Origin of the sequence: Aliidongia sp. (assembly GCF_035943795.1) — a bacterium.
Classification (GTDB): Bacteria; Pseudomonadota; Alphaproteobacteria; order ATCC43930; family CGMCC-115725; genus Aliidongia.
The window spans coordinates 1-48,059 of the sequence record NZ_DASZBY010000006.1 but is presented as its reverse complement, the minus strand read 5'-3'; the positions used below and the strand labels follow the sequence as shown (position 1 = coordinate 48,059).

Genomic DNA, 48,059 nt, shown 5'->3' with positions numbered 1-48,059 from the left:
CGACGGCAACCGCCTGCTTCGGATCGCACGCGTCGTCGCCGACCGTCAGCACCAGCTTCTGGCCCAGCACGCCGCCCTTGGCGTTGATGTCGGCGACCGCTTGCTCGGCGCCCTTCTTCAGCTGCTCGCCGAAGGCTGCGTCGGATCCGGTGATCGGGCCGACAGCGGCGATCTGGATATCGGCCTTCGCGACGCCGGCCGTCAGGGCCAGGACGCTGACGGCCGCCAGCAACGTTAGATTTTTCCACATCGTGGAGAACTCCCTGGTCATGGAACTGGCTCGTGCTGCTCTGTCGTGGCGGCAGCGAGGCGGGTCTCGTTTCCGCAGCACCGGAAACGGCGGATCCGCCGCACGAGGGGTAACCGGCGCCTAGCTCATTCCAAGCCGGGCGATCACAGGTTGGAGATTGAGCAGTTCGACCGTAGTCTTGCCGCTTTCGAGTTCCCGGCGGAACGACATCTCCACGGCCTCACGTTTCGTGGCAGCGGTCAGCATGTCGTCCAGGCGCGCCCGAGACACGGCGACGACGCCGTCACGGTCACCGACGATGATGTCACCCGGCTCGATCCGGACGCCGCCGCAGATGATCGGCACATTGATGCGGCCCGGCTGGTTCTTCTGCGTGCCCCTGATCGACAGCCCCCGGGCGAACACGGGGAATCCCATCTTGATGATCACATTCGCATCGCGAACCGCGCCGTCGATGACAAGGCCGACGATGCCGGCCTGTTTCGCGGCGGTGGTCAGGATGTCTCCCCAAGGTCCCGCCTCGACGAACCCCTTGGCGTCGACCACGAGAACGTCGCCGGCTTGCGCCCTGGTCAGGGCGTGATGAATGACCAGGTTGTCACCCGGAACCACGTCGACGGTGAGCGCCGTCCCGACGAGGCACATGTCCGGGTCGATCGGCTTGATCGCGCAAGTGAGCGCGCCGGTCTGCCCCTGGGCTTCGTGGATGGTCGCGGCGCCAAGTCTCTTCAAGCTGTCGATCTGGGAGAGGGATAGGCCATGCGGCACGTCGTCCATGATGTGCTCCTGTCCTTCATGAATGCTGGGGATGTTCGGTGGAGAAGGCAGGTTGCCGTCGATGCCAGCCGGTCGCCCGCTGATAAGCGGCGGCAACGGTCAGCAAGGTCGATTCCTGATGGCGGCGTCCGACCAGCTGGCCGCCGATCGGCAGCCCTTGCTCCGAAAAGCCAACACAGAACGAAAGAGCCGGATGGCCGGTCACATTGAACACGATGCGCATGCCGTTGCCCGATCGCGTCGGGCCATCCGCGTCATCCATGCGAAAGGCCGGCTCCGGCGACACGCCCGTCATCAGCAGATCCGAGGTTTCCAGCAATCGGTCGATGTCGAGGGAAAGGGACCGCCGGTGCCGTTGTGCCTCCCGATAGTCTGCGGCCTGGATCGTCGCTCCCTTGAGAAGCTCCTCCCGGCAGCGGGCGCCGTAGTGCTCGGGCGACCGGGACAGGGTTCGGCGGTGGATCTGGAACGCCTCCCACTGCAAAATCACCGCCCCACATCGCCGGTAGGATTGGAGGTCGGTGGTTTCGACCTCTTCGAGATGCGCCCCCAGCCCGGAAAGCAGGTCCGCGGCGGTAGCGAGGGCCGCCCGCGTGGCGTCGTCCGCCGGTAGATCGCGCTCGTAGAACTGCGTCAGCATGCCGAGACGCAATCCGTGAAGCGGCCTGCTGTCCTCCGCCCCAAAGGAGATCGGGTCCGGCCGGCGCGGTCGACGCCGCACGGCGTCGAGGAGCAGCGAGCAATCTTCGGCACTCCGAGCCATCACGCCGACATGGTCCAAGGATGGGGACAGGGGGAAAACGCCGCGGCGGCTGATCAGGTCGTAGCTCGGCTTGAGGCCGATCACCCCGCACATCGCGGCGGGGTTTCGGACCGAGCCCGCTGTATCGGTGCCGATCGCCAAAGGAATTTGCCCAGCCGCAAGGGCAACCCCGCAACCGCTGGACGAGCCGCCCGGCGTCCGCCCGATATCCCAGGGATTGAGTGCAGGCGGCCAGGGCAGCAGGTCGGCAGGCGAGCCGATGCCAAACTCTTCCAGCGCCAGCTTCCCGACCAGGATCGCTCCAGCGTCGCGCATCCGGCGGACGACCGTCGCATCCCGCCTGGCGATATTATCCAGCAGCAGGCGCGATTGTGCGGTCGTGGGCTGCCCTTGCACGTCGATCAAGTCCTTGACGGCGAACGGCAGGCCTTGCAGCGGGCCGCAGGGGATGCCGCGGGCCACGCGCTCGTCGGCATCACGCGCAGCGCCGAGCGCGTCAGCGCGATAAACGTCGATGAACGCATGCAAAGTGGCGTTTTCGGCAGCGATCGCGTCGAGCAACTCGGTCAAATACTCGGTGGCCGAAAGCTGCTTTCGCCGCATGAGCGTTCGCACCTCGGTGGCGCTGAGAAAACGGAGTGCCCCGCCGGCCGGCGATCCCTCGCGTTGCGGTGTGACCTCGGCGGCGGGTGCGCTCCGTAGGTCCCGTTTCGCGGGCATCAGGAGAAACGGTTGCCGGCGGCGGCCCGAAGCGGCCGAAAGAAGGCCCGGATATCCTCCGCCAGCAGTTCAGGCGCCTCCATGGCGGCAAAATGACCACCACGCGGCAGCGTGGTCCAATGCGTGAGGTTGAAGGCCCGTTCGACCCACCGGCGCGGCGGCATGGGCAGCTCGCGCGGCAACCGGACGATCCCGCATGGCGGCAGGATGCGCTGCCCCGGCTGCAGGTGAAGCGGGCAAGCGCGCGCCTCGCTATAAAAGCGGAACGAGGAATGGACCGTGTTGGTGAGCCAATGGATCATGACGTTGGTCAGTAGTTCGTCCTGGGTGAGGGTTTCGTCCGGCCGCTGCTTGGAGTCGCTCCAGCCCTGAAATTTCTCGATGAGCCATGCGGCTAGCCCGATCGGCGAGTCGGTCAATCCATAGGCCAGCGTCTGCGGCTTGGTTCCCTGGATGGCGATATAGGCACCTTCCGCCTCGCGCCATTTGGCGACACGGTCGAGATATGCAACCTCTTCCTCGGCGAGCGGGGGCGTGCCGGGATTGAGGTCGGGGCGGAAGCCGGTGGAGACGTAGTTGAGGTGAAGGCCGATAAGCCGATCGGCGTGCCGCAGGCCCAGTGCGGAGCTGATCCACGACCCCCAATCCCCGCCCTGAGCCCCGAAGCGATCGTAGCCGAGCGCCGTCATCAGATCGGCCCAGATGTCGGCCACGGCGAACACGTTCGTGCCCGGCTTCGTCGGCCGATCCGAAAAGCCGTGGCCGGGGATCGACGGCACCACGAGCGAGAAGGCGTCTGCCGGGTCGCCGCCATGGGCGCCGGGGTCGGTCAGCAGCGGGATGATTTTCTGCATTTCGACGAAGCTGCCGGGCCAGCCGTGCGTCATGATGAGCGGCAGCGGATTGAGGCCCTTGCCGACCTGGTGGATGAAATGAACGCTGGATCCGTTTCGGAGGAATTTGTGATGGGACAGGCTGTTGAGACGCTGCTCCTCGCGGCGCCAGTCGTAGGCCTCCAGCCAGTAGGCATGCAGTTCCTGCAGGAATTCGAGGTCGGTGCCGAATTCCCAACGAGCTCCGTCCAGGCGGTCGGGCCAACGAACGTCGACGAGCCTGCGCCGGAGAGCCGCGAGTTCGGCTTCGCCTATATCGATGTGGAATTCGCTGATCATCAGGCCCGTTCCCTGGCAACATCGTATTCAATAGGTGCAATCAATCGATGATGGATTGTCCTACAAAATATATAATATTGTCAACATGAGGATGCGATGTCTGAGACCACCCGTCCGTCCGACACCGTTCCACGGCCGCTTTCCGTGACGGAAAACATCCGGGCGACGCTCGAGGAACTGATCCTGTCGGGCGCCATCCAGCCGGGCGAACGGTTGAACGAGCTCGCGCTGAGCGAGCGTTTTCAAGTCAGTCGCGGCCCGATCCGGGAGGCGATCCGCGCGCTGGAACAGGCCCGGTTGGTGAGTGTGGCTCCGAACCGGGGCGCGCTCGTGCGCAAGTTGGATCTGGCGGACGCGCTGGAGCTCTTCGATGTGCGGGCCGGGCTCGGCAGAACGGCAGGACGACTGCTCGCCGCCCGCGCCAGCGGTTCGCAGCTTCAAGCTCTACGCGAGTTGTCCGATCAGTTGACTGCCGCGGTATCGATCGGATCGACTGCGGAGTTTCACCGTCTCAACCTTCGATTCCATGCGGCGATCATGGAGTTTGCCGGGAACGCGCGTCTGGAGGAGATGGACGTTGCGGTGCGGAACGAGATGCAGCTCTACATCCGCGACGGATTGTTGGGCGAGGCCCAACTGCGCATTTCCAACAACGAACACACGCTGATCCTGAATGCGATCGTCGACGGCGACCCCGAAAGGGCGGGAGCGGCCCTCGAAACCCATATTCTCAATGGCAAGCAGAGGATGCTCAATGGGGCCAGAGGAAGGTCTCGAACCTGACTTCGCAGCAGCCCCGCGTCTTCGCCGAGCGGCGAAATGAGACGGTGTCAGTGCTGTCGGCCTCGGCTTCCTCTTCGATCTGAAGGGCCTCCCCGAAGCGATCGAGGCGCGGCACCGCGCCGCCCGCAGGATCGCCGGCGCAGGCCATGAAACGCTCCCGCACCGTGATTTTCGGTCAGCGGCCGTGACTGCCGGAATAGCCGTTGCGCGCGGGCGGTTGCCAACCCACGGGGGCGGTGCGCGGACGATAGATCTCGACGAGCAGAGGATGGCAGACCGCGACGTCGCTCGAATGCTTGGAGCCGCAATCACCGCCGGGGCAGGCCGACAGCGCCCCCAGCAAGTCGATCTCGGCGAAGAACTCGAGGAAATCGCCAGGACGGACCGGCGTCGTCTTCATGAAATACTGGCCGGTGTCCCGGGTGAACCCGGTGCACATGAACACGTTCAGCACGTCGTGAACCTGTAGCTCGGCCGCGCCGAGCCCGCTGTCGACGGCATCGGCGAAGGCCCGCGTCAGGTTCGAGTGGCAGCAGTGATGATATTCGCTGCCGTTCAACAGCATGTTCGTATAGGGATCGCAGCGCGTGCCGATCACGTCATGAACCGCGCCGCCCCACGCATCGAATCCATACCAATCGAGCGTGTCCTGGGTGATGGTCGCGATCGGCCGCAGATAGGGCAGGTTGGACCACAGCCGGTCGCCGGTCGACAGATGAGTGCCGTGCAGCGCCCTGGTCTTGCCGGAAAAGAAGCGCTCCCCGGTGTCGTTCGCGTTCCACAGGTCGAGGTCGCCGACCTGCGGACCCTCGACGCTGACGATCCGGAAGAAATGACCGGCCGGGACGGTGAAGCTCGCGGCGTCGCGCGGCGGCACCAGCACCTCCGAAACCTTGGTCCAGCCGTCACGGGCCGCCCGATAGCCGTCCAGATCGGGGATCGGCAGCGTGTCGACGGGATAGCAGATCACCGGGGCCACCTGCATCCGCGCCGCGCTGTCCGCGGGCGCGGCCGTTTCGGGCTGTCGCAGTTTCATAGGGGGTGGTTCTCCGGTTTGAAATCCGCTCGGCCGCAAGGAGGCGTCGCCGAAGCCCGATGATTGCAGGAAATCGATCCGGGACCAACCCATCATCGGTCCGGAGCGCCGGCGAAGACGAGCGTCGGCGCGCTAGAAATTCACCCGGTCGCCGCCCTTCAGCCCCAGGATTTCCCGTGCCTCGTCCGGCGTGGCGATTTCCTGGCCCAGCCCTTCGATGATCTGCCGCACGGCGCGCACCTGCTGCGCGTTGGATTGCGCGAGCTTGCCGGCACCGATCCACAAGGAATCTTCCAGGCCGACGCGCACGTTGCCGCCCATGGCTGCGGCCATCGCCGCGATGGCGAGCTGGTTCTTGCCGGCACCCAGCACCGACCAGTGATACCGGTCGCCGAACAGCCGGTCGGCCGTGCGTTTCATGTGTGCGACATCTTCGGGATGGGCGCCGATCCCGCCCAGGATGCCGAACACGCTCTGCACGAAGAACGGCGGCTTGATCACGCCGCGATCCGCGAAATGGGCCAGCGTATAGAGATGGCCGATATCGTAGCACTCGATCTCGAACCGGGTGCCGCCTTCGGCGCAGGTCTCCAGGATATATTCGATGTCGGCAAAGGTATTCTTGAAGATGCGCTCCCTGGAGCCTTCGAGATACGGTCGCTCCCAATCATGCTCGAACTCCTTGAACCGGTTCAGCATGGGATAGAGGCCGAAGTTCATCGAGCCCATGTTGAGCGAAGCGACCTCCGGCTGGTAATGCGCAGCCGGCCGGACCCGCTCTTCCACCAGCATGGTCGGGGCCCCGCCGGTCGTGATGTTGATCACGCAATTGGACTGCTGCTTGACGGCCCGCAGGATCGGCGCGAAAGCCTCGAGCGACTGGTCCGGCCTGCCGGTCTGCGGATCGCGCGCGTGCAGATGCAGGATCGCGGCGCCGGCTTCGGCGGCCTGGATCGCCGCATCGGCGATCTGTTGCTGCGTGATCGGCAGGTGGGGCGACATGGACGGGGTGTGGATGGCGCCGGTCACGGCACAGGTGATGATGGTTTTGCGCGTGGTCATGAGAACATCCGCCATTTCCGCCGTCGGTCCGGACAGCCTAGCCAAACTTCCGCGGGCAGGTAAGGGCGCGGGCGCAAAAACAATGCGAGAGCCAGGCAGTCCCCCCGGCGGGCACTACGACCGGCGACGCACCGGCATCAGCGCCCGCAGGGCCGGGTCGCGCAGCCACAGGCCGCCCCAGGCGAGCACGCCCAGATAGACGCCGAACAGCAGGTGGGAGAACACCGGATCGCCCACGCGCAGATGGCTGGCGATCCCGCCGCCCATCACGCCGGTCAGCAGGACGGCGCCCAGCACCGCCGTGCGGGGGAACAGGTAAAGCAGGGTGATGACGACCTCGAGCGCACCGATGCCGCGCGCCACGCTGTCGGGGAAGCCGAGGGCGGCTAGCGACTGCACCACCGGATCGATCTTGATGATCTTGATGATGCTGTCGAACCCCATGAAGAGCACGACCAGACCGGTCAGGATGCGCCCGATCCAGCGCATGGCGTTCGACGTTCCGGCAGGCTGTGCGACTGAATTCATGTTCTGTGCTCCCAATTGGATGCCGCGTTCGATGCGGCATCGCCCATAGGACGAACGGGCTACCGGGAAGCCGACGGCGGGGGGCGAATTTTCTTGCGCTCCTTGCGGTGGGAGGTTCAGCACGGCCGTGTCCAGGACCGCGGTTTCGGGACCGCGCAGAGAAAGGCAGCGATCACTTCGATGGCGCCGAGACCATGGGCGATGCCGTTCGGAAGCCCCAGGGCGGCAAGCGATTGCACCACGGGCTCGAGCTGGATGAGCTTGCCGATGCAATCGAACGCCATGAACAGCATGACGAGGCCGGTCAGGGTCCGTCCGGCCCAGCGCGAGATTTTCGATGGAGTGATCGATTGAGTATCCGATGTCATGGCGAATCCTCCCTGGCGCGATGGCATGCCCCAAGGACGAAGCGACGCTCGCCGTGCCGACACGGCCGGAGAGAGTTTTTTTGGGATGGCCCTCTCCGGCGCCCGCAGCGCCCGGTCGCTCAGGAATAGCGCTTCAGTTCCATCCGGCCGATCTGGTTGCGGTGCACCTCATCGGGGCCGTCGGCCAGCCGCAGGGTGCGGGCATTGGCATAGGCCCGGGCCAGGCCGAAATCCTCGGATACGCCGCCGCCACCATGGGCCTGGATCGCCCAGTCGATCACCTGGCACGCCATGATCGGGGCCGCGACCTTGATCATGGCGATCTCCTTGGCCGCCACCTTGTTGCCGACCGTATCCATCATGTGAGCGGCGTTCAGCACCAGGAGACGGGTCTGGTCGATCATGATGCGGGCGTCGGCGATGCGTTCCAGGGTCACGGTCTGCTCCGCCACCGGCCGGCCGAACGTGACGCGGCTTTTCACGCGCCGGCACATCTTCTCCAACGCGCGCTCGGCCAAACCGATCAGGCGCATGCAATGGTGGATGCGGCCGGGCCCCAGGCGACCCTGCGCGATCTCGAAGCCGCGGCCTTCGCCCAGCAGGATGTTCGTTACCGGCACGCGCACGTTCTCGAACAGCACCTCGCCATGGCCGTGCGGCGCGTCGTCATAGCCGAACACCGGCAGGTGGCGCAGGATCGTCACGCCGGCCGTCTCGCGCGGCACGATGACCATGGATTGCTGGCTGTGCCGGTCCGGATTGTCCGGATCGGTCTTGCCCATGAAGATGAACAGCTTGCAGCGCGGGTCGTTGGCGCCCGACGACCACCATTTGCGGCCGTTGATGACGTAGTGGTCGCCGTCGCGCTGGATCGAGCTTTCGATGTTGGTCGCGTCCGACGAGGCGACCGCCGGCTCGGTCATGGCGAAGCAGGACCGGATCTTGCCGGCAAGCAGCGGCTCCAGCCACGTGCGCTTATGTTCCTCGGTGCCGTACCGGACCAGCACTTCCATGTTGCCGGTGTCGGGCGCCGAGCAGTTGAACACCTCCGGCGCCCAGCCGACGCGGCCCATCAACTCGCACAGCGGCGCATATTCGAGGTTGGTCAGGCCCGCGCCCAGGTTCGATCCGGGCAGGAACAGGTTCCACAGCCCCTCGGCCTGCGCCTGCTCCTTCAGCTCTTCGATCAGGGCGACCGGCTGCCAGCGATCGCCTTCGGCGACCTCCTCGGCAAAGCGGACCTCGTTCGGGAAGACATGGGCCTGCATGAACGCATCGATGCGCTGCATCAGGTCCCTGGTCTTGGCATTGGGCTCGAAGCTCATGGCGGCATCCTTAGCGATAGGTGAGGAGGGCGGGATCGCCTTCCCGTTCGAGATGGCTGTGGTTATTGAGCGTGCTGAGGCTGAGCCGACCCGGCTGGTAGAGCAGCTTGGTGACGGCGCCGTTCATCAGCGACCAGCTGAGTGAGGCGACCTGCGGCGGCGGCACGTCCAGCAGATGCTGGCAGATGGCGGCAATTGGCCCGCCGGACGTGAAGACGATCAGGCGGCGCGAGGGACCGGCGCGTGCGACCAGCCCCTCCAGCGCGCTGATGCAGCGCTTGCGGAACGCCGCCCAGGATTCCAGGTAATCCCCATCGTGCCGGCCGCTTATCCAGCGCGCCATCGCTGCGCTGAACAGCTCCTGGAACGCCCGGCGCGAAGCTGCTGCCTCCGACAGCCAGCGCTGCAGGCCGGCGAGGTCGCCAGCCTCCGGATGGGCGCGCAACAGCATCTCGCGATGATCGTATTCATCGAAGCCGCGGTCGACGATCCAGCCGGCCGGCGCGGGTGCTCCCGGGAATTCGGTCGCCCAGGCGTCGGCCGTCTGGCGGTGGCGCTTCAGGCCGCCGAGGGCGACAAGATCGAAGGTGGCGGCTCCGGTCGCATGCCAGCGACCGAGGATGCCGGCCTGGCTATGGCCGACGGTCGACAGCGCGTCGTAGTCTTCCGCGCCGAACGACGCCTGCCCATGGCGGACCAGATGGATTTCGCCCAAACGCCGCCTCCCGATATGTTGCGGGCAGGATAGGGCTGTGGCTAGGATCGATCAAATGCATGATTTTGATGAAGATCCATCGATATGGTTCATATACCGAAGATCGATCTCAACCTGTTCGTCGTGTTCGACGCGATCTATCGCGAGGGCGGCGTCACGCGCGCGTCGGAGCGGTTGCACCTGACCCAGCCGGCGATCAGCCACGCGCTGAGCCGGCTGCGCACGCTGTTCGACGACCCGCTGTTCGTGCGCCAGGGGCATGCGATGATCCCGACGCCGGTGGCGCGCAGCATCGTTGAGCCGGTGCGCCGCGCCCTGCGCACGCTGGAGGCGACGGTGACCGAGACCAGCCGGTTCGATCCGGCCGAAGCGCACAAGCAGATGGCCTTGGGTGTCCATGAAAGCCTGGAAGCGACCGTGCTGCCGGGCTTGATGGGCCGGCTGGTCGCCCGGGCTCCGTTCATCGACGTGACAGCCATGCCGATCGAACGCCGGCAGCTCGAAGCGCGCCTGGCCGACGGCACGCTCGATCTGGCGCTGGACGTGGTGCTGCCGCTATCGGGGGACGTACTGCATCGCCGGGTGGCGGAGGACCGGCTCGTCGTGGTTGCCCGGCGCGATCATCCGGCGATCGGGATCGCCCTCGACCTCGCGACCTATCTGGACCAGTCCCATGTGCTCGTGACCTCGCGCCGGCGCGGGGCCGGGGCGATCGACGCGGAACTGGCCCGGCGCGGCCTGAAGCGCCGCATCCGCCTGCGCGGCCAATATTATTTCGCTGCCTGCCGGGTCGTCAGCGAAACCGACCTGCTGCTGACCATGCCGGAATATGACGCGCGCCTGTGCAGCCGCCAGTTCGACAACCGGATCCTGCCGCTGCCGATCGACATGGCGCCGATCGACGTCCACCTCTATTGGCACGTCTCGACCGACAAGGATCCAGCGAACCAATGGATGCGCGACGAGATCGGCCGGGCGTTCGACGCCGCGTCTTTCGCACCCGATGAATGACCTTGGCGTTTTGGCGCCGTGATCGGGAGGTGCTAGAACAGGCGACGGGACGGGGATACACAGCGAGGTCGTGCCTGCATGAAAGATCCCTATAAACTGCTCGGCGTCGAACGTGGCGCCGACGATAAGGCGATACAGAAGGCCTATCGCAAGCTGGCCAAGCTTCATCACCCGGATCTGAATCCGGACAAGCCCGAGGCCGAGGCGACGTTCAAGGACATCTCCGCTGCCTACACGCTGCTGTCCGATCCGGAAAAGCGCGGGCGTTTCGACCGCGGCGAGATCGATGCCGAGGGCACCGAGCAGGGTGCGGCGCGCAATTTCTATCGCGATTTCGGCGATCGGCCCGGCAGCGGGAAATATCAATCGGGGCCGGCATTCGGCGACGAGGATCTGGAATCTCTTCTACGCAATGCCTTCGGCCGTCGGCCCCGAGGTGGTTTCGCCATGCGGGGCGCGGACATGCATTATACGCTTTCTGTCGATTTCGTCGACGCGGCCAAGGGTACGGTCAAACGGCTGACCCTGCCTGATGGCGCCACGCTCGACGTGACCATCCCGGCCGGCCTCAAGGACGGACAGGTGCTGCGCCTCAAGGGCAAGGGGCAGGCGTCGCCGTCGGGCGGTGCTGCCGGCGATGCGCTGATCGAGATCAGCGTCATGCCGCACCCGTTTTTCCGGCGCGACGGCAACGACGTGATCATCGACCTCCCGGTGACGGTGCAGGAGGCCGTGATGGGCGCCAAGATCCGCGTGCCGACGATCGAGGGGCCGGTCACGCTGACCATCCAGCCGCGCTCGAACAGCGGGACGCGGATGCGGCTGAAGGGGCGCGGCATCGCCGGCGGCCATCAGTTCGTCGACCTGCGGGTCGTGATCCCGACGGCCGCGGAGCCCGAGTTGGAAGCCTTCCTGGCGACCTGGCAGCCGCAGCATCCGGTCGACCCGCGATCGGCGATGGAGGTGCCATGATGAAGCTCGAAGCGATCGTCACCCGGTTTCCGGATCTGGAGATCGTCGAACTCACCGCCTGGATCGAACAAGGCTGGATCAGGCTCGAGTCGGATACGCCGGCGGCCTGGGTGTTCGACGGCATCGATGTCGCGCGCATCGAGCTGATCTACGATTTGCGACGACGTCTGGGCGTACAGGAGGACACGGTGCCGATGGTCCTGTCGCTGCTGGACCAGGTCTACGAACTGCGTGCGACATTGAAGGCTGTCACTGGTGCGCTGGAACACCAGCCGGCCGAGGTGCGCGCCGCCGTGGTGGCCGCCTTGGCCGGAGCCGACGCCTCCTGAAGGAGGCGCCGTTCGCCTGCGCCGGCTATTTTTCCTTGACGGGCTTTGCCTTGGAAGGGGGCTCGGAGAAAGGCGAGACCGAGACGGTAGCACCCTTCTTCTTGTCGCTCTTCGGTTTCTTGACTTCGCGCGTGCTGCGTTTCTGACCTTTGGCCACTGGATGTCTCCCCATTTCGGTTGGACGGGGCCGGCGTCGTGCCGCCGCCGAGAGTGCCGAGGCTACCACGTGCCGAGAGGGAACGGGTGCGGCACCTGAACGCCCCCGGACCGGGGACTTCAACTCCGCTGCGCAAGCCCGCCGGTTGTTCTGTTTCGCCACTGTTCATCAAACGATAGGTGATCGAACCATCGGCAGCTAACGACTTCGCGAAACGGCCGCGAAGGCGATTGATCCTTCGTTAAAGGGGGGACACCGCCGCGCCGCACGCTCCGCGTGACGCGCCTTCGTCGATCCGATCGGCACCGCATCGGTGCCGGAACCGATGTCGATGGCCCTGCTCGGCAGTGGCTTGATCGGCTTCTGCGTCGCGCGTCGCCGCCGCGGCTAGAGCTGGACACCAGGGCGGCTTGCCACACCGCCCTGGTTCGTTTCTCAGCCGGCGTCGGGCGTCTGCGGCAATGCGATGAAGCTTTGCGCACCATGGCGGTCCACCAGCAATAGCACAGGCTTCGACGGGGTCTTCTCCGCCGTGGCGATCAGCGTCTTCGCATCCTCCGGCCCCGTGACCGGCCGGCCGTCGACCCGCTCGATCACGTCGCCGCCTTCGAGGCCGACGCTGTCGGCCGCGCTGCCGCTGTCCACATGGGTGATGACGGCACCGGTCGCATCATGCCCCAGATGCAGGCGATTGCGGATCGCCGGATTGAGTGACGACAGGGTCATGCCGAGCGCCGGCGTGTCCGCCGCCTGGTCGCCATCCTCTCCCTCTGCCGCCGCGACCTTCGTCTCGTCGAGATGGCCGACCGTGGCATCGATCTCGACCGGCTTGCCCTGGCGCAGCACGCTCAGGTGGACGGACGTGCCCGCCGCCGTCTCGGCGATGAGCCGTGGCAGGTCGCGGGTCTTCTGGATCGGCTTGCCGTTGACCTGGCGGATCACGTCACCGACCTTCACACCGGCCTTGGCCGCGGGGCCGGCATGGGTGACGGCGGCGACCAGGGCGCCCTGCGGCCCGTCCTTGTCGATGCCGATCGCGGCCGCCAGGTCCGGCGTCACCTGCTGGATCTCGACGCCCAGGAAACCACGGTCGACATGGCCGTTCGCCTTGATCTGCTCGATCACGGCCTTGGCGGTGTCTGACGGGATGTCGAACGCGATGCCGACGTTGCCGCCGTTCGGCGAATAGATCGCCGTGTTGATGCCGATCACATGGCCGGCGAGATCGAAGGTCGGCCCGCCGGAATTGCCGCGATTCACCGCCGCATCGATCTGCAGATAGTCGACATAGCTGGAGCCGTCGATCGACCGGCTCTTCGCCGACACGATGCCCTTGGTCACGGTGCCGCCCAGGCCGAACGGATTACCGACGGCCATGATCCAGTCGCCGATCCGCTCATGGTCGCTGTCGCCCCACTGCACATAGGGAAGCGGCTTCGGCGCGTCGATCTTCAGCAGCGCCAGATCGGTCTTGGCATCCTTGCCGACGATCTTGGCTTTGTGCTCGCTGCCGTCCTGGAACACGACCGTGACCTTGGCGGCGTCGCCGACCACGTGGTTGTTGGTGACGACATAGCCGGCGGGATCGATGATGAAGCCGGAACCGAGCGCCAGCATCTGCGGCTGCGGGCCTGGCGCCTGCCGGCCGTGCTGCTGCTGCTGCTGTTCGAAGAAGTGCCGCAGCATGTCGTCGAACGGCGTGCCGCCCGGCGCGCCCTGGAACTGCTGGTCGTCAGGCTCCTCGTCCGCGACCGGCGCGGCATTGGATTTCTCGACCACCGAGATATTGACGACGGCGGGAAGGATCTTTTCCACCATGGGCGCGAAGCTGGGCAATTGATCCTGGCTGAGCGGAGGTGCGGTGCCTTGGGCCAACGCCAGGGAGACCGGGCCGACGGCCAGCGCCGTCGACAGGCCCAGCATCATCGCCAGGCGCGTCATCGGGCGCCGCCGTATCGTCGTCTGCTTGTCCATCATGCACATCCCTCGGAAATCCGACCAGCTCGACCGAGGGCTTGCGCCGTCGGTGTCTCGCATCATCATCTGGGGAGTCAAGATTACGGCGTGCCGTTCGCAGGATTAACAATGTGTAATGTGGCATGTCGCCAGATCGGGAACCAAACCGTCGCGTACAACGTAAGTATTTGGTGAGATAGGTCATTTCGCCACATCCGGCGATAAAGGGGTTCGCCGGTGGAAAACGCGCTATCGATTGGGAAAAGGTGACGCCAATGCTGCGGAATTCATCGTTCATCATCGGCCATTCGGTCCGGGCGACCGATGGCGCGATCGGCTCGGTCACCGATCTGCTCTATGACGACGCGACCTGGACGGTCCGATGGGCCGTCGTCGACACGGGCGCCTGGCTGCCGGGACGCCGTGTCCTGCTGCCGCCCGCGCGCCTGGTGCCGGCGCAGGACGACGCGAAGGTTTTCACCCTGCCGCTGACGTGCGAGCAGGTGAAGGCCAGTCCGCCGGAAGAAACCGACCTGCCGGTGTCCCGCCAATACGAGCACCAACTGTTCAGCCATTACCAATGGGATCCTTACTGGATCGGTGGCGGTGCGTTCGGCGTCGGCACGATGCCCCTGCTGCCGCTGCCGCTCGGCAACCTCGAGCCGCTGACCGGCGACGAGCATCTGCGCAGCGCCGTCACGACCAGGGGATATGCCGTCCGGGCGTCGGACGGCGACATCGGCCACGTGGCCGATCTGCTGGTCGATCCGGAGCGTTGGTCGATCCCGCTGATCGAGATCGCGACGCGCAACTGGCTGCCCGGTCGCAAGGTGGTGCTCGCCCCGGGCCTGGTCGAGGCCATCGACTGGTTCGAACAGGCCATGAGCTTTGCCAAGACCAAGGCGGAAATCGAGGCGAGCCCGACCTACGATCCGTCCATGACGATCGACCGCGAGCAGTTGCGGACGATGTACCGCCACTACGGTCTGCCGACCGACTGGATCTGATCGGACCGCCTTGGCGTCAACGCGTCGCGACCGCCACGCTGGTCAATCCTCGGACGGCGCCGGACGCGTCGGCGAACTGAACGAAGATGCGATTGGCCGCCGGCTGGAACGGGATGGCGCCGCCGGCGGTCGCGAAAATCGCGAAGGTCGGTGTGGCGCCGGCCGCGATCGTGGTGCTGACGCTCGCCGCGATCGGCGTCAGGCAGGCGCCCGTCGTCGGATCGGTCTGGCACAGCGTGACCGCGAGCGGGATCCCGCTCGTTCCGACCGACGCGCTGGCCGTGATCGCGGATGCGGTGCCGACATTGACGGTGGCGACGGCGAAGGCGTTGGAACCGGCGGTCCCGCTGACGTCCAGCGTTCCGTCCCCGCTGGGCGTCGCCGCCAGGGCCACGATGTCCGGCGGCGCGCTGGCCGCGGCCGACAGCAGCAGGGTATTCACATCGAGAATGCTCGTCGCCGATGACAGGTTCGCACAGGAAAAGCTGAACGCGACTTCGGTGGGTGCCAGGGCCGCCGTCGGGGTCACGGCAATGACGAAGCTCTGGGATCCGCCGGCGGCGATCGTGATCGGAGTATTGGCGGTTCCGATCGTCGCATTGGTGGCGGGGTTGGTCGCCTGATAGGAGAAGTTTGCCAGCAGGCTCGTCGTCGGTGCGATCGAACAGGCGCTGCCGGCCGACGTGCCGCCGTTGATGATCGTGGCAAAGGCGGTTGCCGTGTTGCCGACCTTGACGGATCGGCTGGACGGCAGGATCGCGGCGACCAGCGGACTGGCCACGCCCTGGTAGCTGCAGGGCGTGAAACTGGGCAGGGAGCCCCAGCAGACTGAAAAGCCGTCGCCATTCACCGGCGCGGACGGATTGGCGCTCTCACCGAAGCGGCCGCCTGCTGTGTCGGTCATCTGGAACCCATCGGTGGAAAGCGACAGGTTCGGGTTCACGCCGTTCGCGCTGACCATCTGGAACGTTGCCGTGCCGAAGTTGGCCAGCGGCAGGACGTCGTTGGCGTCCGATGCTGGTGCCTCGACGATCCAATCCGCCGAAAGCCGCGAGGACGCATAGGCGAAGCTCTGCGACCAACTCCATTGCGCGGTGCTGTCGGTCATCGCCATCGTCCAGGTCTGTGTGGCGGACGTGCAGGACGCGATGCAGGTGATCGACGCCGTGATCACGTCTCCGGGGCGGACCGTCCGGGGAATCGTGACCGATTCGTTCGGCAGCATCTCGTACCAGACGTAGTAATCCTTGCTCCCGTTGGACGATACATCCTGTTCGGTGCCGAGCTGGATCAGGGTCGAGTCGCTGATCTCGCAGTCGAGATCGACGCAATCGCCACCAATGCCGACCCAGAGCGACGAATATTGGTCGAGGACCCTGGATCTGCCGGACGCGAAGGTTGCCGTGGGCACGATCCAGGTGGCTTGTGCACTCGTATATGACAAGCCGGTGTTCGCCGACGAGACGACATAGCCCGACCAATTGTCCGATTGAACCTGGTGCCGTATGCCGTGATCCAGCGTGCTGTCGCTGGTCCGGTGGATTTGCGCCAGACGATGCTGCCGCGCTTGGGGGATATGGCTGCCGGCGGTGGTTCCGTCGGCCTGCGCCCCGACCGCGACGAGGACGAGCAGAAGCATCGATCGCCAAAAGGGTCTGACATAGTGATCCCAAAGGGACCGCTCGGACGTCGATCGGGTCGGCGGGCATTCCTGGTCTTGGCGCATTCGTTTCCACATTGCACGGCCGGCCACTCCGCCGACGTTCCACCTATACGCGTTCCTGCTTACCAGCGAGTGGTTCACATTGCGTGAAGCATTCCAGGCGAAGGCCAGGGTTTGCGCCGTAGGGCGGGAGACGCCTCGTTCGAGCGGCTTGATACCGTCAGGTTGCGTTCAACCGTACCAGCCACCACCCGGGTTTCCTCACCGGCGGGTCGGTCGTCCGGCTGGGCGATGCCAGCGCCGTCAAGCTCGACGGCGGCGTGCGCCATCGGTCCTGAACGGCTTCAGATGCACAGGGCCTTGTCGATCGCGGTCCGCTCGTCGAGTGCGGCGCCCTCGGCGGTCAGGCGATCGAGTTCGGCCGGTTCGAATACGGCGCGCAGCAGGGTGCCGAGCCGTTCGAAGCCCAGCTGTTCGGTCGGTTCGCGGCGGGTGCCTTCGCGCCGATAGTGCGCATCGCTGAAGCCCAGCAGGCGGGCCGCCATCTGCTGGTCGCCCAGCAGGGCGCCGGCGACGGCCAGATGTTCGATGCTGATGACCACCAGGAATCTCGACTGGGTTTCCTGAGCGCGGATCAGCGCCTCGCGCGCTGCCGCCCGGGCCTCGATCAGGTCGTCGACGGTCAACAGGTAGGCCGCGAGATTGGCCAGCCCGTTCGCCAGCCGATGGACGCGGCGTTCGGCCCGGCAATAGTCGATATAGGCGCGGCATTGCTCGATCGCGCGGGCATATTCACCTAGCGCGAACTCCGTCTCGGCCAGGTTGCAGCGCGCGCTCATCGCACCCACGGAGTCGCCGTGGGCCTCGCCGTGCTGCAGCGCCTCGGCATAGAGCGCCTTGGCCGCGGCGACGTCGTTCGAGAACAGTTTCAGGTGACCCAGCGAATTGGCGCAGCGGCCGCGCAGCTTTCCGGCCCCGGCCTCGGTCAGCAGCGCGTAGGCCTCGCGCAGCAGCCGCTCGGCCTCTTCGTGGCGGGTGAAGCGCTTGATGGCATTGCCGGCGACGGTGAGCGCGTCGCCCAGGCCGACCGTGTCGTCCGTCCGGCGGAACAGGGCGACGGCCTGTTCGGCGAGCGGCACGCGCTGGGTATCGTCGCGATAGGGCGCCAGCCGGGCCTGGCCAAGATAGAGCCGGGCCCGCAGATGATCGGAAGCCGCCTCGGGCGCGCCAGCCAGCGCCAGCCAGCGTCGTCCCTCGTGCTGGAGCGAGGCTTCCGTCCAGAGCAACGGCGTCGCCGCCGCCAGTTCGAGCCCGATCGACCGATCGATGCGTCCACTGAAGGCTGCGTCCAGTGCTGCGCGAATATTGTCGAGTTGCGGCTCGATCGCGCCCAGCCACGCCTCGGTCGGGACATCCTGCCAATTCGCCTCGGCCGCGGCCATCCGCGCGAGATAATAGGTGGCGTGACGGGCCTGTGCCTCGCCGCGCTCGTTCAGTGTCTCCAGCCGGTCCAGTGCATAAGCGCGCATGGTTTCAAGCAGATGAAAGCGACGTTCCTGCCCCGCCTTTTCGGCGACGATCAGCGACTTGTCGACCAATGCCGCGATGAGGTCGAGCACCTGCCAGGACGAAGCGCCGGGTTCGCCCAGGACCGCCGTGGCGGCATCGAGCGTCCAGGAACCGGAGAAGACACCGGCCTGCCGGAAGGCGTGCTGTTCCTCCGGCAGCAGCAGTTCGTAGCTCCAATCCATCGTCGCCTGCAGGGTGCGATGGCGCGCCGGCAAGCCGCGGCCGTCGCGTGGCGAAATCCGGAAGCGTTCGGACAGGCCGCTTGCAACCTCGCGGACGCTCATGACGGAAAGCCGTGCGGCGGCCAGTTCCAACGCAAGGGGAATCCCGTCCAGCCGGCGGCAGATCTCGACGATCGGCCCGACGGTCACCTCGTCGACGACGAAGTCCCGATCGACCGCGCGTGCCCGGTCGGCGAACAGGCTGACCGACGCCCAGCGATCGGCGGTGGCACTGTCGGGCACTTCGCCGCGCGGCGGAACGGTCAGGCTTTCGACCCGGAATAGGCTCTCGCCGATCAGGCCCAGCCGCTCGCGGCTGGTCGACAGCATGCGGACTTCCGGGCATCGACGCAGCAGGATCTCGGCGAAATTCGCCAGGGCCTCGGTCAGATGCTCGCAATTGTCCAGGATGATCAGCGTCTTGCGGCGATGCAGGGCCAGCAGCACGGTTTCGAGCGGCGGTGCGTTGCCGTCGGTGGCGATGCCGAACAGTTTGGCGATCACGTTCGGCAACAGGCTCGCGTCGTTGACCGCGGCGAATTCGGCGAGCCAGATCCCGTCCGGAAAACTCTCCTGCATCTCGGCGCCGATCTGCACGGCGAGGCGCGTCTTGCCGATGCCGCCTGGTCCGACCAGCGTCACCAGGCGATCGCGTTCGAGCAGGGGCCGGATCTCGGCCAGCGCTTGCTCGCGGCCGACGAGCGGCGTCAGTTGGGACGGCAGGTTGTGCTGCGCGCGGTTGAGCGAGCGGAGCGGGCTGAAATCCGACGGCAGGCCGGACGTCGAGACCTGATAGATCCAGGCCGGCTCGATCAGGTCGCGCAGCTGGTGGGATCCCAGATCCACCAGTTGGACATCGTCGTCGAGCGGACCGTCCAGCGCCTCGCGCGCGGCCCCGGACATCAGGATCTGTTCGCCGTATCCGACCTCCAGCAGACGGGCCAGCCGATGCAAGGTCGGTCCGAAGAAGTCGCCGTCCCGCGGCTCGACCGGTCCACAATGAAGCGCCATCCGGACCTTGAGGCCGCCGATCTCCGTCCAATCCTCGGCAATGAGCGCGCGCTGGCTGGCGATCGCGGCAACGAGGCCATGCCGCATCGATGGAAATACCACGGCCAGGCCATCGCCGCGCGATTTGAAGACGCGGCCGCCGTGAAGGGCGACCGTGGTCCGCAGAATCGCGTCGTGCCGGCGCATCGCCGGGCGCATGGCATCCGGGGCGGTTTCCCAGCGCCGCGTGCTGCCCTCGATGTCGGTGAACAGAAAGGCGGCACCGATGCTGTCAGGCAGGACCTCGGTCCCGGTGGCTTGGTGTGACGCGGTCGAAAGCGGCATGCTCATCTCGTGCGAGGGACCCGGGCCGACGGAAGGATCCGTCCGGCAGGGGGCTCCCGGCAGAGCATAGAGCAAAGCCCCCTTACTCGACAGGGGGCAGCGGCGAAGTCGTTATTTGGCAAAAAGCGTGGACCGCGGCACGGGAAGCCGGCGGCCCACGCCCGTTTCGGCGCGTCAGCGCTGGTTCATATGATCCGACTCGTCGACCGCGTTGGGACGAAGCGCATCGGATTCGTCGACGGCGTTCGGCCGCATCGCGTCGGACTCGTCGACCGCGTTCGGCCGCATCGCATCCGACTCGTCGACGGCATTGGGCCGCATCGCATCGGATTCATCCACGGCATTGGGCCGTATCGCATCAGACTCGTCGACCGCATTCGGCTCGAAGCCTTTGGATCCATCGGGAGCATTTTGCTTTTGCGACATTGGTAATCTCCGAAAGCGGAAAGAGCGTGACGACGGGGCCGGGCGAACCCGCGATGGCAATATCAGAGAAGAAGCGTCGGCCGACCTGTGATGCAACTCACAGTCCCGGACGACTATACCTCCGCGGCGATCTCCCGCAGAGCATCCAGATCGTCGAGCACGATCATGCCGTCGCGCAGCGTCAGGACGCCTTCTTTCTGCCAGCGCGACAGCTGTTTGTTGATGCTTTCGCGCGACAAGCCGACCAGGTTGCCGATTTCCCGCTGGGACTGCCGGATGATCGGCGCGCGCTCGCGCGGCCGCTGCTCCTCATCGGCTCCGCTCAGGTTCAGCAGCTTCTTCGCGAGCCGGCTCGGCAGATTGAGGAACAGCAGATCCTCGACCTGTTCCGTCGTGCGCCGAAGCCGCCGGCAGACCACGCGCAGCAGGCGGATGGCGACCTGGGGATGGGCGTTCAGGAACGGCAGGAAGTCGCGCCGATGGATGACCAGCAGGCTGCAATTGGTGGCGGCAGTGGCGTCCGCCGTCCGGTCGCAGCCGTCGAGCAGGGCGATCTCGCCGAATACTTCGCCCTCGCGCATCATGGCGAGTACGATCTCGCGGCCGTCGGCAGCGAGCGCGCTGATCTTCACCTCGCCGGTGACGACCGCCATCATGGCCTCGCCCGGCGCCCCTTTGTGAAAGATCGGTGTCTTCGCGCGCACGTCCTCGATCCGTGCGACGGCGATCAACTGATCGAGTTCGTCGGTCGACAATTCCCGAAACAGTTCATGATTACGTAGAATTCTAGCCCTTAAGGCAGGGGGGCAAGACATTCCCACTCCTCGATCATGGCGATTGGAGCAACGTGCGTCCTCTCCGGATACCACGACTTATAAAGGAAATCCGGCAGCATAGGGGTATTCGTTGTGAGACATCTCACAATACCTGCTGTGGCCTGCGCCATAAAGTCTCCCGCAAGAGTTACAAGCGAGGAGCGACGAGATGATCTACGGCCCGGTCGATGCGCCCACGCCAACGCTCGATGCCCGCTGGATCATTGCGCTCTGGGTCGCGATTCATGGCACACGCGCCAATTCCGCCGCGGGCGGCGAGCTGATCTTGGAGGCGGCGACGGTGCGGGCCGCCGCGGGCAACGCGATCCTGGCGCTCGCGAGCCAGTTCGATCCCGCGACGGCGCAGGCACTCCGAGCCGCTCTGCGAAAACTGCCCGAATCGTTCGAACCGGTCAGCGATGCGCAGATCGAGGATGCGTTGAAGCGGCTCGGAATCCGGCTTCACGACCAGACCGGCGCGGAAGATACCGTGCTGAACGGCCTGTCGGTCGCGGGATTCGGCAAGATCTGCTGGACCGGTCGACCGGCCTGAGCATGCCGGTCTCAATGGGTGATCGTATCGTGCAGCCGCCGGGCGGGGTTCGACGGCCGCGCCCCCGACCGGTCCGGATCGGCCGACTGGTCGTCGAGATGCCAGGGCACGATGATGATGCCGACCCGGCGGTCGCAAACCTTGAGCACCGTCTTTTGCAGCATCGTCGTCCGGTTGGGATGCAGCAGCCGCTCCCACCAATGTTGCGTGACCAGCACCGGCAGCAGCATGGCGATCGCCCGCTTGGGATGGGCCTGCTCGGTCTCGCGGATGAAGGCGATCAGCGGCTCGGCGAGTTGCCGGTAGGGCGACTGCAGCTGCACCAGGCTCGGGACCGGTACGCCCAGCTGCTTCAGCGGGGCTTCGACCGCGTCGGCCCAGCGGCGCCGCAGGATGGCGCTGCGATCCTCCACGTCGTCGCCCTCCAGCGCGATCAGGTGAATGGCGATGACGTCGGGCGACAGTTGCAGGGCGAACTTCAGCGCCTTGTCGACCAACCGGTCCCAGCGCTCGATCGGGATCAGCACGATCGGCGGTTCCCGGTCGGTGAAATCGATCCGTCCGGCCCGGAGCCTGGACGATAGACGGTCGTAGTACCGCTTGATGCCCGAGAGCAGCAGGAAGACGAGCGGAATGATGATCACGGTGATCCATGCGCCCTCGACGAATTTGGCGGCGAGGATGATCGCCAGCGCGGCACCGGTCGCGATGGCGCCGACACCATTGACCGCGAGGCTGGCGCGCAGGCTGCCCCGGCTGCCGGAAACCTTGGGATCGTGCAGCGCCTGCCGCCAGTGCAGCGCCATGCCGGTCTGCGACAAGGTGAATGCCAGGAACGCCCCGACGGCGAACAGCGGGATCAGCCGGTCGGTGATGCCGTCGAACGCCACGAGCAGAATGCCCGCGCTGCCGGTCAGGAACAGGATGCCGGCGGAATAGACCAGGCGACGCCCGGGAATGGCGAAGGCGCGCGGCAGATAGCCGTCGACCGCGATCATCTGGCACAGGCGCGGAAAGCCGGTGAAGCTGGTGTTGGCCGACAGCGACAGGACGACGAGGATGGTGCCGAGCGTCGCGTAATAGAAGACCCCATGGCCGACCACGGCGGCGGTCAATTGCGACAGCATGGTCTGATAGCCCGGGTCGGTCTGGTCCATGGCGCCGATCCGATAGATCCTGGATAGCACGACGACGCCAGCCAGCAGCACGGTCAACAGACCCACGATCGCGGTCAGGGTGCGCCGGGCATGGCGCTCGGTCGGTTCCTTGAACGCCGACATGCCGTTGCTGACGGCCTCGACCCCGGTCATGGCGGTGCAGCCGCTGGCGAATGCGCGCAGCAGCAGCCACAGGCCCAGCGTCGCGGTTCCGGCCGGGATGGCGGGTGGTGCCACCACGGCGACCGGATGGCCGCCGGCGGCAAGCGCCTTGGCCGTGCCGATCGCGACTACGACCAACAGGGTGCCGATGAACAGATAGGTCGGCACGGCGAAGATCAGCCCGGCCTCGCGTGTGCCGCGCAGATTGACCAGGGTCAGGATTGCCAGCACCGCGAGGCACAGCGGCAGGGTCAGCGGCTGCAGCGCCGGCGCTGCCGAGACCAGGGCGGCGATACCGGCCGAAATGCCGACCGCGACGTTCAGCACATAGTCGAGCATGAGCGCGGTCGCGGCCAGCAGGCCGGCGCCGGGCCCGATGTTCGCCTGCGCGACCGTGTAGGAGCCGCCGCCCTTCGGATAGGCGGCAATGGTCTGGCGATAGGAGAAATACAGCACGATCAGCACGGCCAGCACCGCGCCGGTGATCGGCACCAGCGGCCCGAGGGCGAGGGCGCCGAGGGGCATCAGGACGGTCAGCGTCGCTTCGGGGCCATAGGCCACCGACGACAGTCCGTCGAGCCCCATGGCGGCGAGGCCGGCGACGGCGCCGATCTTCGTGCCTTTCGCTTCGCGGTTCGCCAGACGGCGGCCGAACAGAACATGACTCAGCGACATTGGGAGGGTCCGGGCACAGCGGCTACGGACATGAACGCTGCGGCATGCCCGGAGGTTCGATCGGAGGGTCGATCGGGTTGCGGGGGCGCCGATCGGCAGGCATCCTCTCGGGCCAACAACACACGTGGGGAGATCGCTTCGACATGCGCAACAGCTTGATCGCGCTCGGCTTGGCCTCGGCCATGGTCCAATCGGCACTCGCCTACGACGGCCTGGTCCAGAAGCAGAGCTTCGACTATCCCGGCCCCTTCACGACGGTGAGCGGTGCCACGATCCGCCAGGTCAAGGTCGGCTACGAGAGCCTGGGCAAACTCGATGCCGCCGGCAGCAACGCGATCCTGATCCCCCATTTCTTTTCCGGCAGTTCCCATTTCGCGGGGCGCTACAAGGCCGACGACAAGGCGCCCGGCTATTGGGACGGTCTGGTCGGCCCGGGCAAGGCCCTCGATACCGACAAGTATTTCCTGATCAGCGTCGATACCCTGTGCAACATCAATACGAAGGACGGCATTACCGTCACGACCGGCCCGGCCTCGACAGATCCGGATACCGGCAAGCCCTATGCGATGCATTTCCCGGAAGTGCAGATCCATGATTTCGTGACCGTTCAGAAGGCGCTGCTCGACAAGCTGGGCGTCAAGAAGCTGCATGCCGTCATGGGTGCCTCGATGGGCTCGCTACAGAGCTACGAATGGGCGGCGACATATCCGGCCATGGTCGAGCGATTGATCGCGGTCATTCCGGCGGCGCAGATCGACGCCTATGGCATCGAGCGGGTGCGTCATTGGGGCGACATCGTCAAGCTCGATCCGAATTGGAAGCAGGGCGATTATTACGGGGGACCAGAGCCGATCGACGGCTTGATCATGGCGTTCAAGGTCCTGTCGCTCGATACCTTGGCGCCGGAATGGGGCGATGCCTCCTTCGGCCGCAAATGGGCCGACCCGGCCAAGGATCCGGCCAAGGCCTGGGACAACCAATATGCCGTGGAAGCGGCGGCCGACGCGGCAGCCACGGCCCGGGCCAAGGCGACCGATGCCGACAATCTCATCTGCCTGGAGCGGGCGAACGAACTGTTTACGGTCGGCGGCAAGGATTCGCTGGAAGAGGGGCTGAAGGCGATCAAGGCCAAAACCCTGCTGCTGCCGTCGCACAATGACCATCTGCTGTTTCCGGAGGCGACCCGCCACGTGCGCGACCTGCTGCAGGCCCAGGGCACCCCGGTCGAATATCACGAGCTCGACGGACCGATGGGCCATGTGAACGGCGTCGTCGGCATGGGGCAGGCGGCCGGGATCGTGCAGAAGTTCCTGACCGAGTAGGTTCAGGCCGTCGCCGGTTCGCGCCGACCCGGTGACGCCGCGAACAATGCTTTCGTGTAGGCATGCCGGGGTCGGGCGAAGATCTCGGCCGCTGCGCCTTGCTCTACGATGCGGCCGGCCTGCATGACCGCGATCGTGTCGCACAGGCGCGCCGCCACGCGCAGGTCGTGGGTGATGAACAGGATGGCGAGGTCGAGACGGCGTCGGAGATCGTCGAGCAGGTCCAGAACCTGGGCCTGGACCGAAACGTCGAGCGCCGAAACCGCCTCGTCGGCGATCAGCAGGTCCGGTCCCAGCGCCAGCGCGCGGGCGATGCACAGGCGCTGACGCTGGCCGCCGGAGAATTGATGCGGCAACCGGTCGAGCGCGTCCGGATCGAGCCCGACCAGGCCCATCAATTCCCGGGCCTTGGCGACCGCCTCGGCGCGCGGCATGCCGAAGTTTCGGGGCCCCTCGATGATCGAGGCGCCGACGGCCTGGCGCGGATTGAGCGAGCGGTAGGGATCCTGGAATACGAGCTGGACCCGGCGGCGCAGCGGACGAAGCCGCCGTTCCGGCAGGATGGCGATGTCGACGCCGTCCAGCAGGATGCTGCCGCCGCTGGGTTCGATCAGGCGGGCGACACAGCGGGCGAGGGTGGATTTGCCGGAGCCGGATTCGCCGACGACGCCCAGGATCTCGCCGCGCCGGATGGTGAAGCCGGCATCGGCAACGGCGCTGACCTGGCGCTGCCGCCGCATCAGGCCATGGCCGCCATAGGTCTTGGCGAGAGCCTTTACGGTGAGAATCGGAGCGCCCACGGGAGCGTCGCGCGGCGGCGGCACCGCGTCGGGCACCGCCGCGATCAACAGCTTCGTGTAGGGATGGGTCGGCCGGTTCAGCACTGCGTCGGCCGAACCCTGTTCGACCAGGCGGCCGGCGCGCATGACCAGGACCCGGTCGGCGATCTCGCGCACCACGCCGAAATCATGGGTGATGAACAGCATGCCGGTGTCGCGCCGGGTCTTCAGGTCGCGCAGCAGTGTCAGGATCTGCGCCTGGGTCGTGACGTCGAGCGCGGTGGTCGGTTCATCCGCGATCAGCAGGGCCGGATCGAGCGCCAGCGCCATGGCGATCATGATGCGCTGACGCTGGCCGCCGGACAGTTGATGGGGATAGGCATGGGCCATGGCGGCCGGGTCCGGCAGGCGCACGTCGTTCATCAGGCGCAGCACCCGCTCACGGCTCTCACCGGCGGACAGCCGGCCGGCATGCCAGCGCAGCACCTCGGCGATCTGCTCGCCGACCGAGGCGACGGGGTTGAGCGCCGTCATCGGCTCCTGGAAGATCATCGCCATGCGGCTGCCGCGCAGCGCCCGCAGCCGGGCGGCCCCCGCGCCGACCAGCTCCTCGCCCAGCAGCCTGATCGACGAGCCGGCCGCGGGCCGCATATGCCGGCTGGGCTGCAACCCCATGATCGAGAAGGCGGTCAGCGACTTGCCTGAGCCCGACTCGCCGACCAGGCAGACGGTCTCGCCCGGCGCCACGGTCAGCGACAGGTCCTCGACCGCATGGGGCCGGTCGGCGCCGGGCGGCAGCGGGATGGTCAGGCCCCGGATCTCCAGCACCGGGCCGCTCATCGGAAGTTCCGAACCGATTTGGCGAGCCGGGGGTCGAGCAGGTCGCGCAAGCCATCGCCCAGAAGGTTCACCGCCAGCACGGTCACGGCCAGGCACAGGCCGGGGAACAGGATGATCCAGGGCGCGATCTGGAAATAGACGCGACCCTCGGCCATGGCGTTGCCCCAGCTCGGGATCTCGGTCGGGATACCGGCGCCGAGGAAGCTCAAGATCGCCTCGGTCAGGATGGCGGAAGCCGCGACGTAGGTGCCTTGCACCGCCAGCGGCGCCAAGGTGTTGGGCAGGATATGGCGCCACAATAGCAGCGGCAGCCGCGTGCCGAGCCCGATCGCCGCCTCGACATAGGGCTCCTCGCGCACGCTCAGCACCACGCTGCGCACCAGGCGCGCGACGCGCGGCACTTCGGGAATGACGATGGCGACCGCGACCGTCATCAGGCCGGCGCCGTTCAGCGAGACCATGGCGATGGCCAGCAGAATCGCCGGGATCGCCATGATGCCGTCCATCACCCGCATGACCGGGCCGTCGAGCCAGCGCACGAAACCGGCGCCGAGCCCGATCGCGAGACCCAGCACCACGGCCACGACCGAGACCATGGCCCCGATGGCGAGCGAGATCCGCGCGCCGTAGATCACCCGGCTCCACAGGTCGCGGCCGAAGCCGTCGGTGCCGAACCAATGATCCGCTGTCGGCGGCTTCAGGCGCAGCCGCGGCGTCAGCAGCACCGGATCGACCGTGTGGAGCAGCGGTGCCGCCAGGGCCGCCAGCGCGAGCGCTGCCAGCACCAGGGCGCCGAACAGCACCGACGGGCTGCGCGTCGGCCTCAATACCGGATCCTCGGGTCGAGCAGCACGTAGGCGAGGTCGACGGCCAGATTGACCAGCACATAGACGCCGGAGAACACCAGGATGATGCCCTGGATGACCGGATAGTCGCGCGCCAGCACCGCATCGACGGTCAGGCGGCCGAGGCCGGGCAGGTTGAACACGCTCTCCGTCACCACGACGCCGCCGATCAGCAGAGCGATGCCGATGCCGATGACCGAGACGATGGGCACCGCTGCGTTGGCCAGCGCGTGGCGCAGCAGCACGGACCGTTCCGGCACGCCCTTGGCGCGCGCCGTGCGGATGTAATCCTCACCCAGCACCTCCAGCACGCTGGCGCGGGTGATGCGCGCGATCAGTGCGATATAGATCACGCTCAGGGTCAGGGTCGGCAGCACCAGGTGGGCCAGGAACGGCCCGACGCCATTGCCAAGCGGGCTGAAGCCCTGGACCGGCAGCCACCGCAGATGCATCGCAAAGCCCAGGATCCACAGGTAGCCCAGCACGAACACCGGCATGGAAAAGCCCACGACCGACAAGGTCATGACCGCCCGGTCGACGATGGTGCCGTGCTTCCAGGCGGCGAGCACGCCCAATGGCACGGCGACCAGGATGGCGAACAGGATGGTCGTGACGCTCAAGGCGAGCGTCGGTGCTAGCCGGTCGGCGATCAGGTGGGCGACGCCCTGGTTCGAGATGATCGAGGTGCCGAGATCGCCGTGCAGCAACTGCCAGAACCAGCGGACGAGTTGGACCACCATCGGCTGGTCGAGGCCGAGGCGGGTGCGGATCGCGGCGATCGTCGCGGGCGTGGCGGCATCGCCGGCCAGGATCGCGGCCGGGTCGCCGGCGCTGAGGCGCAGCAGCAGGAACACGATGGTGGCGACGATCGCCATGACCGGGATCGTCGCCAGCAGGCGCTGCAGCAGGAAACGCGACAAGGTGGTTAAGCGACCGTTTTGTCGACGTTCCAGAACACCGGCACCGGCCCGCCCAGGATGCCGGACACGCTATCGCGGTAGGCATAGGGCATGGTGTATTGCCCGGTCGGGATATAGCTCACGATCTCGTAGGCGCGCTTTTGAACGTCCTCCGCGATCTGCTTCTGCTTGGCGGTGTCGGTCTCGCGGGCGAAATTGTCGCGCAGCTTTTCAATCTCCGCATCCTCGGCCCAGCCGAACCAGCCGCCGGCCTTGCCGCGCCCGTTGACGCCCAGGTTCGCGACCGGGTTCAGCATGTCGGCGGCGGCCCAGGTCGTGTGGAACATGTTCCAGCCGCCTTCGGACACCGGGGTCTGCTTGGCGCGCCGGCCGACCAGGGTTTGCCAGTCCATGCTCTGCACGTCGACGGTCATGCCGATGCCGCGCAGCGCCTGGGCGGTGACCGGGCCCAGGGCGGCCACGATGGCGAGATCGGTCGGCTGCATGATCACGACCGGCGTGCCGTCATAGCCGCCGTCCTTCAACAGCTGCCTGGCCAGTGCCGGGTCCGGCTTGGCCGGGAATCCGGCTTCCGTCGCGAACGGCGTCTTCGCGACGAACATGGCGCCGGTGAGCGTGCTGTAATCCGGATTGCCGACCTGGGCATCGGCCCAATCCTGCTGGTTGATCGCGTGCAGTACGGCCTGGCGGATCTTCGGGTTGTCGAACGGCTTCAGCAGGAAATTCATGCGACAGGTGCCGACGAAACCCAGCGGATTGTAATCCTTGACCACGACCTTGTCGGTCGATTTCAGGATCGGCAGCAGGTCGTGCGGCGGCTGCTCGATGAAATCGATCTCGCTGTTGGCGAGCGCGTTCACCGCGGTCTGATAGTCCGTGATGTTGATCCACTCGACCCGGTCGATCTTGACGACCTTGCCGCCGGCAAGCGACGAGGCCGGCTCGTTGCGCGGCACATAGTCGGTGTTCTTCTCGTAGACGACCTTGCTGCCCGGCTGGAACTCCGCCTTGACGAAGCGGAACGGGCCGGAGCCGATCTCCTCCGGCACATTCTGATCCGCAGGGGTGGCGGCGATCCGGGCCGGCATGATGAAGGGCACGTTCGAGGATGGCTTGCCCAGCGAGGCCAGCACCAGGCCGTAGGGCTCCTTCAACACCAGCTTGAACGTCTTGTCGTCGACCGCGGTCATGGCGGCGGTGAAATCCATCAGCTTCTGGCCCATGCCGTCCCGCTTGGCCCAGCGCTGCAGCGAGGCGATGCAGTCGGCCGAGGTCACCGGCGCGCCGTCGTGAAACTTGAGACCGGGACGGAGCGTGAAGCTGTAGGTCAGCTTGTCCGGCGACAGGTCGAAATGGTCGACCATCTGTGGTTGGACCTGGAGCTTGTCGTCGACCGCGAACAGGGTATCGTAGATCATGTAGCCATGGTTGCGCGCGATGTACGCGGTCGTGATGATCGGGTCGGTGATGCGGAGGCCCGAATGCATGACGCAGCGCAACACCTTCGGGCCGGCCGCCGCGGCCGTGCGCGGGAGAGAGGCGGTGAGGGCCGCGGCCCCGCTCAGCTTGCCGAAATCACGACGCGTCAGAACGCTCATGCCCGCTCCCCCCTGCTCGAATGGCCCCGCGACCACTCTAGGATGGAGCAAGGATCGGGCCAAGCCCCGCCGGCGCTCCGCGCGGTGCGCATGGCCGCCTTCCGGCGCTAGGCATGCGCGTGCGTTCGCGGCATGATGCGCGCGCCCAAGGAATGGGCCGGCCAGAGGACGCGTTGATGTCGACGGAAGCACCGAAGCAGTATGATGTTGTCGCCACGGAAACGAAGTGGCGCGAGGCCTGGTTGGCGTCCGGCACCTATGCCTGGGATCCGTCTGCACCGCGTTCGGGCAGCTACGTCATCGACACGCCGCCGCCGACCGTCTCGGGCTTCCTCCACATCGGCCATGTCTACAGCTACACGCAGACCGACCTGATCGCGCGCTTCCAGCGCATGGCGGGCAAGAACGTGTTCTATCCCATGGGTTTCGACGATAACGGCCTGCCGACCGAGCGGTTGGTCGAAAAGCGCCGGAACATCCGTGCCACCGACATGAGCCGCGAGGAATTCATCCGCATCTGCCACGAGGAAGTGCAGGAAGCCGAGCAGGATTTCCGCGACCTGTTCCGCGAGATCGGCCTGTCGGTCGATTGGAAGCTCGAATACCAGACGATCAGCCCCAGCTCGCGCCGCATCTCGCAGATGTCGGTGCTCGACCTGTTCGGCAAGGACCATCTCTATCGGCAGATGCAGCCGACCCTGTGGGACCCGATCGACCGGACCGCGATCGCGCAGGCCGAGGTGGTCGAGAAGGAAGCGCCGGGCACGATGTGGCAGATCACGTTCGACGTGGCCTCCGGCGCCACGCTCGACATCGCCACGACCCGGCCGGAGCTGATGGCGGCCTGCGTTGCCCTCATGATCCATCCGGAGCATCCGCGTGCCAAGGAATTGCTGGGCCAGACCGTGATCACGCCGCTGTTCCGGGTCGAAGTGCCCGTGGTGGCCGACGAGCGGGTCGATCCTGAGAAGGGTACCGGCATGGTCATGTGCTGCACCTTCGGTGACCAGGTCGACATCGAATGGTGGCGCGAGAACAAGCTGCCGCTGCGCGTCATGCTGACCAAGGAAGGCCGGGTCGGCGATCTCTCCGGCATTGGCGGCGAGGGCTGGCCCAGCCGCGACGCGGCGGCGGCGAAACTCGCCGCCGATCAACTGACCGGCCTCAAGGTCAATGCCGCGCGCGAAAAGATGATCGAGCTGCTGACGGCGGACGGCCGCATCGTCAGCGCCACGCCGGTCGTGCGCATGATCCCGTGCGCCGAGCGTTCGGGCGCGCCGCTCGAGCTGCTGGTGACACCGCAATGGTTCGTGCGCGTGCTCGACAAGAAGGAAGCGCTGATCGAGAAGGGGCGCCAGATCGCCTGGCACCCGGAATACATGCGTACCCGGTTCGAGATCTGGACCGAGAACCTGAAGTGGGACTGGTGCATCAGCCGCCAGCGCTATTTCGGCGTGCCGTTCCCGTTCTGGTATTCCAAGCGCGCCGGCGAGGAAGGCAGGATCCTGGCCGCCCATCCGGACGACCTGCCGGTCAATCCGCTGGCGGATCTGCCGCGCGGCTACACCCGGGACGAGGTCGAGCCCGATCCCGACGTGATGGACACCTGGGCGACCAGCTCGGTCTCGCCGCAGATCAACGCCGGCGCGCTCGCCGCCCGCTATGCGAGCGATCCCGAGCGGTTCGCCAAGCTGTTTCCGGCCGATCTGCGACCCCAGGCGCACGAGATCATCCGCACCTGGGCCTTCTACACGATCGTGAAGTCCCATCTGCACGACGACAAGGCGCCGTGGAGCGACATGGCGATCAGCGGCTGGTGCCTGGCCCAGGACCGCAGCAAGATGTCGAAGTCCAAGAACAACAACATCGATCCGCGCGGCCTGCTGCAGAAATACGGCGCGGACGTGGTGCGCTATTGGACCGGGACCTCCAAGCTGGGTCTCGACACCGCCTATTCCGAAGACGTGCTGAAGGTCGGCAAGCGGCTGCAGACCAAGCTATGGAATGCCGCTCGATTCCTAATGCTGCAGCTCGAAGGTTTCGACGGTGCGCCCACGACGCCGGCGGCCGATGTGGCTAATGGCCTGATCATCGAGCCGTTCGACAAATGGGTGCTGAGCCGGCTCGGTCGCACGGTAGAGCGCGCGACCGGCCTGTTCGACGCCTATGAATATGCCGACGCCATGGAGACGATCGAGCGCTTCTTCTGGGCCGACCTTTGCGACAATTACCTGGAGCTGGTCAAGGCGCGCTCCTATGGCGAGAGCGGGTCGGCGGCCGGCAAACTCTCGGCGCATTACACGCTGTGGCATTGCCTGGAGACCGTGCTGCGCCTGCTGGCCCCCGTCATGCCGCACCTGACCGAGGAATTGTACGAGCAGCATTTTCCGGCTCGCGCCAAGGCGGCCGGCTCGATCCATGCCCGCGGCACCTGGCCCAAGACGGCCGACCAGTTCACCGACGAGGCCGCCGAGGCCTTGGGTGGCGCTGGCGTCGGCATCCTGGCCGCCGTGCGCAAGCTGAAGAGCGAGCGCAAGGTCTCGATCAAGACGCCGGTGACCAGGCTGGTCGTGGCGCCGACCGGCGACCCGGTCGCGGGCATCGAGCACCTGTTCGCCGACCTGGCGCCGACTGTGTCGGCAACCGGTATCGAGCAGGAGGCCTCGCTCGCCGGCGAGACGGTCGCGACCGAAGACGGCCGGTTCACTCTGCTGATCGAACTCGCCGTCGCGGGGTAGGCGAACATTCCGTCATTTCCCACTTGCACGGGAATGACGGGGAAACTGGGCGGGTGGCGTCAGAACACCGGTTTGCGTCTCCCCGCAAACGCTCTGAGCCCTTCGGCCAGCTCGTCGGATCCTTTGCTCGCCTCGTATGCCGCCTGGGCGTCGGCGCGATCGGGCGTGCCGCGGGCGATCGCGTTCAGCGTCCGCTTCATGCCGCGGACCGCGTTCGGGGCGTTGCCGGCGAGCTTGTTCGCGATCTCGTCCGTTGCAGCCGCAAGCTGGTCGCCCGGCACCAGACGGTCCAGATAGCCCATTGCCAGCAGGTCATCGGCTTCGATCGGTTCGGCCAACAGGAACAGGCGTTTGGCGGCGGCGAGGCCGAGGCGCGTCACGGCGCGTTCGAGGCCGCTCGGATAATAGTGGATGCCCAGGCGCCCGGCGGGCATCACCAGTTTCATGCCCTCGACACCCAGGCGGAAATCGCAGGCGAGCGCCAAGTCGGTGGCGCCGCCATAGACGCTGCCCTGAAGCGCCGCGACCGTCGGCCGGGGAAAAGCCTCGAGCCGATCGACGACCTGATCGAACCCGACGCTGCGGGCGCCGGAGCCCAGCGCCTTCAGGTCGAACCCGGAGCAGAAGGAGGTCCCAGTGCCGGTCAGAACCAGCACGCGCAGTGCCGGCTGCTCCGCCAACTCGCCCAGCATCGTCATGAGCGCGTCGAGATCGGCCGGCTCCAGGCGGTTGTGCAGGGCAGGGCGGTCGAGACGGATCGTCGCACAAGGGCCGTCCATAACCAGCAACGGCGGCCCGCCGGGGTCGATCGGCATCAGGCGACGTCGAACGGCTGGGGTTCCGCAGCGCGGTAGCCCTCGCGGGACGGAAAGCGCACCTCGATCCGGCGGCGGGCATTCTCGACGTCTTCGCCGTAGACCAGGTAACGCCGACCGCTCGTCCAATCGCCGTCCGCGGCCGTCGCCCCTTCGAGCCGGACCGGCACCAGCCAGGGCCGATGGGTCAGCTGGATGATCTGGTCCAGCACGTAGACGATGCTCGGAACCCGGTTGCGGGCGTCGCTCAACCGCTGGCGCCGCTCATCGAGCGCCGCTTCCTGCTGGGCCAACTGCCGCTCCAGATCGGCGACGGCACGCTCGTCCCGGTTGATGGCGATCTCGCTGGCGATGGATTCATTGTGGGCGAGCGCGAATTGCTGAGCCAGGATTTCCGCCTGCTCCGGCACCGACCGGAGCCGGGTGCGCAGGTTTTCCATCATGACGACGAGCACGATCACCGCGATGATCGTGAAGACGATCAGCGTGCCGAAGGAGTTTCCGGAGATGAGATCCTGGATCATGACGCGTCGCCGCTCATCTCTTGCTGTGCTGCGGGGCATCGACCCGCTCGGCCGGCCGGACCGTGAAGCCGTCGGCCGCCGGAAAGCGCGCCAGCGCCGCGGCCATGGCCGTTTGGGCGTTCCGCCCGTAGGCACGCAGAATGCGCGGGCGCGACCACAGCTCGCGTTCTGGTCCCTTGCTATCGCCCGGCTCGGAACGGCGGAGCCTGGAGACGATGAATTCGAACGGCGGCAGACCCATGTCGCCGGCACCCAGTTCGAATACCAGGGTATAGACCGCCTGCGGCATGGCCTTCAACTGCTGCTCGAGCTTCTTCACCTCGGTCTCGACGTCGAGGATCTGCCCGGCCAACGCCTGTCTGCGCGACTCGAATTGGGCGGCCTTCACCTTCGCCTCGTTGCGCGCCTTGCGGGCGTCGGTCACGGCTTTTCGCGAATCGGTCAGGCCATGGCGGTCCTCGAAAGCGCGGATCATCGGGCCGCGCAACGCGAGGCAGGCGACGATCCCGAGCAGGGCGAGGGTCAGGATGGCGATCAGCAGGATCGACATGCGTAGGATGTGCTCGCTCTCATGTGTTCGACTATCTCATGGCCCAGCGATGGAGCCGGCGTCAATGGTGTGAGGAAAGACCGGGATGACGATACCGACCGCTCCCCGATCGCCACCGGCCGGCGGCTCGGCGCTGGTGCCGACGCCTCAGGGTATCCGTCTTCGGGTCCGGGTCAAGCCCGGCGCATCGCGTCAGGCGGTTATCGGCCGCACCCGTCTGCCCGGCGGCGAGGCCGCCGTGGCAATCGCGGTTTCGGCGGCGCCGGAAGGCGGCAAGGCGAACGATGCGGTGGCGGCCCTGCTGGCCAAGACCTGGGGCCTGCCCAAGACCAGCATCGCCATACGCGTCGGGGCCAGCAGCCGCACCAAGATCCTGCAGGTTGCGGGTGATCCGGATATCCTCGCGACCCGGTTGTCCGCATGGTTGGAGACATTGCCGGAAATCTGACCGACGCCGGCTCTCGCCCGCTCTCGCCCGGTCACTTAAGCGTGAGAGCCCCTGGTTTCCGCTCGCGCCGGAGCGATCTTCCCGACAGCGTGTTGCAACCGGATGGCCGGTGCGCGACCATCGGTCTTCCGCCGCGTTCTTTGCGAGGGGGACCGGGACGGATCGCACCAGGCGGGGAGATCGAACGATGGTCCACGACTGTAGAGGGCTCGAAGTCACGGCCGCCGACGCCGCCGCGGTCATGGCATTCGATCGGGCGATCGAGGCCGTGCTGGGTCATCGCACCGACGCCGGTGCCGCGATCGAGGAGTGTTTCTCGGCCGATGCCGAGATGGTCCTGGGCTGGGTCCTGCGCGGTGCCGCCAACCTGCTGCTGGCGAAGCGCGAATGTATCCCGATCGCCCGCGACGCGCTGCTCCGGGCCGAACGAAGCCTGGCCCTGCGCGGCGGCACGGCGCGGGAGCGACTGTTGACCGCAGCTCTCGGCGCCTGGGTCGACGGCAGCATGCGCACCGCCGCCGACCGGATCGACGAGGCGTTGCAGCTCAATCCCCTGGACGGATTCGCGCTCAAGCTCGGCCATGGCATCAAATTCATGCTGGGCGATCTGGTCGGCATGCGGCGCAGCCTGGCGCACGCCTTGCCCCACTGGCGCGCCGATGTGCCCGGTTGCGGCTATGTGCTGGGTTGCCACGCTTTCGTGCTCGAAGAGTCGGGCGACCTGCTTCAGGCTGAACGGGAAGGACGCCGCGCGCTCGAACTGGCACCCCGCGATGTCTGGGGCGCCCACGCGGTCACCCATGTCTTCGAGATGCAGGGCCGCGCCCGCGATGGCATCGCCTGGCTCGCCGCCCAGTCGGCCCAGCTCCCCGGCGTCAATAATTTCGCCTACCACATGTATTGGCATCGCGCGCTGTTCCATCTGGCGCTGGGGGAGACGGATCCGGTCCTCGACCTCTACGACGCGGCGATCCGCGCGGTCCGGACGGACGACTACCGAGATGTCGCCAATGCGGTATCGATGCTCTGGCGGCTCGAGGCGCAAGGCGTCGCGGTCGGCCACCGCTGGGACGAGCTCGGCGATCTCGCCGACGCGCGCGGCGCCGATCCGACCTTGGCCTTCGCCATGGCGCATCGGGGCTTGGCCCTGGTCGCGAGCGGCCGCCTCGATCGGCTGACGCAATTGATCGGCGAATTGGGACAATGGGCCGCCCGGAGCGCCACCTGCCAGGCGGGCGTGTTGCGGATGATCGGCCTGCCTCTACTGCACGCCATCGCGGCCGAGGCCGCGGGCCATCCGGACCAGGCGGTCGACATCCTGTTCCCGATCCGCCATCGGCTGCAGAGCCTCGGCGGCAGCCATGCCCAGCGCGACCTGTTCCTGTGGTTCCTGACCGACGCGGCGATCGCGGCCGGGCGGCGCACCGAGGCGTTCGAACTGCTGGCCGATCGGACCGATCGCCATGCGACGACCGACTGGGCGGCCGACCGGCTGACCGGGCTGGCCACGATGGCCGCATGATCATCGGCGGCGCTCTCGGGCGCTGGGGCCGCTGGATCGCCTTTGCATTTCTCGTTGCGATCGGCCTCGCCACCATGGCCGACGCCCATCCGGCCGACGAAGGCGACCCCTGGCCCGGCCTGATGGTAAATGGGCTCGAACGGCACTACCTGCTGCATCTGCCGGCCGGCTGGCAGGCGTCCGCCGGCGCGCTGCCGCTGGTGATCGTGCTGCATGGCGCCGCCGGCGACGCGCGGTCGACCGCCGACATGACCGGCTTCAGTCCGCTCGCCGACCGCGGGCGCTTCATCGCGGTCTATCCCGAAGGCACGAGCATCGGCGTCGATCCACCGCGCCAGACCTGGAACGCCGGATTCTGCTGCGGAGCGGCGGTGCGCAACCACGTCGACGACCTGGCTTTCCTGGGCGCGCTGATCGATCGGCTGGCTGCCGAGTATCCCGTCGACCGGCGGCGGATCTACCTGACCGGCCTATCGAACGGCGCCATGCTGGCCTATCGGTTCGCCGCCCAATTCCCGGAAAAGATCGCGGCCATCGCGCCGGTCGCAGGCACGATCGGCGGAACCGCCGGCGCCGACCAGCCGCCGATCTCGATCGCGCGGCCGGACCGGCCGGTGCCGGTGCTGATCATCCACGGCATGCTGGACGGGTATGTGCTCTACCGCGGCGGCGTCTCGCCCAACATCGGCATCCCGGGCCGGTTCAACGTCTCGGTCGACGATGCGGTCCGTTTCTGGGCCGCGGCCGACGGCTGCGGCGCCCGCTCGACCCGCGACGTCACCAGCGACGGCCGGGTGATCTTCCAGGCTTACGGCGATTGCCGCGATCGGGCGGAGGTGAGGCTGGTCGCCCTGGCCCTCGGGCCGCACGAATGGCCCGTGGCGATCGAGCGGCCCGGCGGCAGGACCGAGCCGACCGCCGCCTTGATCTGGCGATTCTTCAAGCAGCACCAGCGCTAAGCCGGCAGGGTTACCGTCACGCGCAGGCCGCCTTCAGGCCGGTTGCGGAGGGCGATATCGCCGCCGTGGCCGCGGATGATGGTGCGGGCGACCGACAGCCCCAGGCCCACGCCGCCGGTGTCGCGATTGCGCGAGCCCTCGAGCCGGAAGAACGGCTGGAATACCTGCTCGGCCATTTCGGGCGGGATGCCCGGGCCATCGTCATCGATGAGGATGGTGACGAGATCGTCCGCGGGTTCGAGCGACAGCCGGGCGACCCCGCCGTATTTGACGGCGTTCTCGGCGAGGTTGGCGAGCGCGCGGCGGATGCCGCCAGCACTGCACGAGACGATGACCAGACCCGACGGCTCGTAGACGACCGGATAGCCGCCGTCGCACAGGTCGCTCGCCAACTGGTCCAGCAGTTGGTCCAGGTCCTGCGGCGCCCGGGGCTCGCGCACGGCATCGTCCCGGGCAAAAGCGAGAGTGGCCGAGATCATCGCCTCCATCTCCGCGATGTCGCCCAGCATCTTGGTGCGCTGCGCATCGTCGTCGACGAATTCGGCGCGCAGGCGCAGGCGCGTGAGTGGCGTGCGCAGATCGTGGGAAATCGCTGCCAGCATCTGGGTGCGATCGTTGACGAAGCGGCGCAGGCGCTCCTGCATGCGGTTGAACGCCTTGGCGGCCAGGCGCACTTCGCGCGGCCCGGTTTCCGGCAGCAGCGGCGCCTCGACCGATCGGCCGACCGCGTCGGCGGCGGCCGAGAATTGGCTGAGGTTGCGCGCCGCGCTGCGCGCGAACCATAGCGAGCAGAGGATGATGACCAGCCCGAAGCCGCCGATACGGCTCAACATCCGGATCCAGCCGAATGCCGGCGGCGGGCCATGGAGTGCGACCTCGGCCCAGCAGCCGTTGAGCAGCTGGATGCCGACATGGCCGTAGGCTTCCGGTCCGCGCATGCCGCCGCGAAACGCACGCGGCTCGGGCTCGGCCGGTCCGGCGCCCGGTTGCGGCGGCGGCGGGCCACCCGGTTCGTATCCGGACCCGCGCGGACCACCGGGACCGCCTGGGCCACCGGGACCATGCGGTCCACCGGGCGGGGGCTCATCGTCGGACGGGGCGCCGAATCCTTCGCGGGGCAGGGGCGGCGGTCCGGCATCGAGACGGAAGAGACCGCGGTTCGACAGGACCACGACCTTATGTTCCGGACCCAGCAGAAACTCGCCGATGTGGAGCTTCAGATAGAGCGACAGCTCGTTGAGCATCGGACGCGCCATGCTGCTTTCACGCATGCCGGCGCGCGGGCTGGCACCCGGCAGTCCGATGTCGGACGGCATGGCGGTGTCATGGACCGTCACCGTCATCTCTTCGCTGGTTTGCGAGACGGCGGCGGCGACGCATTGCTCGGCCGGCGCATCGTCCAGCTGCTTGACGATGCCGGCGATGCGCTCGGGCAGGCGGCGGATGCCGAGGTCGAACGCCTCGATTTCCAGATTGAGCAGGCCGAACGCGACCGCCTGCACCAGGATCAGGTTGATCAGCAGGATAAGTGCCACGCGGGCGAACAGGCTGTTGAAGGACAGACGGCCCAGGGACAGGCGCATCAGTCCTGGCCGATGACCTGCACCGGCGGCGTGAACATGTAGCCGCCGCTGCGCACGGTCTTGATCAGCTGGGGGTCCTTCGGATTCTGCTCGATCTTGCGCCGCAGCCGCATCACCTGGATGTCGACGCTTCGATCGTAGAGCACGGCGGCGCGGCCACGCGCCAGGTCGAGCAGCTGGTCGCGCGTCAGCACCCGCTGCGGCCGTTCCGCGAACGCCTGGATCAGGTCGAACTCGCCGCTCGACAGCAGCACGATCTCGCCGGTCCGGTTGCGGAGCTCGCGCTTGGCGAGGTCGAGCCGCCAGCCGTCGAACGACAGGATGCGCCCGCCGGCGTTGATTTCGGCCGTCGGGGCCGGCAGGGCGCCGACACGGCGCAGCACCGCCCTGACGCGCGCCAGCAGCTCGCGTGGATTGAACGGCTTGGCCAGGTAGTCGTCGGCACCCATTTCGAGGCCGAGGATGCGGTCGATCTCCTCGCTCATCGCGGTCAGCATGATGACCGGGATCGAGCCTTGCGCGCGCAGCTTGCGGCACAGGCTGAGGCCGTCCTCGCCGGGCAGCATCAGGTCGAGCACGACCAGGTCGATGCGCGAGACCTCGAGCGCGCGCATCATCTCGCCGCCGTCGCGGGCGGTCGATACGCGCAGGCCATGCTTGGAGAGGAATTGCGAAACGAGGGAGCAGATCTCGCGGTCGTCGTCGACGACCAGAATATGGGGTGTGCGTTCCATGACCGGGGCACCGTAGCACGGGATACCGCGACGCCGTCCCCGGTCATCGGGTAACGGTCAATGACCCGGGCCGGTGCTTGAAACCGATTGTTACAAAAAGCGCGCCGGCGGTCATTCTGTCGATATCGGAGACGGTTAGAACTCCGCTGCGCCCGAATTTGCAGTCGGGCATTTCGGAGGTTTAAATGACATCGAAGACGAAGACGGGCGGCCGCTCGCGCAAAGCAGCGATGGCGGTGTGCGGATTGGCGCTGCTGGCCGGTCTCGGCCTGGCCGCCCGCGCCTATGCGCAGCAGCATCCCGAAGGGATGGCCGGTCATCACGGGTTCGGTCCGGGTGCGCATTTCGCCCGGATGTGCGAGACGATGGAAGCGCGACAGGCCGGCATGCTGGCGTTCGCCGAAGTGCGCCTCGGCATCACCGACGCCGAGCGCCCGGCCTGGAGCAAGTTCGCCGCAACCGTGAAGGGCTCGTCGGCGCCGATGAAGCAGGTCTGTGCCAGCGTCGTGGGCCAGCCGGAACCCAAAGCCTTGCCCGACCATCTGCACCGCATGGAGCTGATCGAGACCGCTCGCCTGGAACAGCTGCGGCAGATCACGCCCGCCGTCGAGGAACTCTACGGCACGCTGACGGCGAAGCAGAAGGAAATGGCCGACCATTTTGTGGATGGCATGATGCACCACGGGCCTGGCATGGGCGGCTCCGGCATGCACGGTCCCGGGCCGGGCATGCACCCGCCGATGCACGACGGGCCGGCCGGCACGGCCCCCAACTGAGCATGGCGCATTTCGTCCGGGCGACCGCCGTGCTGGCGGTCCTCTGGTCGGCCGTGGCACTCGGCGGAGCGGTTGATCCCTCGTTCTTCGAGTGGACCGGCCGCCTCGTCCTGGCGGTCGCCGGCGCCCATATCTGACGATCGCGTCAGAGAGCAGGCCGGCTGCGCTCGGCAACGGCTCGCAGGTCGATGCCCAGCGGCAAGGTACCGAATGCCCCGGCCGGGGCTCCGCCGAGCCGCGAGGCGCAGAAACCGTCTGCCACCGCCGCGTCCGAGAATCGCACCAGCAGGGCACCCTGCAGCGCCAGTACGAGCCGTTCGACCAGGCGGCGCGCCTGGCTTTCCTGGAAACCGTCGCGGGCGATGTCGTCGGTCAGGGCCGCGACATGGGCATCGAGCCGGCGATCGGCGCCCTCGGCCATCCGGATCTCCGAGAGGGCCACGTCCAGCGCCTCTGGCGTCTTGGCGAGCGCCCGCATCACGTCCAGGCACATGACGTTGCCCGAACCCTCCCAGATCGAATTCAGCGGCAGCTCGCGATAGAGCCGCCCCATGATCGATTCCTCGACATAGCCGTTGCCGCCCAGCACCTCCATCGCTTCGGCGCCCAGCATGGGGCCGCGCTTGCAGATCCAGTATTTCGCGGCGGGCGTCAGCATGCGGCGGAATGCCGTTTCGGCCGGGTCGTCCTGCCGGTCGTAGGCACGCGCCAGGCGCAGCACCAGGGCCGTCGCCGCCTCGCTCTCGATCGCAAGGTCGGCCAGCACGTTCGCCATCAGCGGCTGGTCGATCAGCCGTTTCTGGAAGGCGCTGCGATGGGCCGCATGGTGGCTGGCCTGGGCCACGGCCTGGCGCATCAGGCCGGTCGACCCCAGGGCACAGTCGAGCCGCGTGTAGTTACCCATCTCGATGATGGTCGGCACGCCGCGCCCCTCCTCGCCGACCAGGAAGCCGGTGGCGCCATGGAATTCGACCTCGCTCGATGCGTTCGCCTTGTTGCCGAGCTTGTCCTTCAGCCGCTGGATGTGCAGCGCGTTGCGGCTGCCATCGGGCAGGAAGCGCGGCAGGAAGAAGCAGCTCAAGCCCCCCGGCGCCTGCGCCAGCACCAGGAAGGCGTCGCACATCGGTGCGGAGAAGAACCATTTATGGCCGTCGAGCCGATAGGCGGTATCGGGGCCACCGCCGCCGAGCGGCACGGCGCGGGTCATGTTGGCCCGCAGGTCGGAACCGCCCTGTTTCTCGGTCATGCCCATACCCATCAGCACGCCGGTTTTCCGGGCGGCCGGGATCAGGCGCCTATCGTACTGCCGGGAATAGAGCCGCGGCAGCCATTCGGCGGCCAGCACCGGCGCCTTCTTCAGCGCCGGCACGACGCCATAGGTCATGGTGGTCGGGCACTGCACGCCGGCTTCGACCTGCACCATCATGATGACGCCGGCGGCGCGCGCGACATGGGCGCCCGGACGCGGTTCGGCCCAGGGGCGGGTATGCAGGCCCTCGCCGATCGCCAGCGTCATCAGCTCGTGCCAGGCCGGATGGAACTCGACCTCGTCGATGCGCCGGCCATAGCGGTCGAACAGGCGCGGGACCGGCGGGTAGGCGTTGGCGAGGCGGCCGGCCTCGATCGTCTCGGCCCGGCCGAGCTTGCTGCCGAACGTCCCCAGTTCCTCGAGCGCCCAGTCGGCACCCTCGCGTATGACGGCTTCCGTCAGCGCGCGATCGGTGCCGAACAAATCGTAGTCGACGAGCGGTGGGGGCTGGTTCAGCACCTCGTGGTTTTCGAACGGGGCGGCGGCCATGGTCATCGAAGCTTCTCCCTCGCCGGATCGTGACCCAAGGGCGGTTGACGGCGACGCCCCCGGACCGGACAGTGCGCCGACACGAGCATACAGGATCATCATGACCACGCACGAGACCGCTCCTCACAAGGTCGCCGACCAGATCGCCGCCACGCTCCAGGCCTATGGCGGCCAGTTCGCGGTCGGCATTCCCGGCAACGACGTGCTGGAGACGATCCGGGCGTGCGGCGACCATGGCATCCGCTTCGTGCTGGCCAAGAGCGAGCCGTCGGCCGCCTTCATCGCCGATGCGATCTGGCAGGTGACCGAGCGTCCGGTAGCGCTGATCCCCGCGCTCGGACCGGGCCTGGCCAACGCGATCTCAGGCCTCGCCGGCGCGCTGATGGAGCGCACCGCGTTGCTGGTGCTGACCGGCGAGGTCGCGACCGGACAATCGGCCATCTATACCCACCAGGTATTCGACCATGTGGCGCTGGCCAAGCCGGTGGTGAAATACGCCGCCGACCTGAACGGCGCCCGCGCGGCCCAGCAGACGGCCAAGGCGCTCGACGTGGCGTTGGCGTATCCGGCCGGCCCGGCGATGCTGAACATTCCGGCGGACGTGAACCGCCTTGCCGCGAAGCCCGGCGCCGTGCCGGCACCGCCGAAGCGTCCGCGCGTCAGCCTGGCCGAAGATGACGTGAAGCGCCTCGGCGGCCTGATCGACGCGGCAGCCCGGCCGCTCGTGCTGGTCGGTCGCGGCGCGTTGATCGACCGGGTGCCGTCCGCGCTGCAGGCCTTCGTCGAGGCCCGGCAGATCCCGTTCTTCGCCTCCTACAAGGCGAAAGGCACCATCTCGGAAAAGCACCCGCTGTCGCTGGGCGCGGTCGGGCTCAGCCCGATCGTCGACGCGGTCAACCTGCGCCGGGTCGAGGTCGCCGACCTGCTGGTCCTGGTCGGGTTCGATCCGATCGAGCTGCGCGATGCCTGGCTCGATGCCTGGCCGGCGGACCGGACCGTGATCTCGCTCGACTGGGGGCCGCTCGACCATCGGGTCTTCCCGGTCGGCGAAGAGGCGTTCGGCGACCTGCCGACCCTGCTTCGCCAGTTGACGCCGTCTTCGGGACCGGTGCGACCGGAGGTCGCGGCAGCCGTCGGCGCCCATCGGGCCGAGGTCGCCGAGATCGTCCGGCCGCGCAACCCGGCCCATGCCATCAGCCCGGCCGGTCTGTTCAAGGCGGTCAGCGACCGCATCCGGCCGGACTGGTGGCTGACCGTCGACGTCGGTGCCCATCGCATCCTGGCGAGCCATGCGATCGACTGCATCGTGCCCGGGCAGATGCTGCAGTCGAACGGCCTGTGCTGCATGGGCTATGCGGTGCCGGCGGCCATAGGGGCGCAACTGGCGAGGCCGGACGCCACCGTCGTGGCATTGGTCGGCGACGGCTGCATGCTGATGAGCCTGGGCGACCTGGCGCTGGCCGCCGAACTCGACCTGCCGCTCGTCGTCGTGGTGCTGAACGACGATGCCTTGAGCCTGATCAAGCTGAAGCAGGCCAAGATGCAGATGGTGCCCCAGGCGGTGGATTTCCGCTCGCCGCGCTTCGCCGAGATCGCGCGCGGCATGGGTGGCGAGGGCATCAGGGTCGACAGCCTCGTGGCGTTCGAGGCGGCGTTCGAGCAGGCGGTCGCCCGCCGGCGCTTCACGGTGATCGATGCGGTGGTCGATCCGGCGGAATATCTGGAGCAGATGTGAGGGACGCGAACTCGGCAGCCTGCCGGTCGCGCAGCGCCGTCATCCGGGTGTGGAGCGTCCCGTCGGGCAAGCGGGGCAGCAGGCGGTTCAGGGTTTCGACCAGGGCGCGGAGCGCGGTCGCGACGGCGTCGACCGCGGCGGCCTGCTCCGCCGCCCCGTATTTCGGGTCGGCATAGGCCGGGTCGACCTCGCTCAGCAGGCACGCGGGCGAGGCATAGGGCGCGGGTGGTTCGTCGGGGGACATGGATCGGCTCCGCATCGGCTGCCCGGATGATCGCGCCGTTCCGGCCGCGGGCGCAACGGGTGCCGCAGCCGCTTCCGCCGCGCCCGGTTCTGGGGCATGCTCCGGCCCATCGTCGATAAGGGGAGGATGCCGGAATGGCCGAGACGCGGCAGAGAACGGGGGGCGAGATTCTCGTCGATCAGCTGAAGATCCACGGGGTCGACCTGGCCTTCGGCGTGCCGGGCGAGAGCTATCTGGCGGTGCTGGACGCGCTGCATGATGCGCAAGACCAGATCAAGTTCGTCATCTGCCGGCACGAGGCCGGTGCCGCCAACATGGCCGAGGCCTATGGCAAGCTGACCGGCAGGCCGGGCATCTGCATGGTGACGCGCGGGCCCGGTGCCTCCCATGCCGCGATCGGCCTGCATACCGCGTTCCAGGATTCCTCGCCGATGATCCTGCTGATCGGCCAGGTCGGGCGCGACATGCGCGAGCGCGAGGCGTTCCAGGAAGTCGACTATCGCCGCATGTTCGGCCAGATGGCGAAATGGGTCGCCGAGATCGACGATGCCGAGCGCATTCCCGAATTCCTGAACCACGCCTTTGCGCTCGCCACCTCGGGCCGGCCGGGTCCGGTCGTGCTGGCGCTGCCGGAAGACATGCTGACTTCGCTCGCGACCACGCCCGATGCCAAGCCCTACAAGCCGGTCCAGGCCCATCCGGGGCCGGCCGACACGGAGGAATTCCGCGAGCGGCTGGCCACGGCCCAGCGGCCGCTGCTGATCGTCGGCGGCGGCACCTGGAACGCCGAAGCCAAGCGCGACATCGAGGCGTTCGCCCAGGCCTGGAAGCTGCCGACCGCGGTCAGTTTCCGTTGCCAGGATTATGTCGACAACAATCTGCCGATCTATGCCGGCGACGTCGGCATCGGCATCGGGGCGAAGCTGGCCGAGCGGGTGCGCAATGCCGACCTGCTGATCGCCTGCGGCCCGCGCCTGGGCGAGATGACCACGTCCGGCTACACCTTGATCGAGGTGCCGGTTCCGAAACAGACCCTGATCCATATCCATCCGGGGGCCGAGGAGCTGAACCGGGTCTATCAGCCGACGCTCGCGATCAATGCGGGCCTGGCGAATTTCGCCGCCGCCGCGGTCAAGCTGGTGCCGCCGCCGGCGATCCCGTGGGGCGATGCCGCCGCCGTGGCGCACGAGGATTACCTGGCGAACCAGAAATCGCCGCCACCACCGGGTCCGCTCGACATGGTCGCGGTGGTCGAGCACCTGCGCGAGGTGCTGCCGGCCGATGCGATCCTGACCAACGGGGCCGGCAATTACACGGTCTGGTTCCACCGCTTCTATCGGTTCAGCAAATGGCGGACCCAACTGGCGCCGACCAGCGGAGCCATGGGTTATGGCGTGCCGTCGGCCGTGGCGGCCGCGATCTTGCACCCCGACCGCGTCGTGCTGTCGTTGAACGGCGACGGCTGCTTCCTGATGAACGGGCAGGAGATCGCGACGGCCATGCAATATGGCGCGAAGCCGATCTTTCTGGTCATCAACAACGGCATGTACGGCACGATTCGCATGCACCAGGAACGGAACTACCCGGCGCGCGTGTCGGGCACCGAGCTGCATAACCCCGATTTCGCGGCCTATGCCCGCTCGTTCGGCGCCTATGGCGAGATCGTGACCAAGACCGAGCAATTCGCGCCGGCGTTCGACCGCGCGCTGAAGTCCGGCACGGCGGCCTTGCTGGAGTTGCGCCTGGATCCGGAGGCGCTGACCCCGCGCCAGAGCCTGAGCCAGATCCGTGCGGCGGCGCTCGCGGCACGCGATAAACACTGACCCTCGGGCGGCACGACGGCCGGGTCGCTTGACCCGGCTGCCGGGCGGCTCGAAGCTAGCGGCAAATCAGCGTCCAAGGACGGGCAATCCCAGATGAATCTCAAGCAAATCACCGCGGCACTCCTGGTCTTCGGCGTCGCCGGTTGCGCCTCGTCGGGCAGCGATGCGCCCAGCGCCGCCGCGGGCGGCGTGCCGGCCGTTGCCGCCGCCGCGACCCGGACCACGCCGGTCGTCTTCACCCAGCCGACCGCCAAGGTCGCGATCGCGCCGGTGACGGTCAACCTGCCGGCGCGTCGCGGCCTCGGCACCTACACGCGCAACGTCGATTGCTGGGTCTATGTCCGCCCGATCCGGGACTCGGACTTCCCGCCGGGCGCGCCGATGACCGAGGAAATGCGCAAGGCGCTGGTCGGCTCCAAGGTCGACGTGGTGCCGGGCGACAAGGCCGACGTCGCCGGCGCCCAGGGTGCCGACTACCTGATCACCGGCAACGTGCCGCTCGCCCACGCCGACCTGTGCATCAACGACTTCTTCAACGCCGATCCGGCCGACGTCGATGCCCAGGTGACCGTCGCCTGGCAGATCTGGTCGGTGCGCGAGAACCGCATCGTGTTCCAGACCACGACGACCGGCACCGGTTCGGCGAAGAGCCCGCAGCAGGTCATCACGCCGGCCGTGCTGATCGCCATGGGCGACGCCACCGAGCAGCTGCTGCAGAGCGCCTCGATGCAGCAATACCTGACGTTCGGCCATCCGAACCTGCCGCAGGTGACGACGCCGGTTCCGGTCGGCCAGCTCCCGCCGGCCGGCATTCCGTTGCCGGGCCTGGTGACGGCTCCCGGCGGTGCTCCGGCGCAGGCCGTCGCGGCCGCCGTGCCGACCGCCGCTTCGGTGACGCCGATCCTGGTCTCGCTGCCGGCCCCCGGCGGCGCGTCCGATCTCAAGGGTGGCACGGTGACCATCGGCAAGTCCGCCGGCTTCTATGTCGGCAACGAAGGCTACATCGTGGCGTCGGCCGCCGGCGTCGGTGCCGCGGCATCGGTTACGGTGACCGATGCGGGCGGCAGGAGCTTGTCGGCACTGGTCGTGCGTCGGGCCGATGCCGCCGGCCTGGCGCTGCTCAAGGTCGCCTCGGCCCCGGCGGCACCCTTGCCGATCCTGCCGCATCGCCTGGCGGCGGGTGACAAGGTGACCTCGCTCAACGGCGGCGGCACAGTCTCGGGTGCGGCAGGCGGCGACGGCAAGGTCGCGGCCAGGCTGACCGGCAGCCCGGCCGGCGCGCCGGTGCTGGATGCCGGCGGCAATGTCGTGGGCGTCAGCGAGGGCGGCGCGTCCTACCTGCCGATCGCAGCCGCCTTCCGCGCGCTGAGCCTGGGCGTGACCCTGACCGAACGGTAGCCGGGAGCATGGGCAAGGGCGGGAGCGTGGTCGACGAACCGGCGTCGCCACGGCTCGCCCTGCCGCCGCGACCGCCGAAGCGGCTGGGCCTGTTGAAGCTGATGAAGGCGACGCGGGAGAACAGCGTCAGCACTTGGCCCGACGCCGCTTTCGAGATGGAACTCAGCGAGCGCCGCATGCTGTGGCGCCATGTCGTGATCGCCAACGCGCCGGACCATGTCCGGCATGTGATGCTCGACAATGCCGACAATTACGTGCGCAGCGCGCTGTCGCGCCGGTTGCTCGAACCCGGCCTCGGGCAAGGCTTGCTGACGACCCACGGCGCCACCTGGCGGCGACAGCGCCGCACCATGGCGCCGGCCTTCGCCGCCAAGCGCATCGCGGCCTTTGCGCCGGCCATGGTCGAGGCCGCCGAGCGCCTGGTCGAGGATTGGTCCCGGGTTGCCCCGTCCGCGACCATCGACGTGGCCGAGGCGATGAGCGGCCTGACCCTCGCGATCATTTCCGAGGCGATGTTCTCGACCCGGGTCGATCCGGAGATCGCGCTGATCGGCCAGGCGGTGTCGGTCTACCAGGCGGCGATCCGTCCGTCGGTCGCCGA

At 67.3% G+C, this 48,059-nt stretch carries 46 protein-coding genes; 18 read left to right on the top strand and 28 right to left on the bottom strand.

From position 1 onward, the window contains the following. The 4 genes from VGV37_RS01135 to VGV37_RS01120 all read right to left on the bottom strand — a co-directional run. Window positions 1-250 (bottom strand): ABC transporter substrate-binding protein (locus VGV37_RS01135; protein ID WP_326877760.1); only part of this gene is annotated, 250 nt, incomplete at its 3' end. 120 nt (window positions 251-370) lie between these two features. After that, window positions 371-1,027, bottom strand: coding sequence for a 4-carboxy-4-hydroxy-2-oxoadipate aldolase/oxaloacetate decarboxylase (locus VGV37_RS01130; RefSeq protein WP_326877759.1), 657 nt, complete (start codon window positions 1,025-1,027; stop codon window positions 371-373). Window positions 1,028-1,043: 16 nt separating this feature from the next. Further along, the gene (locus VGV37_RS01125) at window positions 1,044-2,393 is read right to left on the bottom strand and encodes an amidase (protein WP_326877758.1); all 1,350 of its coding nucleotides are present in this window, start codon (window positions 2,391-2,393) and stop codon (window positions 1,044-1,046) included. Window positions 2,394-2,509: 116 nt separating this feature from the next. Continuing rightward, window positions 2,510-3,682 (bottom strand): epoxide hydrolase, encoded by a 1,173-nt coding sequence (locus tag VGV37_RS01120; RefSeq protein ID WP_326877757.1) that lies wholly within the window; start codon window positions 3,680-3,682, stop codon window positions 2,510-2,512. A gap of 96 nt (window positions 3,683-3,778) precedes the next feature. Here VGV37_RS01120 and VGV37_RS01115 point away from each other — a divergent pair, with 96 nt between their 5' ends. Beyond that, entirely contained in the window at window positions 3,779-4,465 is a 687-nt protein-coding gene (locus VGV37_RS01115) for a GntR family transcriptional regulator (protein WP_326877756.1), read from the top strand. Here VGV37_RS01115 and VGV37_RS01110 read toward each other — a convergent pair. From VGV37_RS01110 to VGV37_RS01080, 7 genes are all read right to left on the bottom strand, one after another. Next, entirely contained in the window at window positions 4,434-4,613 is a 180-nt protein-coding gene (locus VGV37_RS01110) for a hypothetical protein (RefSeq protein ID WP_326877755.1), read from the bottom strand. The two genes, VGV37_RS01115 and VGV37_RS01110, sit on opposite strands and share 32 nt — an antisense overlap. 27 nt (window positions 4,614-4,640) lie before the next feature. Then, the gene (locus VGV37_RS01105) at window positions 4,641-5,501 is read right to left on the bottom strand and encodes an urea carboxylase-associated family protein (RefSeq protein ID WP_326877754.1); all 861 of its coding nucleotides are present in this window, start codon (window positions 5,499-5,501) and stop codon (window positions 4,641-4,643) included. A 132-nt stretch (window positions 5,502-5,633) separates the two neighbouring features. Further along, window positions 5,634-6,563 (bottom strand): 3-keto-5-aminohexanoate cleavage protein, encoded by a 930-nt coding sequence (locus VGV37_RS01100; RefSeq protein ID WP_326877753.1) that lies wholly within the window; start codon window positions 6,561-6,563, stop codon window positions 5,634-5,636. Window positions 6,564-6,677: 114 nt separating this feature from the next. Next, the gene (locus VGV37_RS01095) at window positions 6,678-7,091 is read right to left on the bottom strand and encodes a DoxX family protein (protein WP_326877752.1); all 414 of its coding nucleotides are present in this window, start codon (window positions 7,089-7,091) and stop codon (window positions 6,678-6,680) included. A 116-nt stretch (window positions 7,092-7,207) separates the two neighbouring features. Next, entirely contained in the window at window positions 7,208-7,459 is a 252-nt protein-coding gene (locus VGV37_RS01090; RefSeq protein WP_326877751.1) for a DoxX family protein, read from the bottom strand. Between the two features lie 119 nt (window positions 7,460-7,578). Further along, window positions 7,579-8,784 (bottom strand): acyl-CoA dehydrogenase family protein, encoded by a 1,206-nt coding sequence (locus VGV37_RS01085; RefSeq protein WP_326877750.1) that lies wholly within the window; start codon window positions 8,782-8,784, stop codon window positions 7,579-7,581. Between the two features lie 10 nt (window positions 8,785-8,794). Beyond that, entirely contained in the window at window positions 8,795-9,499 is a 705-nt protein-coding gene (locus VGV37_RS01080) for a histidine phosphatase family protein (RefSeq protein WP_326877749.1), read from the bottom strand. 84 nt (window positions 9,500-9,583) lie between these two features. Here VGV37_RS01080 and VGV37_RS01075 point away from each other — a divergent pair, with 84 nt between their 5' ends. From VGV37_RS01075 to VGV37_RS30310, 4 genes are all read left to right on the top strand, one after another. Beyond that, window positions 9,584-10,510 carry a LysR family transcriptional regulator gene (locus tag VGV37_RS01075; protein ID WP_326877747.1) on the top strand — a complete coding sequence of 309 codons (927 nt, stop codon included), beginning with the start codon at window positions 9,584-9,586 and terminating at the stop codon, window positions 10,508-10,510. Window positions 10,511-10,588: 78 nt separating this feature from the next. Continuing rightward, window positions 10,589-11,482, top strand: a complete 894-nt coding sequence (locus tag VGV37_RS01070) for a DnaJ C-terminal domain-containing protein (protein WP_326877746.1) — start codon at window positions 10,589-10,591, stop codon at window positions 11,480-11,482. Beyond that, window positions 11,479-11,811 (top strand): hypothetical protein, encoded by a 333-nt coding sequence (locus VGV37_RS01065; protein WP_326877745.1) that lies wholly within the window; start codon window positions 11,479-11,481, stop codon window positions 11,809-11,811. The genes VGV37_RS01070 and VGV37_RS01065 overlap by 4 nt, the downstream gene beginning before the upstream one ends. Before the next feature lie 470 nt (window positions 11,812-12,281). Further along, entirely contained in the window at window positions 12,282-12,359 is a 78-nt protein-coding gene (locus VGV37_RS30310; protein WP_414637894.1) for a PEP-CTERM sorting domain-containing protein, read from the top strand. 44 nt (window positions 12,360-12,403) lie between these two features. Here VGV37_RS30310 and VGV37_RS01060 read toward each other — a convergent pair whose 3' ends face one another. After that, window positions 12,404-13,945, bottom strand: a complete 1,542-nt coding sequence (locus tag VGV37_RS01060) for a Do family serine endopeptidase (RefSeq protein WP_326877744.1) — start codon at window positions 13,943-13,945, stop codon at window positions 12,404-12,406. Window positions 13,946-14,199: 254 nt separating this feature from the next. On the opposite strand from VGV37_RS01060, the gene VGV37_RS01055 reads away from it, so the two are divergent. After that, a complete protein-coding gene (locus VGV37_RS01055; RefSeq protein ID WP_326877743.1) occupies window positions 14,200-14,931 on the top strand; it encodes a PRC-barrel domain-containing protein in 732 nt (243 codons plus the stop codon). Window positions 14,932-14,947: 16 nt separating this feature from the next. Here the strand turns inward: VGV37_RS01055 and VGV37_RS01050 are convergent, their stop codons facing one another. The 4 genes from VGV37_RS01050 to VGV37_RS01035 form a co-directional block, all read right to left on the bottom strand. Then, the gene (locus VGV37_RS01050) at window positions 14,948-16,570 is read right to left on the bottom strand and encodes a G1 family glutamic endopeptidase (RefSeq protein ID WP_326877742.1); all 1,623 of its coding nucleotides are present in this window, start codon (window positions 16,568-16,570) and stop codon (window positions 14,948-14,950) included. 368 nt (window positions 16,571-16,938) lie between these two features. Next, window positions 16,939-19,719, bottom strand: coding sequence for a hypothetical protein (locus tag VGV37_RS01045; RefSeq protein ID WP_326877741.1), 2,781 nt, complete (start codon window positions 19,717-19,719; stop codon window positions 16,939-16,941). A 174-nt stretch (window positions 19,720-19,893) separates the two neighbouring features. Then, window positions 19,894-20,145, bottom strand: coding sequence for a hypothetical protein (locus tag VGV37_RS01040; protein ID WP_326877740.1), 252 nt, complete (start codon window positions 20,143-20,145; stop codon window positions 19,894-19,896). 113 nt (window positions 20,146-20,258) lie between these two features. After that, complete coding sequence (locus VGV37_RS01035; protein ID WP_326877739.1) at window positions 20,259-20,900, bottom strand: Crp/Fnr family transcriptional regulator; 642 nt, start codon at window positions 20,898-20,900, stop codon at window positions 20,259-20,261. A gap of 229 nt (window positions 20,901-21,129) precedes the next feature. Here VGV37_RS01035 and VGV37_RS01030 point away from each other — a divergent pair, with 229 nt between their 5' ends. Then, window positions 21,130-21,513: a hypothetical protein gene (locus tag VGV37_RS01030; RefSeq protein ID WP_326877738.1), complete on the top strand. Its 384-nt coding sequence runs from the start codon at window positions 21,130-21,132 to the stop codon at window positions 21,511-21,513. An 11-nt stretch (window positions 21,514-21,524) separates the two neighbouring features. Here VGV37_RS01030 and VGV37_RS01025 read toward each other — a convergent pair whose 3' ends face one another. Continuing rightward, window positions 21,525-23,507, bottom strand: coding sequence for an APC family permease (locus tag VGV37_RS01025; protein WP_326877737.1), 1,983 nt, complete (start codon window positions 23,505-23,507; stop codon window positions 21,525-21,527). Between the two features lie 143 nt (window positions 23,508-23,650). On the opposite strand from VGV37_RS01025, the gene VGV37_RS01020 reads away from it, so the two are divergent. Beyond that, entirely contained in the window at window positions 23,651-24,829 is a 1,179-nt protein-coding gene (locus VGV37_RS01020; protein ID WP_326877736.1) for an E22 family MetX-like putative esterase, read from the top strand. A 2-nt stretch (window positions 24,830-24,831) separates the two neighbouring features. Here the strand turns inward: VGV37_RS01020 and VGV37_RS01015 are convergent, their stop codons facing one another. Genes VGV37_RS01015 through VGV37_RS01000 form a run of 4 tightly spaced genes read right to left on the bottom strand, consistent with a single transcriptional unit; the run spans window position 24,832 to window position 29,811 of the window. Further along, complete coding sequence (locus VGV37_RS01015) at window positions 24,832-26,448, bottom strand: ABC transporter ATP-binding protein (RefSeq protein ID WP_326877735.1); 1,617 nt, start codon at window positions 26,446-26,448, stop codon at window positions 24,832-24,834. Continuing rightward, on the bottom strand, window positions 26,445-27,275 hold the full coding sequence (locus VGV37_RS01010; RefSeq protein WP_326877734.1) for an ABC transporter permease: 831 nt from the start codon (window positions 27,273-27,275) through the stop codon (window positions 26,445-26,447). Before VGV37_RS01010 ends, VGV37_RS01015 begins: the two co-directional genes overlap by 4 nt. After that, entirely contained in the window at window positions 27,272-28,213 is a 942-nt protein-coding gene (locus tag VGV37_RS01005) for an ABC transporter permease (RefSeq protein ID WP_326877733.1), read from the bottom strand. The genes VGV37_RS01010 and VGV37_RS01005 overlap by 4 nt, the downstream gene beginning before the upstream one ends. Window positions 28,214-28,218: 5 nt before the next feature. Further along, complete coding sequence (locus tag VGV37_RS01000) at window positions 28,219-29,811, bottom strand: ABC transporter substrate-binding protein (RefSeq protein ID WP_326877732.1); 1,593 nt, start codon at window positions 29,809-29,811, stop codon at window positions 28,219-28,221. Window positions 29,812-29,987: 176 nt separating this feature from the next. On the opposite strand from VGV37_RS01000, the gene VGV37_RS00995 reads away from it, so the two are divergent. After that, complete coding sequence (locus tag VGV37_RS00995; protein WP_326877731.1) at window positions 29,988-32,549, top strand: valine--tRNA ligase; 2,562 nt, start codon at window positions 29,988-29,990, stop codon at window positions 32,547-32,549. 59 nt (window positions 32,550-32,608) lie between these two features. Here the strand turns inward: VGV37_RS00995 and VGV37_RS00990 are convergent, their stop codons facing one another. The 3 genes from VGV37_RS00990 to VGV37_RS00980 are packed head-to-tail and all read right to left on the bottom strand — an operon-like array spanning window position 32,609 to window position 34,438. After that, complete coding sequence (locus VGV37_RS00990; RefSeq protein WP_326877730.1) at window positions 32,609-33,364, bottom strand: enoyl-CoA hydratase/isomerase family protein; 756 nt, start codon at window positions 33,362-33,364, stop codon at window positions 32,609-32,611. Then, a complete protein-coding gene (locus tag VGV37_RS00985) occupies window positions 33,364-33,888 on the bottom strand; it encodes a hypothetical protein (RefSeq protein WP_326877729.1) in 525 nt (174 codons plus the stop codon). The genes VGV37_RS00990 and VGV37_RS00985 overlap by 1 nt, the downstream gene beginning before the upstream one ends. 13 nt (window positions 33,889-33,901) lie before the next feature. After that, window positions 33,902-34,438: a hypothetical protein gene (locus VGV37_RS00980; protein WP_326877727.1), complete on the bottom strand. Its 537-nt coding sequence runs from the start codon at window positions 34,436-34,438 to the stop codon at window positions 33,902-33,904. Between the two features lie 85 nt (window positions 34,439-34,523). Between VGV37_RS00980 and VGV37_RS00975 the strand changes: the two genes are divergently transcribed. From VGV37_RS00975 to VGV37_RS00965, 3 genes are all read left to right on the top strand, one after another. After that, complete coding sequence (locus VGV37_RS00975) at window positions 34,524-34,886, top strand: DUF167 family protein (RefSeq protein WP_326877726.1); 363 nt, start codon at window positions 34,524-34,526, stop codon at window positions 34,884-34,886. A gap of 187 nt (window positions 34,887-35,073) precedes the next feature. Continuing rightward, on the top strand, window positions 35,074-36,408 hold the full coding sequence (locus tag VGV37_RS00970) for a tetratricopeptide repeat protein (RefSeq protein WP_326877725.1): 1,335 nt from the start codon (window positions 35,074-35,076) through the stop codon (window positions 36,406-36,408). Next, on the top strand, window positions 36,405-37,367 hold the full coding sequence (locus tag VGV37_RS00965; RefSeq protein WP_326877724.1) for an alpha/beta hydrolase family esterase: 963 nt from the start codon (window positions 36,405-36,407) through the stop codon (window positions 37,365-37,367). Before VGV37_RS00970 ends, VGV37_RS00965 begins: the two co-directional genes overlap by 4 nt. Here VGV37_RS00965 and VGV37_RS00960 read toward each other — a convergent pair. Next, window positions 37,364-38,950 (bottom strand): ATP-binding protein, encoded by a 1,587-nt coding sequence (locus tag VGV37_RS00960; RefSeq protein WP_326877723.1) that lies wholly within the window; start codon window positions 38,948-38,950, stop codon window positions 37,364-37,366. The genes VGV37_RS00965 and VGV37_RS00960 overlap by 4 nt on opposite strands. Further along, complete coding sequence (locus VGV37_RS00955) at window positions 38,950-39,684, bottom strand: response regulator (RefSeq protein ID WP_326877722.1); 735 nt, start codon at window positions 39,682-39,684, stop codon at window positions 38,950-38,952. Before VGV37_RS00955 ends, VGV37_RS00960 begins: the two co-directional genes overlap by 1 nt. 185 nt (window positions 39,685-39,869) lie before the next feature. Here VGV37_RS00955 and VGV37_RS00950 point away from each other — a divergent pair, with 185 nt between their 5' ends. Both VGV37_RS00950 and VGV37_RS00945 read left to right on the top strand, forming a co-directional pair. After that, on the top strand, window positions 39,870-40,460 hold the full coding sequence (locus VGV37_RS00950) for a Spy/CpxP family protein refolding chaperone (RefSeq protein ID WP_326877721.1): 591 nt from the start codon (window positions 39,870-39,872) through the stop codon (window positions 40,458-40,460). Window positions 40,461-40,462: 2 nt separating this feature from the next. Beyond that, window positions 40,463-40,597 carry a hypothetical protein gene (locus VGV37_RS00945; RefSeq protein WP_326877720.1) on the top strand — a complete coding sequence of 45 codons (135 nt, stop codon included), beginning with the start codon at window positions 40,463-40,465 and terminating at the stop codon, window positions 40,595-40,597. 8 nt (window positions 40,598-40,605) lie between these two features. On the opposite strand, the gene VGV37_RS00940 is transcribed toward VGV37_RS00945, so the two are convergent. Further along, window positions 40,606-42,264, bottom strand: coding sequence for an isovaleryl-CoA dehydrogenase (locus tag VGV37_RS00940; RefSeq protein WP_326877719.1), 1,659 nt, complete (start codon window positions 42,262-42,264; stop codon window positions 40,606-40,608). A 94-nt stretch (window positions 42,265-42,358) separates the two neighbouring features. Here VGV37_RS00940 and VGV37_RS00935 point away from each other — a divergent pair, with 94 nt between their 5' ends. Then, the gene (locus VGV37_RS00935; RefSeq protein WP_326877718.1) at window positions 42,359-43,993 is read left to right on the top strand and encodes a thiamine pyrophosphate-binding protein; all 1,635 of its coding nucleotides are present in this window, start codon (window positions 42,359-42,361) and stop codon (window positions 43,991-43,993) included. Here VGV37_RS00935 and VGV37_RS00930 read toward each other — a convergent pair. Then, window positions 43,941-44,237, bottom strand: a complete 297-nt coding sequence (locus VGV37_RS00930; protein WP_326877717.1) for a hypothetical protein — start codon at window positions 44,235-44,237, stop codon at window positions 43,941-43,943. The genes VGV37_RS00935 and VGV37_RS00930 overlap by 53 nt on opposite strands. 134 nt (window positions 44,238-44,371) lie before the next feature. Here VGV37_RS00930 and VGV37_RS00925 point away from each other — a divergent pair, with 134 nt between their 5' ends. From VGV37_RS00925 to VGV37_RS00915, 3 genes are all read left to right on the top strand, one after another. Beyond that, on the top strand, window positions 44,372-46,060 hold the full coding sequence (locus tag VGV37_RS00925; RefSeq protein ID WP_326877716.1) for a thiamine pyrophosphate-binding protein: 1,689 nt from the start codon (window positions 44,372-44,374) through the stop codon (window positions 46,058-46,060). A gap of 93 nt (window positions 46,061-46,153) precedes the next feature. Further along, window positions 46,154-47,458: a hypothetical protein gene (locus tag VGV37_RS00920; protein WP_326877715.1), complete on the top strand. Its 1,305-nt coding sequence runs from the start codon at window positions 46,154-46,156 to the stop codon at window positions 47,456-47,458. A gap of 8 nt (window positions 47,459-47,466) precedes the next feature. Continuing rightward, window positions 47,467-48,059 (top strand): cytochrome P450 (locus VGV37_RS00915; RefSeq protein ID WP_326877713.1); only part of this gene is annotated, 593 nt, incomplete at its 3' end.

Coding starts and splice junctions, on each gene's coding strand:
- VGV37_RS01130 (WP_326877759.1), bottom strand. CDS start 1,027: ATGGACGACGTGCCGCATGGCCTATCCCTCTCCCAGATCGACAGCTTG.
- VGV37_RS01040 (WP_326877740.1), bottom strand. CDS start 20,145: ATGTCGCAAAAGCAAAATGCTCCCGATGGATCCAAAGGCTTCGAGCCG.
- VGV37_RS00925 (WP_326877716.1), top strand. CDS start 44,372: ATGGCCGAGACGCGGCAGAGAACGGGGGGCGAGATTCTCGTCGATCAG.
- VGV37_RS01120 (WP_326877757.1), bottom strand. CDS start 3,682: ATGATCAGCGAATTCCACATCGATATAGGCGAAGCCGAACTCGCGGCT.
- VGV37_RS00970 (WP_326877725.1), top strand. CDS start 35,074: ATGGTCCACGACTGTAGAGGGCTCGAAGTCACGGCCGCCGACGCCGCC.
- VGV37_RS00940 (WP_326877719.1), bottom strand. CDS start 42,264: ATGACCATGGCCGCCGCCCCGTTCGAAAACCACGAGGTGCTGAACCAG.
- VGV37_RS01000 (WP_326877732.1), bottom strand. CDS start 29,811: ATGAGCGTTCTGACGCGTCGTGATTTCGGCAAGCTGAGCGGGGCCGCG.
- VGV37_RS01020 (WP_326877736.1), top strand. CDS start 23,651: ATGCGCAACAGCTTGATCGCGCTCGGCTTGGCCTCGGCCATGGTCCAA.
- VGV37_RS00945 (WP_326877720.1), top strand. CDS start 40,463: ATGGCGCATTTCGTCCGGGCGACCGCCGTGCTGGCGGTCCTCTGGTCG.
- VGV37_RS00980 (WP_326877727.1), bottom strand. CDS start 34,438: ATGTCGATCCTGCTGATCGCCATCCTGACCCTCGCCCTGCTCGGGATC.
- VGV37_RS00920 (WP_326877715.1), top strand. CDS start 46,154: ATGAATCTCAAGCAAATCACCGCGGCACTCCTGGTCTTCGGCGTCGCC.
- VGV37_RS01095 (WP_326877752.1), bottom strand. CDS start 7,091: ATGAATTCAGTCGCACAGCCTGCCGGAACGTCGAACGCCATGCGCTGG.
- VGV37_RS01110 (WP_326877755.1), bottom strand. CDS start 4,613: ATGGCCTGCGCCGGCGATCCTGCGGGCGGCGCGGTGCCGCGCCTCGAT.
- VGV37_RS01060 (WP_326877744.1), bottom strand. CDS start 13,945: ATGATGGACAAGCAGACGACGATACGGCGGCGCCCGATGACGCGCCTG.
- VGV37_RS01045 (WP_326877741.1), bottom strand. CDS start 19,719: ATGCCGCTTTCGACCGCGTCACACCAAGCCACCGGGACCGAGGTCCTG.
- VGV37_RS01090 (WP_326877751.1), bottom strand. CDS start 7,459: ATGACATCGGATACTCAATCGATCACTCCATCGAAAATCTCGCGCTGG.
- VGV37_RS01050 (WP_326877742.1), bottom strand. CDS start 16,570: ATGCTTCTGCTCGTCCTCGTCGCGGTCGGGGCGCAGGCCGACGGAACC.
- VGV37_RS01070 (WP_326877746.1), top strand. CDS start 10,589: ATGAAAGATCCCTATAAACTGCTCGGCGTCGAACGTGGCGCCGACGAT.
- VGV37_RS00975 (WP_326877726.1), top strand. CDS start 34,524: ATGACGATACCGACCGCTCCCCGATCGCCACCGGCCGGCGGCTCGGCG.
- VGV37_RS01025 (WP_326877737.1), bottom strand. CDS start 23,507: ATGTCGCTGAGTCATGTTCTGTTCGGCCGCCGTCTGGCGAACCGCGAA.
- VGV37_RS01100 (WP_326877753.1), bottom strand. CDS start 6,563: ATGACCACGCGCAAAACCATCATCACCTGTGCCGTGACCGGCGCCATC.
- VGV37_RS01105 (WP_326877754.1), bottom strand. CDS start 5,501: ATGAAACTGCGACAGCCCGAAACGGCCGCGCCCGCGGACAGCGCGGCG.
- VGV37_RS00990 (WP_326877730.1), bottom strand. CDS start 33,364: ATGCCGATCGACCCCGGCGGGCCGCCGTTGCTGGTTATGGACGGCCCT.
- VGV37_RS01055 (WP_326877743.1), top strand. CDS start 14,200: ATGCTGCGGAATTCATCGTTCATCATCGGCCATTCGGTCCGGGCGACC.
- VGV37_RS00985 (WP_326877729.1), bottom strand. CDS start 33,888: ATGATCCAGGATCTCATCTCCGGAAACTCCTTCGGCACGCTGATCGTC.
- VGV37_RS01065 (WP_326877745.1), top strand. CDS start 11,479: ATGATGAAGCTCGAAGCGATCGTCACCCGGTTTCCGGATCTGGAGATC.
- VGV37_RS00930 (WP_326877717.1), bottom strand. CDS start 44,237: ATGTCCCCCGACGAACCACCCGCGCCCTATGCCTCGCCCGCGTGCCTG.
- VGV37_RS00935 (WP_326877718.1), top strand. CDS start 42,359: ATGACCACGCACGAGACCGCTCCTCACAAGGTCGCCGACCAGATCGCC.
- VGV37_RS00960 (WP_326877723.1), bottom strand. CDS start 38,950: ATGCGCCTGTCCCTGGGCCGTCTGTCCTTCAACAGCCTGTTCGCCCGC.
- VGV37_RS00995 (WP_326877731.1), top strand. CDS start 29,988: ATGTCGACGGAAGCACCGAAGCAGTATGATGTTGTCGCCACGGAAACG.
- VGV37_RS01115 (WP_326877756.1), top strand. CDS start 3,779: ATGTCTGAGACCACCCGTCCGTCCGACACCGTTCCACGGCCGCTTTCC.
- VGV37_RS01125 (WP_326877758.1), bottom strand. CDS start 2,393: ATGCGGCGAAAGCAGCTTTCGGCCACCGAGTATTTGACCGAGTTGCTC.
- VGV37_RS01075 (WP_326877747.1), top strand. CDS start 9,584: ATGGTTCATATACCGAAGATCGATCTCAACCTGTTCGTCGTGTTCGAC.
- VGV37_RS00950 (WP_326877721.1), top strand. CDS start 39,870: ATGACATCGAAGACGAAGACGGGCGGCCGCTCGCGCAAAGCAGCGATG.
- VGV37_RS01015 (WP_326877735.1), bottom strand. CDS start 26,448: ATGAGCGGCCCGGTGCTGGAGATCCGGGGCCTGACCATCCCGCTGCCG.
- VGV37_RS01030 (WP_326877738.1), top strand. CDS start 21,130: ATGATCTACGGCCCGGTCGATGCGCCCACGCCAACGCTCGATGCCCGC.
- VGV37_RS01085 (WP_326877750.1), bottom strand. CDS start 8,784: ATGAGCTTCGAGCCCAATGCCAAGACCAGGGACCTGATGCAGCGCATC.
- VGV37_RS00955 (WP_326877722.1), bottom strand. CDS start 39,684: ATGGAACGCACACCCCATATTCTGGTCGTCGACGACGACCGCGAGATC.
- VGV37_RS00965 (WP_326877724.1), top strand. CDS start 36,405: ATGATCATCGGCGGCGCTCTCGGGCGCTGGGGCCGCTGGATCGCCTTT.